This is a genomic window from Nocardioides anomalus, from assembly GCF_011046535.1.
In the GTDB taxonomy this organism is placed as follows: Bacteria; Actinomycetota; Actinomycetes; order Propionibacteriales; family Nocardioidaceae; genus Nocardioides; species Nocardioides anomalus.
The window spans coordinates 502200-559114 of record NZ_CP049257.1 but is presented as its reverse complement, the minus strand read 5'-3'; the positions used below and the strand labels follow the sequence as shown (position 1 = coordinate 559114).

Genomic DNA, 56915 nt, shown 5'->3' with positions numbered 1-56915 from the left:
CGACCGGCTCTGCCCGGCGTACGACGCGGCGAGGGGCTCGGCGCGGTCGACGACGGTGGTCGTGCGGAAGGTCAGGCCCGCGAACACGAGCTCCTCGACCAGCTGCTGGCCGGTGACGGCTCGGCTGTCGGGGCTCGCGGCGAAGGACCGGACCTGCGCGCGCCACAGGGGGTCGCGGCGCCAGTCGAGGACCACTGCGGCGAGCCGGTGGGCGGGCAGCGCGACGTCGACGTCGCGGCTCAGGACGAGAGTGCTCACGGGAGCACGCTGCTCCCGGCCACTGGGGCCGCGCTGGGATCTGACTGGGAGACGTGCCGGAACGCGCGCCGGTCGAGCCGACGCAGGCGCGGCGCTCCGAGCCGGGCGATCAGCCGGAGGTGCCAGCCGGCCCCGGCGACCAACGGGTGGGCCAGCTCGGCGGGCAGCTCGTCCAGGAGCCAGGCCGGGAGCGATAGCAGCAGCCGGGCCGGCGGGCCGGTGCGCAGGCTGGCCTGCACTTCGTCCCACTCCGCGGCGCCGACGTACTGCCCGAGCAGCGGGAGCGCCTCGCTCTCCTCGTGGTCCAGGTGACGCTCGAGCCCGCGCCGGGCGCGCTCCACCGCGCCGGTGGCGTCGCGGCGCACGGCGAGGGCGCCGCGGGCCGGGCGCAGCAGCGCGTCGATGCCGTCGTGCTCGGCCTCGGCCTCGGCGAGGACCCGCAGGGCGTGGCTGTCGCCGGCCTCCGCGGCACGCTCGCGCAGCAGGGGCCAGACGACCAGGTCCTCGTTGTGGTGGTGGTCCTCCAGGACCGCCGCGAACAGGTCCCACCGCCTCAGCAGCGCCGACCACGCCCCGGTGTCGCCGACCGGCGTGGCCACCGCCGCCGCGGCGAAGCGGCGCAGGTCGCGGCGCAGGCCGTGGTGAATGGCCAGCATGGTGGTCAGGTCGATGCCGCTCATCGGGGCTCCTCCCCGGCCCGCCCGGTCCGCACCAGCGGCGGGACGCCGTCCGGTGCGGGGCCCGCGGTGGAGGAGGTGGCACCGGTTCCGGGCGCGGTCGCGGAGAGGGGTGGTCGGGGCACGGTCTGCTCCTGTCTCGGGGGGTCGAGACGACCCTCCCGCCCCGCGCTGCAGTCGCACTGCGGCGGCGCTGCAGTCGGCGCCGTTACCCTCATGGCGGTCATAAAGGTAACGAAGGGCAGGGCCACCATGGGGGCGACCGACGTCGAGGTCGATGTCCTCGGCGCGACATCGCTGCGCGTCGACGGGACGCGGGTCGAGCTGAGTGCGCAGCGTCAGCGCAGCCTGCTGGCGCTGCTGACCCTGGCGCGCGGTCAGCTGGTCTCGGCCGACCGGCTGATCGACCAGCTGTGGCGCGGCGCCCCGTCGCCGGGCGCGGCCAACACCCTCCAGGGGTACGTCGCGTCGCTGCGCCGGCTGCTCGAGCCGCACCGCCGACCGCGCTCGCCCGCCGAGGTGCTCGTGCACGAGGCGGGCGGCTACCGGCTGAGCGTCCCGCGCGACCAGGTCGACGCCGAGCGCTTCGCCGCGACCGTGGCCCGGGCCGAGAAGGAGCTCCGCGCGCACGGCGACCTCGGTCGTCCCAGCGTCGGCGCCGACCACGGGACCGCGGAGCGGGTCCAGCAGGAACTGCTCACCGCCCTCGCCCTGTGGCGGGGTGAGGCGTACGCCGACCTCGACGAGGAGTCGGCTGCGGCCGGGGAGCGGCGCCGGCTCGAGGAGCTCCGCACCGACGCCGACACGCTGGTCGTCGTCACCGACCTGGCCCTGGGCCGCGCGCGCCGGGCCGCGGGGGCCCTGGAGGAGCTCGTCGCCCTCCACCCGCTGCGCGAGCAGCTCTGGGCGCTGTGGGCGGTCGCGCTGGTGCGCACCGACCGGCAGGCCGACGCTCTCGCCCTGCTGGCCCGGCTGCGCGAGACCCTCGGCGAGGAGCTCGGCATCGACCCGAGCCCCTCGGTGCAGCGGCTCCAGGCCGACATCCTGCGCCAGGACCCGGCTCTGCTCGGCACCGGCGGCGGTCCCGGTGACCGCCCTCCGGCCCCGTCGGCTCCCGTCCGGGCCGGCGGCCTGGTCGGGCGCGGCCGCGAGCTGGCGACGCTGCGCACCCTCCTCGCGACCGCGCTCGCGGGCCGCCCGGCCCACGCCGTGGTCGCCGGAGAGGCCGGCATCGGCAAGTCCCGGCTCGTCGCCGAGCTCGTCGAGCAGGTCTCGGCCGGTCCCGGCGCGCCGGCGGTCGCCACGCTGCGAGGTGTCGACGGCGACGACGCACCGCCCCTGTACGCCCTGACCCGGGTGGTCGACGAGCTGTGCGTCGCCGCGGACGTCACGCGCCCGGTCGACCCCGGCCCCGCCGCGACCGCGCCGCCCGACGGCGACGAGGACGAGGTCGGAGCGGCCCGGTTCGCCCAGACCGCGCGTCTGGCCGACGCGGTCCGCGGGCTGGTCCGCCACACCCCGCTGCTCCTGGTCGTCGAGGACGCGCACTGGTGCGACCCGGCCACGCTCCGGGTGCTGACCCACCTCGTGGACCACCTCGCCGACGTGCCCCTCGCCCTGGTGGTGACCCACCGGCCCGAGGGGGCGGCGGCCGTCTCCGGGCTCGTCGGGGCCGTGGCCCGGTCCGGGGGCGCCGAGCTGCACCTCGAGCGACTCGCGCCGGGCGAGGTGGCGGACCTGGCCCGGGCCGTCACCGGACACGAGCTGGACGCCGTCGCCCTGGCCCGGCTCGACGAGCGGGCGGGCGGCCACCCGCTGTACGTCGTCGAGCTGCTGCGCGCGGGGGACCCCGCCGCGGCCGACCCGCCCCCGTCGCTGGCCGGGCTCGTCCGGCGCCGGTTGGCCGCGCTGCCGCAGGACACGGCCGAGGCGCTGCGCTTCGCCGCCGTGGCCGGGGTCCGGTTCGACGCCGAGGTCGTCGCGCGGGCCTGGGGCACCCCGGTGCTCGAGACCTCGGACGCCCTCGCCCTGGCCGGCACCGCCGGCGTGCTGGTGCGGACCGACGACGGCGAGTGGTCCTGGAGCCACGCGCTGGTGCGCGACGCGGTGCTGGCCGACCTGCGCCCGGCGGACCTCTCCGGCCGGCACGCCGCGGTCGCCGAGGCGCTCGAGGCGACGATCGACCCGGTCCGACGGGCCGCGGCCGCGGCGCACTGGCGCGCGGCCGGCACGGCGTACGCCGCTCGGGCCTGGCGCTCGACCAGCGCGACCGCCGAGCGCGCCCGACGGGTCTTCGCCCACGACGACGAGGCCCGCCTCCTGCGCGACGCCCTGGCGGCTCACCGGCTCGACGTCGAGGGCGACGACGACCAGCGCTTCGACCTGCTCGAGCGGTTGGCCGCGGCCTGTCGGCACGCCGACGACTGGGACGGCGCCGCGCTGGCCGTGACCGAGGCGATCGCCGTCGCGGAGCGGATGGATCGTCCGGACCTGGTGGCCCGGGCGGCGACCAGCCTGCCGGAGGGCTCGATCTGGCACGTCCAGCGCTACGGGACGGTCGCCGCGGACCTGGTCCACGCGCTGCGCCGCTCGCTGGGGCTGGTCGACCCCGCCGACCGGGCCCTGCGCTGCCGGATCCTGCTCAGCATCGCGGTGCAGAGCTTCTACATCGCCTCACCCGACGAGCTCGAGGCCCTCACCGACGCGGCCCTCGCGCTGGCCGACCAGCTGGACGACGACGCACTGACCTGCGTCGCGCTCCAGCAGGCCTACTCCGCGTGCTGGCGCCCGGCCACCGCGGCCTGGCGCCTCGAGGCGGCCGAACGCGCGCTGCTCCTCGCGAGGAGCGGCGGCCACGTGCGCCACGAGGTCACCTGCGCGACGTTCCGGGCGATCAGCCTGGTCGAGACCGGTCAGGTCGAGCGTGCCCGCGCCGAGCTGCCGCGCACCCTCGCCCTGGCCGAGCAGCACGGGCAGGTCACGCCGCTGGTGACCCTGCTGCTCCTGCACACACCGCTGCTGCTCATGGCCGGCCGCGACGCGGAGGCCGACCGGGCGCTGGCCCAGGTGCACGAGCTGCGCGAGCGGCTCACCATGTCCAACCTCACCAGTGCCGCGGCCAGCCTGCAGCTGTTGCGGATGACCTGGCGCGGGGAGACCGAGGCCTTCGCGGCGGCCCTCGGCCACCTCGAGGGACACCCCGAGGTGCCGCTGGAGATGCTGGTCGCCGTGGCCATGCTGCGGCTCGGGCTGGACGACGCGGCCGAGGCGCTGCTGAGCAGCTTCCCGGTCCCCGACCCGGACGAGACCTACATGGGCATGGTCGTGGCCGCGATGAGCGCCGAGCTGGCCCTGCGCCGAGGGGACGCGGACCTGGCGGCGCGGGCCTACCGCTGGCTCGCGCCGTACGCCGGGCAGATGGCCGCCGCCGGGTCGACCGCTGCGCTGGGGCCGGTGGACGCCTTCCTCGCCCTGGCCGCCGCGGCCTCGGGACGGACGCCGGAGGCCGCCGCGCACGCCGAGGCCGCGCTGGCGCTGTGCGCCCAGTGGGGACTGCCCCGGCCGGCGCGGTGGCTGCTCGGGCTCAGGGAGCAGCACGTCTTCTGAGCCACCGACCGCAGTCGCGGCCCAGCGCGGGCGCAGCGGACGGGAGCACCCTCAGCACGTGGACTCCGTGGACGGGCTGCGCTCCCTGACCGACGAGCTCGTCTCCTTCGAGACCGCCGCCGCGGTGGCCCAGCTGGCCGACCGGGCCGCGTGGGTCGCGCTCGGGGTGCGCTGGGACCGGCTGTGCGCCGTGCTCCCCGACCCCGGTCCGGCCACCGCACTCGCGCACGCCCTGGCCATCGTGGCCTCCTGCCGATCCCTGCTCGACCGGCTCGAGCACGCGCACGACGAGGACGCCGTGGCCACGCTCGCGGTCCGCCTGCAGGCGGCCCGGACCGTGCTGGCCGAGCTGCTCTCCGAGCTCTGACGCAGCCGGTCAACCGGCCTCGCGGCGCCGCTCGCGGTAGGCGCGCATCTTCATGACGCTGCTGCACGTGTGGCTGCACCAGCGGCTGGACCCGGGCGCCGCACCGCTCCAGTAGACCCACTGGCAGTCCGACCGCTCGCAGGCCCGCAGCAGCGCCAGGCTGCCGTCGGCGGCGGCCGTGTGCGCAGCGCCCAGCGCCAGCGCGACGAGCCGGGCGAAGGACCCCCGGCCGGCCGGCCGCAGGCGGCTGCGCACCTCGCCGTCCTCCAGCGCGAGCTCGACCACGACCGGGTGGTCCGCCGCCACGGCGTTCAGCACCCCCACCGCGGCCGTCGGCTCGAGGAGCACGACGGGTCGCAGCCCGTCGCGCAGCCCGCGGGCCCGGGCCAGGTCCTCGCGGGTCAGGGACCGCGGCCAGCCCGGCAGGCAGGGCTCGGCGAACCGGCGGAACAGCTGCTCGGACCCGAGGTGGTCCACGCCGTGGTAGCGGTCGTCGGTGTTGAGGAAGAGCCGGAACGGCTCGAGCGCGGGCGGCGCCGGTCGGTCGCCGGGATCCCCGCCAGCCTGCCCGCTCACGCGCTCCAGCCTAGGCCGGGGCGGGCACGCAGCGGCCCCGGCCGTGAACACCCGAGGGTCCACGACCGGGGCTCCCGCCCGCCTGCGGTCGTCAGCGCAGCCGCAGCCGCTGTTCGACGGGCGCCACGGCGCTCGACCCGGCGTACCGCACGAGCAGCACCGCGCGCCGCGGCAACGGCCGCTTGCTGCGCAGCACCGCGCGGCCGTCGCCCGTCAGGGTCGTCGTCGCGACGACCTTGGGCTCGGCTCCCTTCAGCGCACAGAGCAGCTGGACCGTCCCGGTGGCGGGGACCGGCGCGGTCACCGAGACCCGCACCTGCGCCCGTCCGTCCCCTCGGCGCTTGGCCTTGGCCGCGATCGTCGCCGCGGCACGCGTGACGGTCAGCGTGGCCGCGGTCGCCGACGAGTCGCCGTACGGCGCGGAGCCGACGAAGCGTGCGGTGACCGTGTGGGCGCCGACGGCACCCGTGGGGAGCGCGACCTCGAACGGCGCGCTGCCGATCAGCCGCGTGGCCACCACGGCGCCGTCGACACGCACCTCGACCTGCCCGACGGGGCTCGAGCCGTCGGACGTGGCCACCCGGAGGCTGGCCGTGGCCGCGCTGCCGGCGGCGACCGTCGTGCGACCCAGCGACAGGGCCGTCGAGGTGGCGATCGTGGCGGGCGGCGGGGGCTCTGTGCCGCGGACCGTGACCGACCGGGTGAGCGTCAGGGCCTGGAACCAGCTGCCGCCGCCGTAGGAGAAGCGCAGCTCGTGCGCACCCGGCGCCAGCCCGGCCAGCGGCACGGTCGCGACCCCGTCCACCAGCCCGGTGGTCACGCCGCCCCACCCGTCCGCGTCGACGTCGAGCATCCCGTCGGGGGTGCGCTGCGTCGCGGTCGGCGCGAAGGTCAGGTGCAGGGTGGCGCCGCTCGCGACGGTGCCGTCCTCGGGCAGGTCGTCGGTCACGGCGGCCCGGTCCCGAGCGACGACGTACGTCAGCGCGGTGCTGGAGGAGCTGTCCTGGCGGGTGCCGCCGAGGTAGCGCGCCGCAACCTGGTAGGTCCCTTCGGCCAGCTGGGGCAGCGCGACCGTGGTGGAGTGCCCCGTCGCGCGGACCTGCAGCAGCCGGCCCTGGTCGGCGGTGCTCAGCTCGATGAGCCCGTCGACGCCGCCACCGGCGACGTCGACGACGACGGTGGCCTGCGCGGGCGACTGGCCGACGAAGACGGTCGGGGGTCGAGCGACAGGGCCGTCGTCGTGCCGGCCGGCACCGGGTCGACGGTGAGCGTGGTCTCGGCGGCGAACGACGGCGTGACGTAGCCGCCGCCCGACGACGTGCGGAGGGTGAGCACCCCTTCGTGCGACCGGGCGACCTCCGTGAGGTCCACGTCCACCCCGGTGGCACCCACGGGGACCTGCGCCCTCCCCGCCGGGAAGGACGCGCCCCGCTCGGGGAAGGCCTCGACGAGGACCCAGCTGCTGCCCAGCTGGTCCTGGGGCAGCTCGGACGTGGGCGCGGTGACCGCCACGTGCAGCTTCACGGGCGAGCCGGTCGCCACGCGCGCGGCGCTCAGCTTCGCCGTCGTCTGTGACGGCACCTGGTAGACCATGAGGTCCGTCGACCCCGCGGGCTCGTACTCGTACCCGCCGCCACCGTCGTAGACCCCACGCACCGACCAGGGCCGGTCCCGGGGCGCGAGCAGGACCGGCGCGTAGGCGACGTAACCGCGGCCGTCGGGAGCCGGCGCCACCGCACCACTGCTCACGAAGGCGCCGTTCTCGAGCAGCGTGAAGCGGCCCTCGGGAGCCACGGAGGTCGGTCGGTCCGGCACGAGCCTGATCGCGACCTTGCCCCCGTAGACCGTGCTCGGGACGATCGGGTCGATCGTGTACGGGATCGTCGTGCGGGTCGTGCTCACCGAGGTCGAGGCGCTGTAGCCGCCGTCGGCGTCGACGGCGACGTCCAGCTTGTACGTCGTGCCGACGTCCTTGCCGTCGCCGGGCAGCGGCACGACCAGCTCGGTCGGCTCGGCCGACACCGCACCCTCCACGACGACGGCGCTGCCGATGCGCACCCGCGCGTAGGGGTCGGAGCCGCTGCTGGCCACCGAGATCCTCATCGTGGCGTCGCCGTAGCGCGGCACCTCGAGGACCTTGGCGGTCACGCGGATGACGGCCGCGTGGGCGGCGGGCACGGCGAGGGCCAGCAGCCCGGTCAGCAGCGCGGTCAGGGCCAGCACCACGGCCGCTGCGGTCCGTGGTGCGGGTCGAGGTCGAGTCGTGTCCATGGCCGCAGCGTCCACGGGAGCACTGCGCCCTCACTGCGCTGACGCTGAGGTCACCCGACCCCCGGTCCCAGTCGGACCCCAGTGCCCTCCCAGCGCGGGTGCCGACGCTGGCCGCTCCGCACCACGAGAGGAACGACCATGCCCCGATCCCAGAAGCGCCCGGCGCTCTACCTGGCTGGCTGCGTGCTGGCCGGAGCGGCCCTCGGCCTCGGCCTCGGCTTCGCCGACGCCGGCGCCGACGCCGCGTCCGCCCCGGCGCCGGCGGCCGCCGCGGCCACCCCGCCCGGCTCCCTCGTCTTCATCCGCGGCGGCGACGTCTGGGTCGCCGACGGTGCGGGCGGCGGCCAGCGCCGGGTGACGACCGGCGGCGGCTACACGGTGCCGAGCCAGGCCGACGACGGCACCATCGTGGCCGCCCGCGGCACCCTCATCGTCCGGATGGACGACCAGGGCCGGGTCCTGAACACCATGGACCCGCCCGACCTCGGTGGGACGTCGTACCCGCTCGGCCCGGTGCTCACCAACGTCGAGGTCTCCCCCGACGGCCAGCGCATCGCCTACGGCTACTCCGAGATCACGCCCTGCGACGGCGGGAGCTGCTACCGGGCGCGCACCGACGTGACCGCGGCCGACCACCTCACCCCACCGATGCAGTTCAGCGTGCCGTTCGACCACGCCTCCTGGGTCACCAGCCGCCGACTGGTCCTCGACGGCGGCTACCGCGAGATGGTCCAGCTCTACGACCTCGGCGGCGCCTGGGACGACACCGTCCACTGGTTCGACGACGCCGACCACTACAGCGACTGGCACTCCCTCAACGAGCCCGTCGTGTCGCGCGACGGCACCCAGTTCGCCGCCGTCCGCGGCGAGGGCACCGCGACCACCGTCGACTGGTACCGCCTCACCGACGACCCCCGCTCCGCCGCACGCCCCGGCCTGCCGGCGAAGGGGTGCCACACCGCACTGACCGCCGGCGTCGCGAGCCCGACGTTCTCGCCCGACGGCAGCCGGCTGGCCTGGGAGCAGCCCGGCGGGATCTGGGTGAACAGCGCCCCGGCCGCGGTGTGCGAGCAGTCCACCGAGACCCTGCTCATCGCCGACGCCGCAGACCCCTACTGGTCGGCCGCGCCCTACCGCCCGGGCAGCGTCACGCCCGCCGCCGTGCTCGCGTCCACGCACCGGCCCGCCATCAAGGGCAAGGCGCGACCCGGCGTCCGGCTCAAGGCGACCGCGGGCGCCTGGAGCGAGACCCCCGCCGCGGTGACCTACCAGTGGCTGCGCAACGGCAAGCCCATCAAGAAGGCGACCGGGCCGGTCTACCGCGTGACCCGCAAGGACGCCGGACGCCGGCTCGCGGTCCGGGTCACCGCCACCCGCCCCGGGTACGCCGCCGCGACGGTCGACTCCCAGCCCGTCAAGGTCGCGCGAAGGCACCACCGATGAGGACGCGCCGCGCCCTGCTCACCGTCCTCGCACTGCTGACGGTCGTCCCCGCCCCCGCGGCTCACGCGCACGCCGCCGACCACGCGAGGAAGCTGCCTCGACCCCCACAGAGCCAGACGTTCGTCTACACGGTGACCTTCAAGGCCGAGGTCGACCACGAGGTCGGCCTCATCTTCGGGCCGGGCAGCAGTCGGTACGGCTCCGCCGTGGCGACGGTCAAGGGCCGCATCCCCGACGTGCACGTCACCCGGCAGGCCATCTACAGCCTCAGCCCGCAGAAGGCGAAGCTCAAGACCGTCTCGGGCGTGGTCGAGACGGCGAAGTACGACCCGGACGGCACCGAGGTGCTCTGCAAGGGCAACACGATCGAGCGCGGTGACTTCGAGCACCCCGCTCTGTCGCTGATCCGCCGCAACGGGCTGCCCACGCCGACCTTCACGCCGTTCCAGCACCTCACCCTGCTCACCACCTGCACCGGCGGGCCCGACGGGACCTCCGCCGGCGTCTACTCCCTGCCCGGCATCCCGATGTACCCCGACGCGGTCGAGCAGGTCCGTCCGGGCGTGCTGCGGCAGGACTTCCACCGCAAGGTCACCTACACCCCCGAGTCCTCCGACACCGAGTGCCCGGACGAGCTGGTCGGCTACACCGACTACTGCACCTACACCCTCGACGGCACGCTGACCTACCGGCTGCAGCGGATCATCAAGGGGTGAGGCTCACTCCCACTCGATCGTGCCCGGCGGCTTGCTGGTCACGTCGAGGGTGACCCGGTTGACCTCGGCCACCTCGTTGGTGATGCGGGTGGAGATCCGCTCGAGCACGTCGTAGGGCAGCCGGGCCCAGTCGGCGGTCATCGCGTCCTCGGAGGTGACCGGGCGGATGACGACGGGGTGGCCGTAGGTGCGGCCGTCGCCCTGGACGCCGACCGAGCGGACGTCGGCGAGCAGGACGACGGGCATCTGCCAGATGTCGCGGTCCAGGCCGGCGCGGGTGAGCTCCTCGCGGGCGATGGCGTCGGCCTGGCGGAGCACGTCGAGGCGCTCGCGGGTGACCTCGCCGATGATGCGGATGCCGAGACCGGGGCCGGGGAAGGGCTGGCGCCAGACCATGGTGCTGGGCAGGCCGAGCTGCTCGCCGACCAGGCGGACCTCGTCCTTGAACAGGGTGCGCAGCGGCTCCACCAGCTCGAACTGCAGGTCGTCGGGCAGCCCCCCGACGTTGTGGTGGGACTTGATGTTGGAGGTGCCGGCGCCGCCGCCGGACTCCACCACGTCGGGGTAGAGCGTGCCTTGGACGAGGTACGCCGTGGCGCCGCCCTCGACGTCGCCGAAGACGCGGGCCTCGGCGGCCTCGAAGGTGCGGATGAACTCGCGGCCGATGATCTTGCGCTTCTCCTCGGGGTCGTGGACCCCCTCCAGCGCACCCAGGAACTGGTCGGCGGCGTCGACCACGTCGAGGGTGTCGAAGACCGCCTCGAAGTCGGACCGGACCTGCTCGGTCTCGCCCAGGCGCATCATCCCGTGGTCGACGTACACGCACGTGAGGCGGTCGCCGATGGCACGCTGCACGATGGCGGCGGCCACCGCGGAGTCCACGCCGCCGGACAGCGCGCAGATCGCGCGGCCGTCGCCGATCTGCTCGCGGATCGCCTCGACCTGCTCCTCGACGATGTTGAGCATCGTCCACGTCTGCCGGCAGCCGGCGATGTCGTGCAGGAAGTGCTCGAGCACCTCCTGGCCGTGCTCGGTGTGCAGCACCTCGGGGTGCCACTGCACCCCTGCGAGACCGCGCCCGACGTCCTCGAACGCCGCGACCGGCGTACCGCTCGTCGAGGCCAGCACGTCGAAGCCCTCGGGCGCGCGCGCCACCGAGTCGCCGTGCGACATCCACACGTTGTGGGTCTCGGGGATGTCGGCCAGCAGGGTCCCGGGCGCGGTCACGCTGACCGGCGTGCGGCCGTACTCGCGCACGCCCGAGTGCGCGACCTCGCCGCCGAGCCCCTGGGCCATCAGCTGGAAGCCGTAGCACATCCCGAACACCGGCGTCCCGGCCGTGAACAGGCCGGTGTCGATGCTCGGCGCGCCCTCCTCGTAGACCGACGACGGCCCGCCCGACAGCACGATCGCCTTCGGGTTGCGCGCCAGCATCTCCTCGACCGGCATCGTGTGCGGCACGATCTCGGAGTAGACCCGCGCCTCGCGGACCCGGCGCGCGATCAGCTGGGCGTACTGCGCTCCGAAGTCGACGACGAGCACCAGGTCGTGGTCGGCGTGGGGACCCTCAGCCGTCATGGACCGAGCCTAGTGGTGGGCTGTCCCCGGTCGCCGCTAGCGTCCGGGCATGGGCTCCGAGGGGTACGCCGTGCGCCCGCTCACCGAGGCGACCTGGCCGGCGTTCGCCGCGCTCGTCGAGGCCAACCGGGGCGTGTGGGGCGGCTGCTGGTGCATGGGCTTCCACGTCAGGCTCGGCGACCGGACGCCCGAGCAGAACCGCGCCGACAAGGAGCGGCTGGTCCGCGAGGGTCGCACGCACCACGCCCTGGTCCTCGACGGCGACGGGTGCCTGGGCTGGTGCCAGTTCGGCTCGCCGGAGGAGCTGCCCGAGGTCAAGAGCAGACGCCGCTACGAGAAGGAGCTGACCGCGCTGCCGGACTGGCGCGTCACCTGCTTCTTCACCGGCAAGGGCCACCGCAAGCGCGGGGTCGCCGACGCGGCGCTGGGCGGGGCGCTCGAGCAGATCGCCGCGCTGGGTGGCGGTGTGGTCGAGGGCTACCCGGAGGAGACCGACGACCGCGCGGTGTCCGGGTCGTTCCTGCACACCGGCCCGATGGCGGCGTTCGAGCGCCACGGCTTCACCCGCACCCGCGCGATCTCGCCGCACCGCTGGGTGGTCACCCGCCCGGTCACACCAGGCCCTTGAGCCGGTCCACCAGCGCGTCCTTGACGGCCTGCTCGACCGCGGCGCTCACCTGACGGTTGAGCTCGCGCTGGTCGTCGACGTCCGCGAGGACCTGGCGCAGGTCGAGGTCGTCGATGGCGCGGGTCAGCACGTCGTCGGTCTTCAGCGCCGCGTCGATGACCGAGTCGGGCAGGTGCCGGATGGCGTACTCCAGGAAGCCGTTGAGGTCGGCGTTGTCGAGGGCCTCGTCGACGAAGTCGGAGAGGGGCGGCAGGGTGCCGTCGTCGTCCATGCGCTGCACGGCGTCCAGCAGGCCGTCGTGCAGGGCCTCCACCTCGGCGTCGGTGGGGTCGGCGCCCTGGGCCAGGCGCAGGGTCAGCTCCTCGCGGCTCACCCCGAGCCGGCACCCGGCGGCGTCCAGACCGAGCAGGACGAGGCGCTCGGTGAGGTTGTCGATCCCGTCCGCCTGCGAGGTCACGTCGCGGGCGACACAGGGGTCGGCGGGGTGCAACGGCTCGAACTCGCCGCCGCCCTGCGCGACCTGGACACCGATGACGCCGGCGACCAGCACCACGGCGAGGGCGGGCAGGCCGACCAGCCGCGCGGGGCTCACCCGACCCTCCGGCGCCGCGGGACCAGGAGCGTGACGAGCGCGGCGAGCGCGAGGCCGGCGCCGATGAGGAAGGAGTCGCGGAAGGCGCGGGTGGCGGCGCGCTCGAGCTGGGCGTCGAGGGCGCGCTCGAGGTCGGCGAGGGCGGGCCGCTCGGAGGCGTCGACGTCGAGCGTGGTGAAGGCGTGGTGCAGGTCGGGCACCCGACCCTCCTGACCCTGCAGCTCGCGCCCGAGCGCCTGCGCCACGGCGATCTTGTCCTCGGGCGTGAGCGGGGCGTCGAGGACGAGCGCGGTGATGGCCTCCTGGGCCGGGACCTGTGCGTCCTGCAGGTCGGCGGTGAAGACCGGCGTGAGCAGGGCCAGCCCGACCACGACACCGACGTGGCGGGCGCCGATGGTCCAGGCCGCGTGCCGGACGCGCGGCAGCCGCAGCTCCATGGCCTGGGCGGTGAGCCGGTCCACGGTGAGGCCCAGCCCCAGCCCGACCAGGGCCTGCGGAGCGACGGTCCACCCCAACGAGGCCGAGGGCAGCAGCCCCAGAGCGGCCAGGCCGCCGGCGATGAGGAAGCAGCCCGCACCGACCTCGACCGCGGGCGGCGGCCGGAGCAGGCGGCCGAGCGGGCGCGCCAGCACGGCGGCCAGAGGCACCACCGAGACCGTCACCGCGGCGGTGGCCGGGGAGCGGCGCCAGCCCTCGACCAGCAGCAGCACGAGCAGGAACAGCGCGGCGGTCAGGGCGGCCGAGAGCAGCGCGAGGGTCAGGTTGGCGCGGATGGCCGGGCGGTGCCGGTCCTCGGGCGGTACGACGACCCGTGGCGCCAGCAGCGCGGCGGGCACGGCCAGCGCGGCGAAGGGCACCTGCACCACGAAGATCGCCTGCCACGAGAACGCCTCGGTGAGCAGCCCGCCCGCGACCGGGCCGGCCGCCGTACCGACCACGCCGGCGGCCACCCACACCGCCACGCCCCGGCGCTCGCCGTACTCCCCCACCAGCAGCTCCAGGCACCCCACCAGCGCGAGCGCACCGCCCAGGGCCTGGACGCACCGCGCGGCGATGAGCACGTCGATGGAGCCGGCCGCCGCGCACCACGCGGAGGCGCCGGCGAAGACCGCGATGCCGATGGCCGAGACGATCCGCGGCTGGGCGCGACCGGCGACGACCGCGGTCGGCACGGCCACCACGCCGAGGACCAGGTTGAACGCGATGAGCACCCACGCGACCTGCCCGACCGTGGTGTGCAGGTGCCGCAGGATGTCCGGCAGCGCCAGCGTGACGACCGCCGAGTCGGCCAGGACGAGGGCCACGGTGACCGCGAAGAGAGGAGCGGCCGCGCGACGCACCACCGCATCCTCCCAGGTCGGGGCCCTACTGTTCGCTCCGGTGAACAACGACGAGGACTCGGCCACCACCGAGGTGGCCCCGCGCCTCCCCTACGACGTCGCGGTGGAGCCACACGTTCCCGTCACGCTGGCCGACGGCTGCCGGATCTCGGTCAAGCTCTGGCTGCCCCAGGGCGCCCCCGGCGAGCGGTTCCCGGCGGTCCTGGAGGCCATCCCCTACCGCAAGGACGACAACTCCCTGGTCGACGACGAGTCGCGCTACGGCTACCTCGCCGGCCACGGGTACGTCGGCGTGCGGATGGACCTGCGCGGCAGCGGCACGTCGAGCGGCGTGCTCGCCGACGAGTACTCCGCCCAGGAGCACCGCGACGTCTACGAGGTCCTCGACTGGATCAGCCGGCAGCCGTGGTGCACCGGCGCCGTGGCGATGACCGGGATCTCGTGGAGCGGCTTCAACAGCCTCCAGGTCGCCGCCCTGCACCCGCCGGCGCTGCGGACGGTCATCACGGTCTGCTCGACCGACGACCGCTACGACAACGACGTGCACTACCTGGGCGGCTCGCTGCTCGCGGTCTACCAGGACGTGTGGGCCAGCAACGTGCACCTCAACAACAGCCAGCCGCCCGACCCGGCGCTCGTCGGCGACGCCTGGCGCGCGATGTGGCTCGAGCGGCTGCACCACAACGCCCACCACGGCGCGCTGTGGACCCAGCACCAGCGCCGCGACGACTACTGGCGGCACGGGTCGGTGGGCGAGGACCCCTCGGCCATCGACGTGCCGGTCCTGCTCGTCGGCGGCTGGCAGGACCCCTACACCGACGCGGTCTTCCGCCTGGTCGAGGCGCTCGGCCCGGGGTCGAGGGCGCTGGTCGGTCCGTGGGCGCACACCTGGCCGGAGCGACCGGTCCCGGGCCCGGCCATCGGCTACCTCCAGGAGTGCGTGCGGTGGCTGGACCGCTGGCTCAAGAACGAGTCGAACGGCGTGGACGACGACCCGCGGATCCGCTTCTTCGTGCAGGACTCGGTGCCCACCGACGCGTTCACCCGCGAGCGCGCGGGCCGGTGGTACGCCGCGCCGTCGACGCCCGGCGTCGACGGCGCCCTGGTCCTGCACCCCTCACCGGACCTCGCGCTGGGCCTCCGGCCCGCCGCGGGGACGGTGACCCACTCGAGCCCGCTGCTGCTCGGCCGCGGCTCGCGGCACTACGAGCCGATGGGCGGCCTCGGCGACCTGCCCGACACCCAGACCCGCGACGACGCCGACGCGCTCAGCTTCACCACGCCACCGCTGGACGAGGAGCTGGTCGTCTACGGCCAGCCCGTGGTGCGGCTACGGCTGGCCAGCGACCGACCCCAGGCCCTCGTCTTCGCCCGCCTCACCGACGTCGACGACGGCGGCGAGTCGTTCCTGGTCACCCGCGGCAACCTCAACCTCACCCACCGGCTCGGCCACGACCGCGAGGTGGCCCCGGTCCCGGTGGGCGAGCTGCTCGACCTCGAGATCCCGCTCAAGCACATCGCCCAGCGGTTCCCGGCCGGGCGTCGGCTGCGGCTCAGCCTGTCCACGAGCTACTGGCCCTGGCTCTGGCCCTCACCCGAACGCGCGACCGTCACCCTCGACCTCGCGCACTGCGAGCTGGTGCTCCCGCGCCTCGACCCCGCGGTCGGCGTACCGCTCGAGCGGCCGTGGGAGCGACCCCTCATCGCCGCTCCCCCGGCCGTGCGCGTCGAGGCCGGCGTGCCGTCGTGGACGTGGGAGGAGGACACCCGCCCGACCGTCGTGCGCCGGATCGCCACCGCGCCGACGACCAAGCACTACCCGGGCGGGCTGACCACTGAGGCGGAGCACGAGATCCGCTACCTACTCGACCCCGACGACCCGCTCTCCGCTGCCGTCGAGACCGACCGCCGCGCGTCGTTCGCCCGCGAGGGCTGGCACGTGCAGACCGTCCAGCACACGCAGATGACCTGCGACGCCGACAGCTTCACCTTCCGGCTGCAGCTCACCGCCACGCACGACGGCGTCGAGGTGTACGTCGAGGACCTGGTCCACCGCATCCCGCGCGACCACACCTAGGGCGCGACACCCACCAGCTCGGCCGAGCGCACCCACAGCCCGTCGATGATCCGCTGGTCGTGGGCCTGCTTGTTCTCGCGGCCGTCGGGCGTGAACCGGCTGAAGTACCTCCCGTTGACCTCGGGGTCCGGCCCGCGCTCGGCCAGCGCGACCAGCGGCGCCGCCCCGTCGGCCACGCTGATGGTCGCGAACCGCTTGAGCGGGCTGCGGTAGACCAGCCCCACGAACCACGAGTCCCGTCCGAACGAGCTCCCCACCGGCCCCGGGTGCACCGCCACCGACGCGATCCCGTCGCCGGCCCACCGCTGCGCGATCCCGCGCGTGAACAAGATGTTCATCAGCTTCCCGGTCCCGTAGGCCCGGAGCTCGATCGTCCGGCCCCGCTCGTGGTCCAGGTCGTCGAGGTCGACCTTGCCGGCGAGGTTGCCGATGCTCGAGGTGTTGACCACCAGCGACCGCCCGGCCGCGACCAGCCGCGGCCTGAGCAGGTGCGTGAGCAGGTACGGCGCCAGGTGGTTGATCTGGAAGTTCGGCTCGTGCCCGTCCGCGGTCGTCCGGCTAGGCGCGAACGTGCCGCCGGCGTTGTTGAGCAGCACGTCGAGGGTGTCCGTGCGCTCGCTCACCTCCTCGGCCAGCCGACGCACGTCGTCGAGCCGGGCGAAGTCAGCGATGAGCGGCTCGGTGCCGACGGCCTCCGCCACCGGCTCGAGCTTGTCTGCCGACCGTCCGGTGACCAGGACCGTCGCTCCGTCCTTCGCCAGCACGCGCGCTGCTTCCGCGCCGATGCCGTCGCTGGCGCCGGTGACCAGGACGGTCTTGCCTGCCATGTCGCTCACGCGCTCGAGCCTAGGTCGACCTGCCCACACCCGGTTGTCGCTGTTCGGGTGATCAATTGCGTAGCGGCCGCGCGCTCACCAGCCCGACTCCCGCTGTCAAGGACGCTACGCGCCACTTCGTGGCGGACGGCGGCCTTCGGCGAGTGGTCCGTCCTTGACAGCGGGACCCGGTCTGGCTGGTAGGGGCGCGCTGAGGGCGAGGCTGCGCCCCGCCCCACGAAAGCGCGGCCGCCTTCGGCGACCACGCTGAGGTCCGCCTCCACGCACTTGTAACGCTCAGTTACGGGAACTGTCGACCCGTTGCAACGGGTCGGAAGATCCGATAACTGCGCGTTACAAGTTCTCGGCGGCGCCGGCCGCGGCAACCCGCACCACACCCCCACCCACGTGAAGGCGGAGACGAGACGTTGCCGCCGCCGAACCAGGCCGCCTGTGGGCTGGCCCGGTCCTGCCGGGCCGGGCCCGCCGCCGAGGGCTAGACCCGCGGCGTGGTGCACGCATACGCGACGCGACCACGCTGGAAGCAGCCGCGTGCAACACGGCGTCGGTTGTCCCTCGGCGGTGGGCCCGGCCCGGCAGGGACGGGCCAGTCCACAGGCGGCCGGACCCAAGAGCCCGCACCACGAGACGAAGCGCCCAGACAAAGACCTACAAGCTCTTGGCGACCAGCGTCAGCACGTCGTACGTGGCTACCGCCTCCCCCGCCCCGTTCACGACAACCGCATCCCACCGGACCTCGCCGTAGTCCGCCGAGGTCCGCGGGGTGATGGCCTTGACCGTCAGCGTCACCGCGATGGTGTCGTCGGCCTTGACCGGCGTGAGGAACCGCAGGTGGTCCACGCCGAAGTTCGCCAGCACCGGGCCGGGGTCGGGGTCCACGAACAGGCCCGCGGCCAGCGAGACGACGAGGTACCCGTGGGCCACGATGCCGCCGAAGAGCGGGTTGGCGGCGGCCGCCTCGGGGTCGGTGTGGGCGTAGAAGGTGTCCCCGGTGAACTCCGCGAAGTGGTCGATGTCCTCGCGGCTGACCTTCCTCGGCGCGGAGGTGATGGTGTCGCCGATGCGGAGCTCGGCCAGGCTCTTGCGGAACGGGTGCACGCCGTCGTCGTGACGCTTCGAGCCGGTGGTCCAGCGGCCGGTGATGGCGGTCATCAGGTCGGGCGAGGCCTGCACGGCGGTGCGCTGCATGTGGTGGAGCACGCCGCGGATGCCGCCGAGCTCCTCGCCGCCGCCGGCGCGGCCGGGTCCGCCGTGCACGAGGACGGGGAGCGGTGAGCCGTGGCCGGTGCTCTCGCCGGCGTCGTCGCGGTCGAGGACGAGCAGCCGACCGTGGTACGGCGCGAGGCCGAGCACGAGCGCGCGGGCGACGGTCGGGTCGTGGGTGACCACGGAGCCGACGAGGCTGCCCTTGCCGCGGGCGGCGAGGGCGACCGCGTCGTCGAGGTCGTCGTACCCGATGACGGTGCTGACCGGGCCGAAGGGCTCCACGTCGTGGGGCTCGACGGCGCCGTCGGCGGCCCGGAGCAGGACCGGGGAGAGGAACGCGCCGCGCTCGGCGTCCGCGTCGACGACCTCGACGTGGTCGGGGTCGCCGAAGACGATCTCGGCGGAGGCGCGCAGTGACTGGATGGCCTTGCGGACCTCCTCGCGCTGGTCGAGGGAGACCAGGGCGCCCATGCGGACGTCCTCGGAGCGGGGGTTGCCCACGGTGATCTTCGCGAGCCGGGCGACCAGGGCCTCGGTGACCGCGTCCTGCTGGGCGCGCGGGACGAGGACGCGGCGGATGGCGGTGCACTTCTGGCCGGCCTTGACCGTCATCTCGGCGACGACGCCCTTGACGAACAGGTCGAACTCGGGCTCGTCCGGGGTGACGTCGGGGCCGAGCACCGAGCAGTTGAGCGAGTCGGCCTCGACGGTGAGCTCGACGCCGCCGTGGAGGACCTGGGTGTGGTTGCGCAGCAGACCGGCGGTGTGGGCCGAGCCGGTGAAGCCGACCTGGTCCTGCACGGTGAGCTCGTCGAGCAGCCCGTCGGGGCTGCCGCACAGCAGCTGGAGGGTGCCTTCGGGCAGCAGGCCGGAGGCGATGATCCGTCGGACGACCGCCTCGGTGAGGTACGCCGTCTGCGCGGCGGGCTTGACGATGCTCGGCGCACCGGCGAGGAAGGCGGGGGCCAGCTTCTCGAGCATCCCCCAGACCGGGAAGTTGAAGGCGTTGATCTGCACCGCGACGCCGGGCCGGGAGGTGTAGACGTGCTGGCCGACGAAGGTGCCGCCCTTGCCCAGCTGCTCGAGCCCGCCGTCGAGGAAGACGGTGTCGTTGGGCAGCTCGCGGGTCCCCTTGCTGGCGATCGAGAACACGGTGCCGATGCCGCCGTCGATGTCGACCGCGGAGTCGCGGCGGGTGGCGCCGGTGCGGAACGAGAACTCGTAGAGCTCGTCCTTGTGCTCCAGCAGGTCCTTGGCCACCGCCTTGAGCAGCCCCGCGCGCTCGTGGAAGGTCAGCGCCCGCAGGGCCGGCCCGCCCACCGTGCGCGCGTGCGCCACCATCGCGCCGAGGTCGAGGCCGGTCGAGCTGATCCGGGCCACCTCCTCGCCGGTCACCGCGTCGAGGGCGGGGCGGCCCTCGTCGTCGGCCCGGAACCAGCGTCCGGCGGCGTAGCTCTCCAGCAGTGGTGCCGTGTCAGCCATGTGTGGCAGACTAATACCAGACCGATCGGTCAGTAAAGCGCATCGGGAGGCCCGGATGACCGCGACCCTGGACGACACCGAGCTCGAGGCCGGCTTCGAGCGGACGATCGAGCACCACGACCGGATCGAGCCGCGCGACTGGATGCCCGAGGGCTACCGCAAGACGCTGATCCGCCAGATCGCTCAGCACGCGCACTCCGAGATCATCGGCATGCAGCCCGAGGGCAACTGGATCACCCGCGCGCCGTCGCTGCGGCGCAAGGCGATCCTGCTGGCCAAGGTCCAGGACGAGGCCGGCCACGGGCTCTACCTCTACTCCGCGGCCGAGACCCTCGGCGTCTCGCGGCTGCAGCTGACCGAGATGCTCATCGAGGGCAAGCAGAAGTACTCCTCGATCTTCAACTACCCCACGCTGTCGTACGCCGACGTGGGCACCATCGGCTGGCTGGTCGACGGCGCCGCGATCTGCAACCAGGTGCCCCTGTGCCGCACGTCGTTCGGCCCCTACGGCCGCGCGATGATCCGGATCTGCAAGGAGGAGTCCTTCCACCAGCGGCAGGGCTACGAGCTGCTGATGACCATGATGCGCGGCACCGACGAGCAGCGCGCGATGGTGCAGGAGTCGGTGGACCGGTTCTGGTGGCCGGCGCTGATGATGTTCGGCCCGCCCGACGACGAGTCGCCCAACACCGCGCAGTCGATGGCCTGGGGCATCAAGCGCAACACCAACGACGACCTGCGCCAGCGGATGGTCGACATGACCGTGCCGCAGGCCGAGGCGCTCGGCGTGACCCTGCCCGACCCCACGCTGGCCTGGAACGAGGAGCGGGGCCACTACGACTTCGCCGAGCCCGACTGGGACGAGTTCCTGCAGGTGATCAAGGGCAACGGGCCGTGCAACGCCCAGCGTCTGGCCCACCGCCGCCGCGCCCACGAGGACGGCGCGTGGGTGCGCGAGGCCGCCACGGCGTACGCCGCGAAGCGGGAGGCCACGTCATGACCGAGTTCACAGCCGGGGGCGGCCACGGCGCCGTACCCCTCCAGGGCGTGCCCACCGGCGCGGCCGACGTGCCGGCCGAGCGCGAGTGGCCGCTCTACGAGGTCTTCGTGCGCGGCAAGCGAGGGCTCAACCACGTGCACGTCGGCTCCCTGCACGCCGCCGACGACGCGATGGCGCTGCGCAATGCCCGCGACGTCTACACCCGGCGCAACGAGGGCGTCTCGATCTGGGTCGTCCAGGCCACCGCCATCACCGCGTCGAGCCCGGACGAGAAGGACCCGCTCTTCGCGCCGGCGGGCGACAAGGTCTACCGCCACCCGACCTTCTACTCCATCCCCGACGACGTCCCGCACATGTGATGACCGACCCCGCGATCGACCACGACAACTCCTACGCCGAACTGCTGGGCAGCGACGACTCCCAGTGGGCCTTCGGCCACGACTTCGAGGACCCGCTGGCCGGCGTCGACACCAGCGTGCCCGAGGGTCTGGACGCCGGCGAGCTGGCCCAGGAGTGCCTGCGCCTCGGCGACGACGCGCTGGTCCTGAGCCACCGGCTGAGCCAGTGGTGCAGCCACGCCCCCGACCTCGAGCTCGACATCGCGCTGGCCAACATCGCGCTCGACCTGCTCGGTCAGGCCCGGCTGCTGCTGGCCCGCGCGGCCGCGGCCGACCCGTCCGTCGTGCCGGTCCTGCCCGAGGGCAGCCCGGTGCCGGCCGAGGACGCGCTGGCCTACTTCCGCGAGGCGGCGGCGTTCCGCTGCAGCAGGCTGGTCGAGCTGGAGAACGGCGACTTCGCCCAGACCACCGCGCGACTGCTGCTCGTGGCCAGCGCCCGGCTGGCGGAGTTCGAGCGGCTGCGCGAGCACGCCGACCCGGTCCTGGTCGCCATCGCGGCGAAGGGCGTCAAGGAGCTCACCTACCACCGCGACTTCGCCGCCCAGTGGTTCGTCACCCTGGCCCAGGGCACCGCCGAGTCCCGACGCCGGCTCGAGGCCGGGCTGGCCGCGGTGTGGCCCTACCGCGAGGCGGTCGAGCCGGCCGTCACCCAGGTGCTGACCGTGGCCGAGGTCGACGAGCCGACCGCCGGCCGCTCGGTCTCGCGCGGCCACACCGAGGCGCTGTCGAGGCTGCTGGCCGAGATGCAGGTCGTCGCCCGTGCCCACCCCCGGGGCCAGTGGTGAGCGCGCGCTCGATCGCGGCCGAGGTCCGCGACCCCGAGATGCCGATGCTGACCCTCGAGGACCTCGGCGTGCTGCGCGAGGTGGAGGCGGACGGCCGCACGGTCACGGTGACCATCACCCCGACGTACTCCGGCTGCCCGGCCATGGCCACCATGCGCGACGACCTGGTGCACCGGCTGGCCGACGCGGGGTACGACGCGCGCGTGCGCGTCTCGCTCACGCCCGCCTGGTCGACCGACTGGATCAGTGAGCGCGGCCGCCAGGCCCTACGCGAGCACGGCCTCTCCGCGCCCGGCCCCGCGCCGAGCCACGACGGCCCGATCCCGCTCACCCTGCTGCCCACCGCCCGCGCGGTGACGTGCCCGCAGTGCGGGTCGCCGCGCACCGAGCTGACCTCGGAGTTCGGCGCGACCGCGTGCAAGGCGCTCTACCGCTGCACCGACTGCCTCGAGCCGTTCGAGCACGTGAAGGAGATCTGATGGCGAGCGCCGCCTTCCACGCGCTGCGGGTCGCCGACGTCGAGGAGCTCACCGACGACGCGGTGGCCGTGACCTTCGACGTGCCCGCCGACCTGAGCGCGGAGTTCGCCTTCGTCCCCGGCCAGTCGCTGACCCTGCGCCGGGTGGTGGACGGCGTGGAGCAGCGTCGGCAGTACTCCATCGCCGCCCCCGCCGGCGACCGGCCGCGCGTCGGCGTCCGCGAGATCCCCGACGGGCTGTTCTCCCGGTGGCTGGTGCGCGACCTGCGACCCGGCGACGAGGTCGAGGTGCTGGCGCCGAGCGGGCGGTTCTGCCCCGACCCGGCCATGCTCGAGGGCGGGCGGCACCTGTGCATCGCGGCCGGCTCCGGCATCACCCCGATGCTCTCGGTCGCCTGGACCGTCCTGGAGAGTGGCGGCGAGGTCGCGCTGCTCTACGGCAACCGCACCTCGGGCTCGGTGATGTTCGCCGAGGAGCTCGCCGACCTCAAGAACGTCCACGGCGCCCAGCTCCAGCTCGTCCACGTGCTCTCCCGCGAGCCCCGCGACGTCGAGCTCTTCTCCGGACGCCTCGACGCCGAGCGGCTGCGCCGCCTGCTCACCACGGTGGCGCCCGCGAGCCGCTTCGACCACGTGTGGCTGTGCGGGCCGCACGCGATGCTGCTCGACGCCCAGGAGGTGCTGGCCGAGCTCGGCACACCGCGCGAGCGCGTGCACCTCGAGCTGTTCTACGTCGACGAGCCGCCGCCCGAGCTGCACCGCACCGAGGCCGAGGCCACCGGCGAGACCACCCAGGTCACCCTGGTGCTCGACGGCCTCGAGACCACCGCGCCGCTGCCCCGCGACCAGAGCGTGCTGGACGGCGCGGCCGCGGTGCGCTCCGACCTGCCCTTCGCCTGCAAGGGCGGCGTCTGCGGCACCTGCCGGGCCAGGGTCACCGCGGGCGAGGTCGACATGCGCCGCAACTACGCGCTCGAGCCGGCCGAGGTCGAGGCCGGCTTCGTGCTGACCTGCCAGTCCTACCCGCTCGGCGACGCCGTCACCGTCGACTTCGACGCATGAGCGGGGCGAGCAGCGATCCCCTCGACACCGCCCGGCAGATGTGGGCCGACGACCCCGCCTCCCGGGCGATGGGCATGGAGCTGCTCGACCTCTCCCCCGGCGGGGCGGTGGTGGCCATGACGGTGCGTGAGGACATGGTCAACGGCTACGGCATGGCGCACGGCGGGCTCGTCGCGACGCTGGCCGACAGCGCCTTCGCGCTGGCCTGCAACTCCCGCGGCGCGCGGACCGTGGCCGCCGGCTTCGACGTCAGCTTCCTCGAGGCCGGCCGGCTCGGCGACCGGCTCGTGGCCACCGCCCGCGAGACGGCGCTGCGCGGGCGCTCCGGGATCTACGACGTGACAGTCGTCCGGGAGGGTGGCGAGGTCGTGGCCGAGTTCCGCGGCCGCAGCCGCACGCTGGCCCGCTAGCCCCGGAGCCCGTCGAAGGCCAGCCCCGCCACCGAGCGGGCCAGCTCCTCGCTGGTCACCGGGCCGCCGGCGCGGTACCACTCGACCAGCGAGTTCACCATCCCGAACAGCAGCCGGCTCACCACGTCGGGGTCGAGGTCGGCCCGCAGCGCGCCCTCGTCCACCGCCTCGCGCACCAGGCCGGCCAGCGCGCGGTCGATGCGCCGGCGGCGCCGCAGGGCCGCGACCTCCGTGTCGCTGTTGCCGTGCACCCGCAGCAGCAGCGTCACCGCGGACTGGTGCGCGACGAGCACCTCGACGCTGCGCTCGACCGCCGTGCGCAGCCGCTCGACCGCCGGTCCGTCCGCCTCGGTCGCCGCGTCGACCGTCGCGTCGAGCTCGTCCAGCGCCTCGTCCAGGGCGTCGGCCAGCAGCTGCTCCTTGCTGCTGACGTGGTGGTAGACCGCCGACTTGGTGACCCCGAGCGACCGCGCGATGTCGTCGATGCTCGTGGCGTCGTACCCCTTGCGGATGAACAGCGCCACCGCCGCGGCCAGCACCGCCCCGCGGTCGTGCCCGGGCCGCCCCCGTCGCGGCGGCGCGGTCGGCTCGGTCACCGGATCAGCGTGTCACGAAAGTGTCGTGCGACGGGCCGGGCGTTCGTGGCGGGGGTGAGAGGGTGCCCGCACCGGGACCCCGGACGAGGAGAACCGCCATGCCGCACCGCCCGCACCGCTCGCCTGTCGCCCGCCGCCTCTTCGCGCTGACCGAGCCGATCTGCCTGGTCGCCTTCTTCTCCGAGGAGCCGAACGAGGAGATGGCCGCCCTCGGCTTCCGCGGCTACTGGGACGGCTACTTCGCCGGCCGCGCTGCGCCGATGGGTCACGCCGGCGCCGAGGTCGTCGACGCCGCGTTCTACAGCTTCGGCCCCGGCGAGGTGGCCCGGCACATCCCGAAGGTGTGGGCGACCACGACCCCAGAGGAGGCGCGGGCCGCCCGCGAGCGGGGCTGCGTCCGCGCGCTGCGCACCATCCTCGGCCCGCTGGCCGACAGCCCGGAGCTGGCCCGCGCCGCGGACCTCCTGGCCCGCGCCGCGACCACCGCACCGTCCGAGGGCCGCGCGGTGTACGCCGGGCTGCGCGCGCTCCCGGTGCCCTCAGATCCGCTCACCCGCCTGTGGTTCGCCGCCGACACCCTGCGCGAGCACCGCGGCGACGGCCACGTCGCCGCCCTGCTCGCCGAGCGCGTCGGCCGCACCGAGGCCCACGTGCTCAGCGCCGTCGACATGGGCATCCACCCGCCCGAGTCGTTCGGGCGCATCCACCACCTGCCGGCCGGCTACCTCGCCGACGTGATGGCCGGACTGCGCGAGCGCGGTCTGCTCGACACCGACGACCGGTTCACCGAGGCGGGTCGCGCGACCAAGGACCGGGTCGAGGCCCTGACCGACGCGCTGGCCGAGGCGGCGTACGACGCGCTGAGCGACGCCGAGCTCGACGAGCTGGTGGAGGCCCTCGGGCCGATCGCTGAACGGCTGGGCGAGACCGGCTCGGACTCCTCGCGCGCCTGAGCGGACGCGGCTCGTCCGGAACCTGCGCGATGCTGCCGCCATGAGCGCACCCGAGGTGAGCTGGCCGCAGGCGCTGGCCTGGCGGCTGGACCGCCACCTGCTGAGCCCGGTCGGCGGGGCGGGGATCGGCGAGGTCGTGCGGCGACTCGGCGCGGTGCTGTCCACGGACGCGGCATCGGCCGAGCTGGCAGTGCGGACCCGGATGCGCGACTCCACGCCGGGCGACCTGGCCCGCGCGCACGCGGCGGGTGAGGTGATCGAGGTCTTCGCGTTCCGCGGCGCGGTGCACCACCTGTCGCCGGTGGACGGCGCGGACCTGCTGGCCCTGCGGTGCGCGGGCCGGCAGTGGGAGCGGGCGAGCTGGGTGGAGCACTACCGCCTGTCGGCGCGGGACTGGCCAGCCTTCCGGGCGGCGGTGCGCGAGGCGCTCGACGACGGGCCGCTCACCCTGGCCGAGCTGGGCGCGGCGATCACCGCCCGGCCGGCGTACCGCCACCTGGCGCCGGTCTTCGCCGACGGCGCCGGCACGCTCGTCAAGCCGCTGACCTGGCAGGGCGACGTGGAGTTCGGGCCGCCACGCGACGGGCGGGCGAGTTTCCGCAGGCTCGACGCCAACCCGCACTGGCCCGGTCTGCCGGACCTCGAGGAGGCGGGGCCGCGGGCGGTCCTGGCCTACGTGCGCGCCTACGGGCCGACCACGCGCGAGCACGTGCAGTACTGGCTCGGCGCCGGCCTCAGCGCGGGACGGCGGCGGCTCGACCGCTGGCTCGACGCGCTGCCGCTGGCGCGCGTGGACGTGGACGGGACGCAGGCCCTGGTGGCGGCGGACGACCTCGACGACCTGCGCCGGGCCGAGCCGTCGGAGGCGGTCGTGCTGCTGCCGGGCCACGACGCGTGGGTGATGGGGCCGGGCACCAAGGACACCGCGGTCACGCCTCCCGGGCTGCGGGAGGCGGTGACCCGCAAGGCCCACCTCGTGGTCGCCGGCGGCGTCGTGCGGGGCACGTGGACGACGCGGAAGCACGCGCTCGCCGTCACCTGGCTCGACGACACCGCGCCGGTCCCGCGCGCCTCGCTGGCGGAGGCGGCCGAGCGGGCGGCCGGGCTGCTCGGCGTAGCGGACCTCGATCTCCCCTGAGCCCTCACTCGGTCGGGCTGCCGCGGGAGAAGCGGACCTCCTCGATGTCCAGGCGGGACTCGACGCGGCGCAGCACGATGTCGTCGATGCGCTGGGCGTCGCGCAGCTCGAGCAGCGCCTCGCGGCGGCGGGCGATGAGGGCGAGGGAGAGGCTCGTGTACTGGTCGTCGTGCACGACCACCGGGTCGCCGTCGTCGCCGCCGGCCCGCAGCAGGGCGTGCTGCTTCTCCAGCTCGTGGCGCACCCGCTCGACGACCCGCTCCCCGCTGCCCAGCTCGGCCGCGGTCTCGTCGAGTGCGCCGATGGCGGCCTCGAGCGTGTAGCACTCGGCCAGCTGCTCCTCCTCGGCCACCGAGGTGTCCGGGGGCAGTCGCGCGAACCGGACCACCGCCGGCAGGAACAGCGCCTGCAGCAGGGTCAGCAGGATCACGCCGCAGGTGATGAGCACGATGAGGTCGCGGTCGGGGAAGGGTGCGCCGGAGTCCAGGGTCTCGGGCACCGCGAGCACGGCGGCCAGCGACACCGCGCCGCGGAATCCGACCAGGGCGTTCACCGTCCGCTGGCGCGCGCCCACCCGCCGTTCGCGCTGCTGGGGGCGCCGGTCGACCATCCGGATGAGGTACGGCGTGGTGTAGAGCCACGCCCAGCGCACGCCGATCACCACCGCGGTCACGATCACCGTGTCGACCAGCGCCTTGAGCATCGAGGTGCTGCTCAGGTCCCGGAACGCGGCCTGCGCGGACAGCCCGACGAGCACGAACAGCGAGCTGCTCAGGACCGTCGTCGAGAGCGCCCAGAACGGCATGATCAGCTGCCGGGTCGCGGCCGCGGTGATGCGCGGCGTCACCTGGCTCATGAACAGCCCGCACGAGACCACGGCCAGCACGCCGGAGGCCTCGATGGAGTCGGCCAGCAGGAACGCCGCGAACGGCGTCACCAGCATGGCGATCCCCTCGAGCATCGGGTCGTCCATGCGGCTGCGCAGCTGCCAGCTGACCAGGCCGATGACGCCGCCGGCCAGCACGCCCCCGCCGTACGACAGCACGAGCAGCCAGCTGACGTGCAGCCCGGTGAGGTGCTCCTCGCCCACCGTGACGCCCACGGCCAGGCCGTAGAGCACCAGCGCCGTGCCGTCGTTGACCAGGCTCTCGGCGCGCAGCACCGTCACCGTGCGCCGCGGCAGGTCGCGCGCGAGCACGCCCACGGCGGTGGCGTCGGTCGGCGCCAGCGCCGCGCCCATCACCCACGCCGGACCCCAGCCCAGCCCGACCCAGTGCGCCACCACGGCCACGGCCGCCGCCGTGACGAAGACCAGCACCGTGCTGCTGAGCACCACCACCCGCAGGTTGTTGCGGATCTCGCGCAGCGAGGTGGTCAGGCTCTCCCAGTACAGCAGCGCCGGCAGGAACAGCAGCAGCACCACCTCGGGCGGCAGCTGGGCGTCCTGCAGCCGGGGCACGAACCCCACCAGCACCCCGACCAGCACCAGCAGGATCGCCGGCGCGATCGGGTAGCGCCGCGCCGCCGCTCCGCAGGCCACCAGCGCGACCCCGAGCAGGACGACGATCTCCAGGCCCAGCACAGGCACATCCTCACCGATGCCGGCGCCCACGCGCACGGCCGTTCGGGACCGTCCGGAGGCCGTCCGTCGTGGACGGCCCCGGGACGGTCGCTACTTCTTCACGGTGAGGGTGATCTTCCTGGCCTTGGACTTCTCGAAGCCCTCCGAGCCGGAGTACTTCGCCAGGACCTTGTAGGTCCCCGCCTCGAGGCGCGGCAGGTTGATCAGCGCCTCGCCGTCCTCGTCGAGCTTCTTGGCGGCCTTGAACGTGCCGATGCGCACGGTCACCTTGCCGTCCGGCGTCGAACCTCCGGTGGCCTTGACCTTGATCGTCATCGTGACCTTCTGCCCGACCCGCACGTGCTGGGCCAGCTTGACCTTGGTCTTGGTCTGGGCGGACCCCGGGTCCACGGCGACGGCGTTCGTGGTGAACGGCGGCACGGTGTAGCCGGCGGCGGCGGCACTGAAGATCGCGGACTGCGCGGCCGACGGGCTGAGCACGGCGGCGACCGGCTGCCCGGCGTCGGCAGCCACGGTCGTGTAGGTCGGGTTGGTCGTGGCGCCGGGGATGGCCGCGGCACCGCGCTTCCACTGCGTCGGGTTCGTCGTGGACAGGCCGGTGAACGGTGGCGGGGCCGTGGGGAAGGCCGCGTTGAACCGCTGCAGGCTCTCGGGGATCTGGATGGACAGCGGTGAGCCGACGGCGGTGGAGCCGGTGATCGTCGGGACGGTGACGTGGATCGTGTACGCCGTGGGCGTGTCGACCGGCACGGTCACCACCGGCGTGAACCCCGACGGCTGGCCCGCGGCCGGGCAGTTGGCGATGCCGAGGCAGTCCGAGCCCGACCACGGCGTGACCGACGAGAACGAGTAGCCGGCGCCGCTGGGGACCGAGAAGACGTGGTCCGTCCTGACCGCGAGTGGAGTCTCGACGTAAGGCGTGCCGTCCTGCCCGAAGGTCGTCACGACCCCGGCCGTGGGACGGCCGTACTGGTCGACGACGGAGACCGTCAACGTCGTGTCGGCGGGAGCGGCGTGGGCGGGGTCGGCCGCGACGAGCAGCACGGACGCCGCCAGGGCCAGGCTCCCGAGGCCGACCGCGGGTCGGGTGAGCAGAGGGCGCACGGGTGTTCCTTCGGAGGAGAGGGGGAGGGAGACGGGCACGAGGCCCGACCGACCACCCTTCCCGGTGAGGCGCACCTCGTGAATAGCCCGTAAGAGTCATCTTCAACGACGGCCCCGCGCAGCAGTCCCTACTGCTCCTCGCGGCACGTCGTGCCCTCGGCCGGCAGCCCCAGGCCGACCAGGTAGGCGTCGACGTGGCGGCGGATGCAGGCGTTGTAGAAGTACGACGTGTGCGTGGAGCTCGGGCCGCTCTTCTCCGTGAGCAGCACCGCGTTGTCCAGTGTGTCGGCCAGCGCGACCGCACCCGGGTACGGCGTGGAGGGGTCACCCTGCGAGCCCACGACCAGGATCGGCGCCGAGCCCTGGGCGTGGTCGTCGCCGCGCCAGTCGCTGGGCGGGTCGAGGTTCGGCCAGCGGGCGCAGGTGGCGCCGTTGGCGCCGTCGTAGATCGGCGGCCCGAGGACCAGCGCGGGGCCGAGGCGCGGGGCGATGCGCTCGATCTTGTCGGCGTAGGCCTTGAAGCCGGCCGGCGCCACCCCGCCGGCGGAGTCGGTGCACTCGATGGCGATGTTGGTCGCGCCGCCGGCACCGATGAGGTCGGCGTTGCTGATCGTCTGTCGGCCCGCGGCGATGCCGGCCAGCAGCTGACCGGTGTCCTTCCAGGCGCCGCGACCGCTGCCGGTCTGGAGGTAGAGCAGCTCGGCCACCGTGTAGCCGTTGGTCACGGCCCGCCGCTTGCCCTGGCCGCTCACCAGGGGCTTGCGGTCGAGGCGGCGGATGAGGGCGTCGACCGCCCCCTCGGCGTCACCGGCGCCGAACCCGCACGCCTGCGCCCGCCGGGAGCACCAGGCCAGGAACGCGTCGGTGGAGCGCTCGCTGGCCTTCGCGTTGAGCTTGAGCAGCGCGAGGAAGTCGTCGCCGTACTGCTGGGGGTCGACCGAGCCGTCCAGCGTCACCGCGCGCACCCGGGAGGGGTAGAGGTCGGCGTAGACCGTGCCCAGGAACGTGCCGTAGGAGAAGCCGAGGTAGCTCAGCTTGGGATCGCCCACCGCGGCGCGCAGCCGGTCGAGGTCGCGCACGGCGTACTCCGTGCCGGTGAGGTCCACCAGGTCGCCGCTCGCGGAGCGACAGCTCTCGGCGTACGCCGCACCGGTGCGCAACGCTCGGCGCACCGAGGCCCGGGTCACCTTCGGCGCGCCCTGGGCCGCGTCGAGGCGGCGCACGGTCTTGGCCGGCGCCTCGCAGGCGATGCCCGGCGTGCTGCGGTTGGTCCCGCGCGGGTCGAACCCGACGAGGTCGAAGTGCTCGCGCAGCGCCTTGAAGGTCGGCGACCCGCCCACCCCGGCCACGAAGTCGACGCCCGACCCGCCCGGACCACCCGGGTTGAGGAAGAGCGACCCGATCCGGTCCGGCCCCGTGGCCGGCAGCCGGTCGAGTGCGATGGTGGCCGTGCCCGCCGCCGGGTTCCGGTAGTCCAGCGGCACCTGGTAGGTCGCGCACTGCAGCGCCTTCGGCGCCCCCGGCACCGAGTCGCGACACCCCTGCCACGCCACTGCCGGCACCGACCCGACCTCCGCCCCCGGCTCGGGCGCCTCCCCCGACGGCGGCGAGACGTCGGCGCGCGCCGAGGCGCCGGGCGGCGCGGCCAGCACGGCGCCCGCGAGGGACGCCGCGAGGGCGGCCGCGCCGACGGCGCGGAGGACGGACGAGGTGCGGAGGGTGGAGAGGTGGACCGTCACAGCGAGCTCCCGAGACCGACGATGCGAGTCCCTCGACCCTAGACCCGCGCGCCGACAGCGGTGGGCAGCGAGCCGTCGCGGAAGGGCCGGGCGTCATCTCTAGGTAATGTCTAGGTTCTGTGATCTGATGCGTCCCATGTCCGCACTCTCTCGTCGTAGCGGGCGCCGGTCGGTCCTGGCCGGCTCCGCGCTCGCCCTGGGCGCCGCCCTCGTCGTGCTGCCCGCCCCGGCCGCGCACGCCGCCACGCCGTTCGTCGTCATCGGCACCAGCGACGTCTCCGACTCCAACCTGGTCGCCTCGGTGATCGAGCCGCGCTTCGAGGCGGCCTACCCGCAGTACGACCTGCAGTACATCGCCAAGGGCACCGGTGCCGCGCTGACCGACGCCCGCAACGGACTGGCCGCCGCGGCGATCGTGCACGCGGCCTCGATCGAGAACCAGTTCGTCGCCGACGGCTACTCCCTCGAGCCGTACGGTCGCCTCGTCTTCTGGGGCGACTACGTCCTGCTCGGCCCCAACGACGACCCGGCGGGAGTCGCGGCGTCCGCGCCGAACGACATCGTCGCGGCGTTCGAGAAGGTCGCCGCCGCCGGTGCGGCCGGCAAGGCCGACTTCGTCTCCCGTGGCGGTACACCGGGCACGGCTGTGCAGGAGCGCGCGCTGTGGGCCCTGACCAGCGGGGTGGCGACCTGCGCGGTCGGCGCGCCCGCGGGCGGCGGCACGCGCCCCAAGGACCCGGCCAGCCCCAGCACCCAGTGCACGAGCCCGGACGACACCACCCCCGACCCCGACGGGGCGCCGTTCCCGACCTGGTACCACACCGGCAACGCGGGCAGTCAGGCTACGAACGTCAACATCGCCAACACCTGCAGCACGGCCACCAACCCCAGCGGCAAGTGCTACGTCTTCACCGACCGCGGCACCTACAAGTACCTGCGCTCCACCGGCCAGGCCCAGAACCTGAAGATCGTGACCCGCGACAACTCTTCCGGCGCGCGCGGTGGGCGCGACGCCCTCATCAACGTCTTCCACGCCTACGCGGTGAATCCGGCCAAGTTCGCGGACCCGTCCACGACCAAGACCGACCCGGTCGCGGCCAAGCTGTTCCTCGACTTCCTGACCTCGCCGGCCACCCAGAGCGCGATCGGTGCGCACCTGGCCTCGGACGGCGACGCGGCGTTCGTCCCGTCGGCCTCGCCGCAGCTGAGCGCGAGCTTCGCCAGCACGTCGTTCAAGGCCGGCAGGAAGACGACGATCACCGGGACGTTGGCGAACGCCGTGCCCGGCTACCCGGCCCTCGGCGGGGTCACGGTGAGCCTGCAGGAGTTCTCGGGGTCCTCGCCGTTGTCGGTGCCGAAGACGGTCAAGCAGGCGACGACCGACGCCACCGGGGCGTTCTCCATGAAGTACCGGGTGAGGCCGGGCAAGGTCTACCGGGTCGGCACCGCAGAGAACAGCAAGGTCGAGCTGCCCAACCTGAACCCCCCGTTCGGCGACCTGCTGGCCCCGGCCTCGTCCCCGGTCGGGACCGCGAGCGGCGTCGCGCTGCGCAAGGTCGTCGACCTCAAGGGCCCGCGGGTGAAGGTGACCGGTGACCTGAAGCCGAAGCCGACCAGCGGCAAGGCCAAGGTGACGGTGTACGCCGCCAAGAAGGGCCAGAAGCTCAAGAAGGTCGGCAGGCTCAAGGTGAAGGACGGCAAGGCCGCCTTCAGCTTCACGACCTCGCTGCCGGCCGGGACCTGGCGGTTCCAGGTGCTGTACAAGGACGGCGCGAAGCTGCTGCCCGCCACTTCCAAGACGGTGACGGTGAAGGTGTCCTGAGCCCCACCCTCGGTCTGCTCGGGCGGGCGCTGCTGGCGTCGGTGCTGGCGGCGCCCGCTTCGGCGCTGCTCGCCCCGGCGCCGGCGCTGGCCGGCGTCACCGTGCCGAGCTGCCCGCAGCCCGGGCCGTGCGTGGTCGTCCAGGTCGTGGCCGGCGACCAGGTGACCAGCACGTCGTACTTCTACGCCGCCGAGGTCATCGGGAACGCCGACGTGCCGCGCACGTCGTACCCCGTCCTCGGCGGTGTGGACACCATCGTCGAGCGCGGATCCTCGATCGGTCGGCTGGTCGGGCTCGCGGTGGACCCTGGGCAGGTGCGGTACGTCGAGGTGGTCGCGCCGCCGCCGGACCGCTACGCCCGGCACCTGCTGACAACGCAGGAGCTCGGCGCCCCGGGCTCCAACGGCTTCCAGGGCGGGCTCCTCCCGGCGTTCTACTCCAGCGAGCCCGAGGGTCGCGAGCGCGTCTTCAGCTACGTCCGGCCCCAGCGCGAGTCCGACGACGACAACGGCTCCCCGGGCCCCGACCAGGGGCGGCTCAACAGCCAGGACGGCGGGGCGCTGCTGGTACGCGCACACACCACCGGCGACATCCTCGACGTCGACGTGACCGCGACGCCGGTGGGCGACGCGGGTCGCAGCTTCACGCTCACCGCCGCTCCTGCGGGGGCCGGGCTCGCCTACGACTGGCAGCTTCCGGGCGGCACCGCGTCCGCCGAGGCGGCGCCGACGTACACCTTCCCCGCCGGTGCGGTCGGCGGGACGTACGTCGCCACGGTGGGCGTCGAGCGCGCCTCCGATGGCTCCTTCGGCTGGGGCCAGGTGGCGCTCCAGGTCGGACCGGCCCCGAGCGCCACCGCGTCTGCGTCGACCCCGCCGGGGACCGGGGGAGACGGTCCCGGCGCCGCCGGGCCGACCCGGGGACCTTCCGGTTCGCCGTCCGGCGATCCCGATCCCGATCCCGGGGACGGGGGGCGACCGACCACGGGCTCGCCGTCCGCCTCGCCGACGGGCGGCCCGACGCGCGGCGCCGCCGTCCCCACCTCCACCCCGGGAGACGCCCCGACCGCGCCGACCACGCCGACCACGCCACCCTCGACCCCGCCGACCGAGCCCCCGCCGGCGGCGCCCGACGCCGACGAGGTGAGCGGCATCCTGCTCGCCGCCGCCGAGGTCCGGCCCGGCGGCTCTGTCGTGAGCGACACCCCGCAGCCGTCCCCGGCCGCCCGGCCGCTCACCGACCCGCCGTTCCGTGTCAGCACCGGCGTGTGGGCCGCCCTGGGGGCGGTGCTCCTGCTCCTCGCCGGAGCGGCGTCGGAGAGCGGTGGACTGCGCCGCCGGGTCCGGCTCCGGTGGTCCGGGGTGCGCTCGTGAAGGACGACCTGTACCAGGCGGTCTTCCGCGCCTCCGAGGCGCTGGAGGTCCCGGTGATCGTGCTGGCCCTGTCCTCCCTGGCCTGGGTCGTGGTCGAGATCGGTGCGTTCGCCGCCGAGACCCTGCGCCGGCGGCGTCGCAGCCTCAAGGCGCTGGTCGCGGCGGCGGCCGGGGCGCGCGACGCCATCGGGCGAGACGACCGGGGGGCGGCGGCCACCGCCCTCGAGGCCGTGGCGTGGAGCCCGGCGATGGGCGAGGTGCTCGGCGAGTTCGCGGCCGAGGCCGGGACGCCCGGCGCCGAGCCGAGGCTCATGAAGCTGCTTGCCGACTTCGACTTCGGTCGGCAGCGCCGGCTGGCCCGCACCCGCCTGCTCGTCCGCACCGGCCCGGCCCTCGGGCTGATGGGCACGCTCATCCCGCTCTCCCCCGCCCTCGAGGGGCTGGCCAGCGGCGACGTCGCGACCCTGTCGGACAACCTGCGCCTGGCCTTCAGCGTGACCGTGCTCGGCCTGCTGGTGGGCGCGGTCGCGTTCGCCCTGTCGCTCTTCCGGGACCGGATCTACGGTCAGGACGGCTCCGACCTCGAGTACGTCGCGGCCGTGCTCACCGCGGACCCCGAGCCCGAGGCGAGCCGGCACCGCGAGGCGTCCCGGTGATCCGGGTCAAGCCGCACGCGCGACGCCACGAGGACCGCGCCGGCGACCCGCTCGACGGCCTGGTCAACCTCTTCGACCTCGGCATCGTCTTGTCGGTCGGGTTCCTGCTCGCCGCGCTGTCGTCGCTCAACCTGGCCGGACAGTTCACCGACGGCAGGACGGCCCAGGACGACACGATCACGGTGCCCCAGGACGCCGAGACCGGCGAGGTGCCCGCCGACGGCCAGCAGGTCGTCGGCAACGGCGCCGAGGTCGGCAAGGTCTACCGGCTCGACGACGGCCGGCTGGTCTACGTCGTCGAGCCCGGCTCCACCGCCTCGTCGAGTCCCAGCGCCTCGACGACGTCGTCACCACCCGCGCCGTGAACTTCTTCCTGGACGGCCTGCAGCAGGCGTGGGACCTGATCTGGAGCGGCAACCCCGAGCTGGTCCAGCTCCTCGAGGTGACGCTGCAGGTCGTCGCGGTCTCGACCGGGGTCTCCCTCGTGCTCGGTCTGCCGGTGGGGCTCGCGCTCGCCCTCGGCCGGTTCCCGGGTCGGGGCGTGCTGGTGGTCGTGGCCAACACCGGGTTCGCGCTGCCGCCGGTCGTCGTGGGCCTGGTGCTCGCGCTGCTGATGTTCCCGCAGGCCCCGCTGGGCGGCCTCGACCTGCTCTTCACCCTCCGGGGCGTCTTCATCGCCCAGACCTGCCTGGCCCTCCCGCTGATGGTCGCGCTGACGGTCTCGGCGGTGCGCGACACCCCACCCGGCCTGCTCGACCAGGCGCGGGCCTTCGGCGCCGGCCGGCTGGACCTCGCTCTCCTGGCCGCTCGCGAGGCGCGGACCGGGATCCTCGCAGCCACCATCGCTGCGGTCGGCTCGGGCCTGTCCGAGGTCGGCGCCATCGTGCTCGTCGGCGGCAACATCCGCGGCTACGACCAGACCCTGGCCAGCGCGGCCCTGGAGTCGATCGGCGCCGGTCGCTACGCCGAGGGCATGGCCATCGGCATCATCCTGCTCGGGCTCATCGTCGTGCTCACGTCCGCGCTGACCTGGCTGCAGTACGGACGCCGGTCGCGACGTACGGCATGGTCCGCCTCGTGAGCCTCCTGACGCTGCAGGACGTGGCGGTGCGCCGGGGCCGGCGCGAGGTCGTGCACGACCTGTCCCTCGTCGTCGAGCGCGGTGAGACCGTCGCGGTCCTCGGCCCCAACGGCGCCGGCAAGAGCACACTGCTCGAGGCCGTCGGTGGCGTGCTGCCGGTCGCCGGCGGCACCCGCACCATCGACGGTCGGGTGGCCTCGGTGCTGCAGACGCCCGGACTCGCGCGCCGCTCGGTCCGGGCCAACGTCCAGCTGGCCCTGGCCTGGTGGGGCGTGCCTCGCGGCCAGCGCCGCGCGCGGGCCATGGAGGCCCTCGAGCAGCTGCGTGCCGGCCACCTGTCCGAGCGACCGGCCGACTCCCTGTCCGGTGGCGAGCGGCGGCGGGTGCACGTCGCGCGCGGGCTCGCGCTCCGCCCCGATCTGCTGCTCCTCGACGAGCCGTTCGCCGGTCTCGACCCCGAGGCCCGCGCCGCGCTCTGCGAGGACACCTCTTCGGCCCTGCGCGAGGGCGCGGGCGGCGTGCTCGTGGTCGTCCACGACCGGGCCGAGGCCTGGGCGCTGGCCGACCGCCTCGTGGTGCTCATGGACGGGCGCACCGTCGCCGCCGGCCCGCCCGCGGAGCTCCTGGCCGCGCCGCCGAGCGCCGAGGTCGCCCGCTTCCTCGGGTACGACGGCGAGTTGCGCCGCGGCGACCAGGTGTTGCTGACCAGGCTGCCGCACGTGGTCCTCGACCCGGCCGGCGATCTCGACGCGACGGTCGTGCGGACCCTGCCACAACAGGACGGCATCCGCGTCGAGCTGCGCCTCGCCGACGGCGTGCTGCGCGCCTGGCACCACGAGCCGGGGCTGCGCGCCGGCGACGACGTACGGGTCCGGCTGATCGGCGGCGTCACCTTCCCCGGCGGCGAGGAGGCATCCGGTGAGCGTTGAGCACCTCGGCATCGGCGAGGTGGCCCAGGCCCTCGGCGTCAGCATCGACACGCTGCGCCGCTGGGAGCGCAACGGACGGCTGACGTTCGAGCGCCAGGGCAACCGTCGCGTCCTCCGAGTGGACGAGCTGCGGCGGCTGCTTGACGACGGGCGTCCGCGCCACGTCTCGAGCGCGCCCAACCACTGGGCCGGCACGGTAGTGGCCGTGCACGTCGACGGGCTCATGGCCCAGGTCGAGCTGGCCTGCGGCGACGTCCGCGTCACCGCCCTCATGACCCGGGACTCGGCCGAGGAGCTCCACCTGCGCCCGGGCCGGTCGGCCACCGCCGTGGTCAGTGCCGCCCACGTCACCGTGGAGGTCGACGCCCCGGCCGTCGCGCCCTGACCGAGCCGGCGACGGGTCAGTCCTCGACGCCGAGCCCGACCTCGGTGGACTTGATCAGCACGACCACTGCGGAACCGGGCTCGAGCCCGAGGTCCTCGGCGGCCTCGCGGGTGATCGAGGAGGTGATGGTCTCGCCGCCGTCCAGCTGCACCTTGACCACGGCCATGGCCTCGCCGGTGGTCACGCCGGTCACGGTCCCGCGGAGCTGGTTGCGCGTGGAGAGCTTCATGCTCGCGACGCTAGCCGATCCCCCTCACGGGGTCGGGGTGCCGTGGACCCGGCGGGCCCGGCGCGCGTAGACGCGCGGTGCGATCCGCGGCACCAGGAAGCGCACCGGCGGGGGCGCGCTGGCCAGCATCAGCCGGAGGACCTCCGGGTCGCCCTCGTAGGCGAACATGCCGAAGACCAGCATCAGGTCGCGCTTCGGGACGCTGCGGGCGCCGGCGTCGCCGATGGCGTGCCACTCGGCCTCGCTCAGGTGCGCGGCCGCGAGGGGCAGCAGGTGCCGCTCCTCGTGCTCGAGGTGCTCGGCGAGCAGCGCGTGCAGGCGGCTCAGCGCGTCGGCCAGCTCCTCGCGGGAGGCGTCGTCCGCGCCGCCCAGCCAGGACAGCCGCGCCCCGGAGACCCGGTCCAGCGCGGCCTCGATGCCGGCGTGCTGCGCCTCGGCGACGTCGAGCAGCGGCGTGGCCCGGGCGTCGAGCCGCGGGGAGAGCACCGGCCAGAGGAGCTCGTCCTCGCCGACGTGGTGGTGGTGCATCAGGCCGCAGACCAGGTCGAGGTGGCGCTCGACGGCGAACGCCTGCCGGCGGTCGTCGTGGGCCACGCGGCGTACGGCGGCGGGGGCGAGCCGGAACTCGCGCAGCAGGGCGGTGTGCACGACGAGCATGTCGCGCACGTCGACGAGGTCGGCGTCGGTGGTCATCGGGGCGTTGGTCTCCATGCCGAGAAGCCTCCGCCGCGCCGGACCCGCCGCCCATCCCAAGAATGTGTGGTCTTGTCCCGGACGCCAGCGCGGCTCAGGATGGCCCGGTGCGCGCACGGGGGTCACGACGTCTGGCCGAGCGACTGGCCGAGCGGGCCGCGCCCTCCGACCGCGGCGCACTGAGCCTCGACGACCTGGCCGCGCTCGTCTACCGCGAGCTGGCCGCGGACGTGGCGTACGACTTCGCCTGCCTCGCGGTCACCGACCCCGCGTCCGGGGTCGTGACCTGGGCGTCGAAGACCCGCTCGCTGGGGATCGGCGACGAGGAGTTCGCCGCAGCGGAGTACGGCGGCCCCGACGTCAACAAGTTCGAGGACATCGCCCGCCGCACGCCGCCGGTCGGCCTGCTGTCGGTCGACACCAACGGGCACCCCGAGACCTGCCGCCGGCACCGCGACTTCATGCAGCCCCGCTTCGGCTTCACCGACGAGCTCCGCGCCGCCTTCGTCAGCCGCGGTGCGGTCTGGGGCGCGCTCGGCGTCTACCGCGGACCGGGCGACCCGCCCTTCACGACCGAGGACGGCGACGCGGTGGCCGAGGCCGCTCCGGTCCTCGCCCAGGCCATCCAGCGCAGCCTCTTCCAGCTGCCCGCCGACCCCGACCCCGCCACCGTGGACACCGGTCACGGCGGCCCCGCGGTTCTCGTCGTCGACGAGGCCGACCGCGCCACCCACCTCACCCCCGCCGCCCGCACCGCCCTGGACGAGCTCGGCGGCCGCGACCACGGCTCGCTGCCCGCCAACCTCCTCGCCGTCGTCGCCACCTGCCGGCACACCGGCGCGCCCTTCGGCACCCGCGTCCGCACCCCGGCCGGCCAGTGGCTCAGCCTGCGCGCCGCGCCCCTCGCCGGCGACGACGCCGACCAGCCCGGCTCCGACGCAGCCGAGACCGGCCGCGACGTCGTCGTCACCGTCGAGCCCGCCCCGCGCGCCGCCCTCAGCCGCCTCGCCCTGACCGCCCACGGCCTCACCGCCCGCGAGGAGGAGGTCGCCCTCCTCGTCCTGCAGGGCGCCAACACCCGCAGCATCGCCGCCGCCCTGCACCTGTCGCCGCACACCGTCCAGGACCACCTCAAGAAGGTCTTCGCCAAGGTCGGCGTGGCCAGTCGCCGCGAGCTGACCGCCAAGCTGATGCTCGCCTGACCTACCCGGGATCCAGGCACTCGCCGTCCGGGAGCGCGGTCGATCAGGGCCTGGCCGCCGTCCCTCGCCGGCGGGGTCTGGGGCACGGAGGACCCAGTCGGTAAATGCACCAGGGCCCGGCCGGGGAGGGAGGGTGGCCGGGCCCTGATCGTCCACGCTCCTGGACGGCGCCTGGACTCGGAGACCGGTCAGGAGGGAGGGAGCAAGACGACCGGTTCCGATCGGCTCAACGACGCCTGGGGAGGCGGGTTACGCCGGTGTGCAGGGCAATTCTGAGCGGCGATCGCGCGGTCTGGACCACTGATACCCAGGGGGTGTCTGACCTGCGCAGACGCGGAACTCAGGAGACCCCGACGATGGGCAGACGCAGGGCGCCGGGCGCCGAGTCCGGGACGACGGGCGCCTGGGGCGCGACCGGGGCGATCCGCTCGTACGCCGCGCCGAGGGCCGGGCGGGGGTCGGCCTCGCCCTTGTTGGGCCAGAAGCTCATCGCCCGCTCGGCCTGGGCGGTGATGGTGAGCGAGGGGTTCACGCCCAGGTTGGCGGTGACGGCGGAGCCGTCCGCGACGTGCAGGCCGGGGTGGCCGAAGACCCGCTGGTAGGGGTCGACGACACCGGTCTCGGCGGAGTCGCCGATGGCGCAGCCGCCGATGAAGTGAGCGGTCAGCGGCATGCCGAACGGCTCGCCGATGTTGCCGCCGGGCGTGCCGCCGACCTTGGCCGCGATCCGCCGCACGGTCTCGTTGGCCACCGGGATCCACGTCGGGTTGGGCGCGCCGTGGCCCTGGCGCGAGGTCATCCGCCACACGCCGAGGGTCTTCTTGCCGTACGTCGTGATCGAGTTGTCCAGGCTCTGCATGACCAGCGCGATGACGGTGCGCTCCGACCAGTGCTTGAAGTCGTAGAGCTCACGCACGTTGCGTCGCTGGGTCCACAGCTCGCGCAGCCACGTCCTGATCCGCGTCGGCGAGCCGGACTCGTCGCCGTCGGTCAGCACGGTCTGGAGCATGGCCATGGTGTTGAACCCCTTGCCGTAGCGGCAGGGCTCGACGTGGGTGTCGGCGTCGGGGTGGAACGACGAGGTGATGGCCACGCCGTAGGTGTAGTCCGTCGCGTCGCCGGCCGGCGCGATCGCGCCGAGGATCGACTCGGAGTTGGTGCGCGAGAGGAAGCCCAGCCGCTTCGACAGCCGGGGCAGGTGCCCCTCGTCCTTCATCCGGTGCAGCAGCTTCTGGGTGCCCAGCGACGCGGCGGCCATCACCACGTGCTCGGCGGTGAGGACGCGCGCGCCGCGCGAGGTGCGGGCCTTGGTGAACTTCACCCGCACGTCGTAGCCACCGGCCGACCGCGGCGAGATGCGCGTGACCGTGGTCAGCGGCAGCACCTGCGCGCCGTTCTGCTCGGCGAGGTAGAGGTAGTTCTTCACCAGCGTGTTCTTGGCGTTGTGCCGACAGCCGCTCATGCACTCACCGCAGTTGAGGCAGGTGTTGCGCGCCGGACCGGCGCCGCCGAAGTACGGGTCCTCGACCCGCTCCCCCGCCACCTGGCCCGGGCCGCCGAAGAAGACGCCGACCGGCGTCGGGTGGAAGGTCTCGCCGACGCCCATGTCGGTGGCGACCTTCTCCATCACGTCGTCCGACGGGGTGCGCACGGGGTTCTCGACCACGCCGAGCATCCGCTTGGCCTGGTCGTAGTACGGCGCGAGCTCGTCCTTCCAGTCCGTGATGTGCGACCACTGCGGGTCGGTGTAGAACGCCGGCAGCGGCTCGTAGAGCGTGTTGGCGTAGACCAGCGACCCGCCGCCGACCCCCGCGCCGGCCACGATCATCGTGTCGCGCACCGCGTCGATGCGCTGGATGCCGTACATCCCGAGCGCCGGCGCCCAGAGGTACTTCTTGAGGTCGAAGGTCCCCGAGGCGAAGTCCTCGTCGCGGAAGCGCGGCCCGGCCTCGAGCACGCCGACGCGGTAGCCCTTCTCGGTCAGCCGCAGCGCGGTGACCGACCCGCCGAACCCGGAGCCGACGACCAGGACGTCGAAGTCGAACTGCTCGCTCATGCCCGCCCCAGCTTCTTCATCAGCTTCAGGTTCGCCGTCATGACCTTGGCGTACGTCGCATCCGACATCCCCAGCACCGGCCCGAACCGCAGCAGCCGCTGGGTGGCCACCGACTGCGACTCGGTGTAGCGGTGGATGCCCTCGGCCCCCTGGCGCCGGCCCATGCCGGACTGGCGCATGCCGCCCATGGGCGAGTCGATGGAGGCGAAGGTCGCGGCGAAGGCCTCGTTGATGTTGACCGTCCCGCACTTCACGAACCGGGCGATGGCCCGCGCCCGTGCGCCGTCCTGGCTGTAGATCGAGGCGTTGAGGCCGTACTCCCCGGCGTTGGCCCGCGCCACCGCGTCGGCCTCGTCGTGGAAGCGGTAGAGCGCGATGACCGGCCCGAAGGTCTCCTCGCCGAAGCACGTCATCTCCGGCGTCACGCCCTCGAGGATCGTCGGCTCGTAGAAGTAGGGGCCGAGGTCGGGCCGGTGCCGGCCGCCGGTCAGCACCCGCGCGCCCTTGGCCACCGCGTCCTCGACGTGGCGGGTGACGGTGTCGAGCTGCTGCTGGGAGATCAGCGAGCCCATGTCCACGCCCCAGTCGAGCGAGGCGCCCAGCGACATCGCCTCGGTGCGGGCGACGAACCGCTCGACGAACCGGTCGTAGACCTGGTCGGCCACGAACATCCGCTCCATCGAGACGCACAGCTGCCCGGCGTTCGAGAACGCCGCGCGCACGGCGCCCTCGGCCGCGCGCTCGAGGTCGGCGTCGCGCAGGACCAGGATCGGGTTCTTGCCGCCCAGCTCGAGCGAGCAGCCGATGAGCCGCTCCGCGCAGCCCTGCGCGATCAGCCGGCCGGTGGCGGTCGAGCCGGTGAAGCAGACGTAGTCCGAGCGCGCCACGAGCTCCGGGCCGATCTCCGCGCCCGGGCCGGCCACCACGGTCCACAGGTCGGCCGGGAAGCCGGCCTCCTCCAGCAGCTGCGCGCCCCAGAGCGCGGACAGCATGGTCTGCGCGTCCGGCTTGGCCACCACCGCGTTGCCGGCGAGCAGAGCCGGGAGGCCGTCGCAGAGCGCCATGGTGAACGGGTAGTTCCAGGGGCTGATGATCCCGACGACGCCCTTGGGCACCCGGTTGACCTCGACCCGCGTCAGCCCCGGCACCACGCCGAGCTTGCGCTGGGTGTCGAGGTGCTCATGCGCCGTGCGGGCGTAGTAGCGCGCGGTCAGCGCGACGTGCAGCGGCTCGTCGAAGGCGTGCTTGCGGGCCTTGCCGGACTCCCACACGATCAGGTCGATGATCTCGTCCTGGCGCTCCAGGATCAGGTCGTGCAGTCGGAGCAGGATGGCCGCCCGGTCGTCGAGCGAGACGCGCTGCCAGGCCTGCTGCGCCTTGCGCGCCCGGGCGTACGCCGCCGCCACGTCCTCGGCGCTCGACTGAGGGATGTGGGCGAGCGGCGCCCCGTTGAGCGGGCTGCGCACCTCCACCGTGCGCCCGGTCGTGGCCAGGACCCGCCGGGTCAGGCTGGCGGCGTACTCCGGCTCGAGGGCGTACGACGCCGTGGCGTCGTGCTCGGGGTCGCGCGGCCCCTCGACCAGTGGACCGCCGGCGGGACTGGGGTTCCGGTCGCTCATGACCCCGAGCCTAGGCGCTGGTGACGTGGGCCACTACCCGCCAGTAGCCGGTGTGGGACTTTACACACGGCCCCGTCCTGTCAACCCTCCGAGCTTTGCTGCGGTCCGTCGGGATCCCCGGGTACCCGGGGATCCCCGCGCCGCTGGGCTGTTGCAACACCCCAACGCGGTCAGAAGGCCCCCAATGCCTCACGCCACTCAGGCCTGTGGAGAGAGCCCGACACGTCCGCGCTCCGGCGATGACGATGGCGGGCATGGACGACCGCGCACCCGATGACCCTCGCTTCACGGCGATCATGCTGCGCAAGGCGCTCCTCGCCGACGGGTGGACCGATCGCGGCCTCGCACGCATGGTCGCGTCCGGGCAGTGGGCGAGGGTCCGACGCGGTGCGTACGTCGAGGGGTCGCCCTGGCGAGCTGCCGGCGCAAGCGGTCGCCACGAGCTGCGCACGCGGGCGGTCATGGCGCAAGCCAGGACCGAGGTCGTCGCCTCGCACGCGAGTGGCGTGCCGCTGTACGACGGTCCGGTGTGGGGCCTGGACCTGGAGGAGGTCCACGTGACGCGGACCGACAACAAGGCTGGCAGGAGGGAGGCTGGGGTCCGACAGCACTGCGGGCGGCTGCTCGACGGAGACGTGACGACCCTGCACGCCGTACCGGTCATGTCGGCGGCGCGACTGGCGCTGGAGGTGACGACCGTGGCCCCGACGGAGGCCGCGCTGGCGGTCGTCAACCACCTGCTCCACTCCGGGCAGACCTCCCTGGAGCAGGTGCGCGCACGCTACGCGGCGGGGATCGACCGGTGGTCCGGGACGTTGGCGACCGACCTCGTCCTCCGCCTGGCGAATCCTGCGATCAGCTCCGTCGGCGAATCGCGAACGCTGTACCTCTGCTTCTCCCACCACCTCCCCGCGCCCTTCGCGCAACACCCGATCCGCGACGAGAGGGGGCGCACCGCGTTCTGGGTCGACTTCGCGTGGCCGGAGCTCGGCGTCTTCCTGGAGTTCGACGGGCGGGAGAAGTACTCCCGCCATCTCAGACCAGGTGAGTCGCCCGGCGATGCGGTGTTCCGCGAGAAGCGGCGCGAGGACCGCATCCGCGAGCTCACCGGATGGAGATGCATACGCATCACCTGGAGGGATCTGGAGGACCCGGCGCGTACGGCGGCGCGGATCCGGACCGCCCTGTTCGGCGGCGCCATGGCCCGGCTGAGCCGATCGATTCCCTGAGGCGTTGGGCCACTTCGCACCCCGTTGGGGTGTTGCAACGCCCCAACGGGGCCGGAATCCCCGGGTACCCGGGGATCCCGACACAGAGGGCCGGAGGCGGCTACCCCTCGGTGTAGATCGACTTGAGCTCGATGTACTGCGCCAGCCCCTCGGGGCCGAACTCCCGGCCGACGCCGGAGGCCTTGTAGCCGCCGAAGGGCGCGGCGAAGTCCATCGTGTAGGTGTTGACGCCGTAGGTCCCCGCGCGGACCCGGCGGGCCACGTCGAGGCCGGCCTCCCGGTCGGAGGTCCACACGGTCCCGGCCAGCCCGTAGTCGGAGTCGTTGGCGATGCGCACGGCGTCGTCCACGTCGTCGTAGGCGATGACCGACAGCACCGGCCCGAAGATCTCCTCCTGGGCGATGCGCATCCGGTTGTCGACATCGGCGAAGACGGTGGGCCGGACGTACCAGCCGCGGTCCAGGCCGTCGGGCATGCCGTTGCCGCCGACGGCGACGCGGGCGCCCTCCTCCTGCCCGAGGGCGATGTACTTCTCGACCCGCTCCTGCTGGCGCTGCGCGACGAGGGGGCCGATCTCGGTGGCGGGGTCGGCGGGGTCGCCGACCGGCATCGACCGGACCGTCTCGACGAGAGCGTCCACGACCTCGGCGTACCGGGCGCGCGAGGCGAGGATCCGGGTCTGGGCGACGCAGGCCTGGCCGGAGTTCATCAGCGCGGTGAAGCGCAGGCCGCCCATCGTGGTCGCCAGGTCGGCGTCGTCGAGGACGATCGCGGCGGACTTGCCGCCGAGCTCGAGCGAGACCCGCTTGAGCTGCTCGCCGCAGACCGCGGCGATCCGGCGGCCGGCGGCGGTGGAGCCGGTGAACGCGACCTTGTCCACGCCGGGGTGGGCGACCAGGTGCTCGCCGACCTCGCGGCCGGCGGCCACGATGTTGACCACGCCGTCGGGTACGCCGGCCTCGCTGAGCAGCTCGGCCAGCAGGTAGCCGTCCAGCGGGGTCTCGGGCGCCGGCTTGACCACCACCGTGCAGCCGGCCAGCAGGGCCGGCACCAGCTTGGACATGATCGTGAACTGCGGGACGTTCCACGGCGGGATGGCCGCGACCACGCCGACCGGCTCGCGGCACACGACGACCGGCGAGCCGAGCGCGCCGGCGCGCTCCTCCTCCCACGCGAACTCGCGGGCGATGGCCAGGAACGACTCGATCTGCATCCAGGGCGCCGGCGACTGGGCGAGGTTGGCGAACGACGTCGGGCTGCCCATCTCGAGCGTGATGAGGTCGGCCATCTCACCCAGCCGGGCGGCGTACAGCCCGGAGAAGGCCTGGACCACGTCGATCCGCTCGGCGGGCGACAGGCGCGGCCAGGGCCCGGAGTCGAAGGCCCGGCGCGCGGCGGCCACCGCCGCGTCGACGTCGGCGGTCGTGCCCTCGGGGACGGTCGCGACGACCTCCTCGGTGTGCGGACTGACCACCTCGAGAAGGGCCGACGACGCGGGCGCCGACCAGCCACCGTCGATGAAGAACGCGTCGCGGTCGTGCTGGGACACCGGTGCCTCCTAGGGCGCGAGGGAGAAGAAGTCGGCGAAGCCGCTGGGGTCGTGCCGGCCGATCGAGCCGTGCTCGAACAGGCCCCAGCCCTCCTGGCCGTCGCACACGCCCCGGCCGACGTGGTCGATGACGCCGAACATCACCCGGCCGGCGACGTCGGAGGCGGTGAGGTCGTAGCTGACCCGCTCGGTGAAGCCCGGTCCCTTCCAGACCCCGTGCCCCCAGTCGGGGTCGCCGCCGTACCCGCCGCCGACGTGCAGCGGCACCGGCAGCAGCGACTCGACCTCGAGCTGGACGGGCTTGCCGTCGGGGGTGGTGCAGGTGATCGAGGCGCCGGTGGGGACGCGGGTGCCCGAGGCGTAGTGGACGGTGACGAGCGGCCAGCCGAGCTGCTCGACGCGGCCGTCCTTCCAGATGCGCGTGCAGTCGTTGAGCGTGCGGAGCCCGTCGGGCTCCTCCTGGATGATGAGCACGACCGCGAAGTCCTCGAAGGCCATCGGCACGTAGAGCCACCACATGCCCTCGAACTCCGGGTCCGCGGGCGCACCGGCCGGCACCGCCTCGCCGACCGGGCGGATGCCCCACGAGCGGTCGCGCGAGCCGAGCCAGCGGTCCGGGGTGACGTCGTACGTCGAGCCGTCGACGACGACCGTGCCGGACCACGAGCCGACCTGGGCGAACCGCTGGGCGTCGAGCGTCACCCGCGACCCGGCCCGCATCACGTGCGGCTGCTCGCGCACGACCGGGAACAGCCCCTCCCACGTCAGGTCGGCGGCGATGCCCTCGGCCTCCTCGACCACCACGCGCAGCCTCTGCAGCGGCTCGACGACCTCGACGCGGTAGCCGCCGACGTGCTGGTGGAGCCGGTCGTCGTCGATCCGGTCGCCGAAGTGGACGGCGGTCTGGGTGTCGCCACGACGGACGAGGAAGAAGGCGTCCTTGGTCCCGAGGTTCGGGTAGTAGCCGTGCCCGAAGATGCAGAAGACCTCGCCGGTGCGGTCGTGGGCGTTGAAGTAGGACCGGTCGTAGAAGTTGCGGTCGGTGCTGGCCGCCCAGCCGATCGGCAGCGGGGCCTGGTGGAGCGGGTACTCGTCGAGCGGCCCGATGCCGCCGGCCCACCGGCTCACGCGGGCACCCCGGCCTCGGCCAGCAGCCGCTCCATCAGCGGCTTGTGGTGGAACAGCGTCTCGATGTCGTCGGGCCGCTCGATCTCACCGAAGTGCAGCTGCCGGGCGCTGGTGCGCATGAAGACCACGCACCACTGCGCGGCGTTGTAGAGGTGGAACCAGGTCAGGTCGCCGAGCCGGACGCCCGTGAGGTCGGCGTACGTCGCCAGCACGTCCTCCTCGCGCAGGAAGTGCGGCATGCCCGGCATCTCGAAGACCCCGGTGATCGACTCGAACACCAGGTGCGCGAAGACCATCCACGACAGGTCCATCTCGCGCGGCCCGATCGCGGCCATCTCCCAGTCCAGGACGCCGACCGGCGCGAAGTCGCGGTAGAGCACGTTGCCGATGCGCGAGTCGCCCCAGCACAGCACGGTCTCCGTGGTCGGCGGGACGTTGCTCTCCAGCCAGCTGAGCGTCCGCTCCGCGATCGGCGACGGGCCGAGGTCGGGGACGGCCCACTCGTACCACGCCCGCACCCACGCCAGGTTGCGCTCCAGCGGCGTCGCGCCGGGGTGACCGGTGCGGTCGAGGAAGGCGAAGGTCCGCGCCGCGTCCGGTACGCCGTGCAGCCCGGCCACCGCCGCGACCGTGGCGTCCTGGAGCCGGCGCTGGTCCGCGCGGCTGGCGTCGGCCAGCCAGTTGTCGCCCCAGTTGTACGGCGGCACGTCGGGCGGCACGATGCCCTCGATCCGGTCCATGAGGAAGAACGGCGTGCCCAGCACCTCCCCCGTCGGCTCGAACAGCCCGACCGTCGGCACCGGCACCTCGGTGCGCTCGCCGACGATCCGCATCGCGTCGTACTGGTCCTGCAAGGCGTAGTCGCGGAAGACCGGGAACTCGTCGGCACTCGGGGCCACCCGGGCGACGTAGGCGTGCGTGCCGCGGGCGCCGTCCTCGGTCCAGGTGGCGTCGAAGACCAGCGTCTCCGAGCTCATGCCGTTGCTGTCGATGCCGCTGTGCAGGACGACCTCGGGCTCGGCGCCGGCCGGCAGCGCGCCGCTCAGCCACCCCTCGAGCAGGGCCGGGACGGTGCTGGCGTCACGGGCGGTCCGCTGGAGCCTGAGGTCGGCGGGCGGGCTGTCGACCACGGTGCCTCCTGTGTGACGCAGGTCTCGATCTGACGCGCGTCAGCATGGGTGGAACGTGTTCTAGTTGTCAACGGCGAGAGGTGGTTCCTAGGAGCGGGCCACGTAGTGCATCGTCACGGTGGACGTGCGCAGCGTGGGGTCGAGGGTCAGGTCACCGGGGGACTTCGGGTAGGCCCAGACCTCGATGCGCTCGCCCTGGTTGAGGTAGGCGACCGTGGCGATCGACTGCTGGGTCGGCTCGTTCGGCGTGTTGGCCCGTCGGTCGGCCGCGAGGTACGGCAGGTTCGCGCGCTTGGTGCCGAGGGTCCGGGTCGCGCTGCCCGCTGCGCTCGGCCACTCGAGCGAGGCGGTGATCTCGTAGATCCCCGTGCGCGGCACGACCAGCTGGCTCCTGGTCGCGCATTCAGCGCCCAGGAACGCCGAGGCGTCGAAGCTCGAGCGCTTCCAGAAGAGCTTGACGCCACCGGCGGCGTTGCTGATGACGCTGGCGTTGGTGTCGCAGCCGGTCGCCACGCCCTCGGCCCGCACGGCCGGCATCGTGCGGAGCTGGTCGACACCCACCGAGCTGTCGGCCGTCCCGACCAGCAGGGCCGTGCGCCCCGCCCGTGTCCCGTGCCGGTCCCGGCTCAGACGATGTCGCTGACCTTCACCCGGGCCTCGTCGGCCTCCTGGTCGGTGAGCTTGGCCTGGGAGTCGCGCTCGGCGGCGACCCGGCGCAGGTAGTGGTCGACCTCGTCGGCGGTGCGCGCGTCGTCCCACCCGAGCTCGCCGGCCATCAGCCGGGCGGCGGCGGGGGCGGCGCGCACGCCGCGGTCGAAGGTCTCGATGGAGATCCGGGTGCGGCGGGTGAGCACGTCGTCGAGGTGGCGGGCGCCCTCGTGGGTCACCGCGTGGACCACCTCGGCGGCCAGGTGGTCCTCGGCGCCGTCGAGGGGCTCGGCCAGCTCGGGGCGCTCCTCGAGCAGCGCGAGGAGCTCGTCGACCAGGTCGCCGTATCGCCCCAGCAGGTGGTCGATCCGCGCCACGTGCAGACCGGCCCTGCGGGCCAGCTGCACGCGCTGGTTGGTGCGGGTCTCGAAGCCGTCGGCGCCGACCAGCGGGACCCGGTGGGTGATGGACGGCTTGACCGTCGTCCCGGTGGTGGACAGCGAGTGGGCGGCGGCGTCGACGGCGTCGACGGCCATCACGCGGTACGTCGTGAGCTTGCCGCCGGCGATCATCACCAGCCCCGGCACGGGCGTGACCACGGTGTGCTCGCGGGAGATGCGCGAGGTGGGCTCGGACTCGCCGGACAGCAGCGGCCGCAGGCCGGCGTACACGCCCTCGACGTCGTCGTGGTCCAGCGGCTCGCGCAGGATCGCGTTGACGTGGCCGAGGACGTAGTCGATGTCGGCCTTGGACGCGGCGGGGTGGGCCTTGTCGAGGTCCCACTCGGTGTCGGTGGTGCCGATGATCCAGTGCCGGCCCCACGGGATGACGAAGAGCACCGACTTCTCGGTGCGCACGATGAAGCCGGCCTCGGAGCGGATCCGGTCGCGCGGCACGACCAGGTGGATGCCCTTGGAGGCCTGGACGTGCAGGGCGCCGCGGCCGCCCACCATCTCCTGGATCTCGTCGGTCCACACCCCGGCGGCGTTGACCACCACCCGGGCGCGGACCTCGAGGTCGACGCCGTGCTCGAGGTCGCGGGCGCGTACGCCGACCACCCGCTCGCCCTCGCGCAGGAAGCCGGTCACGCGCACCCGGGTCGCCACGTGCGCGCCGTGCGCGGCCGCGGTGCGGGCGATGGTGGTCACCAGCCGGGCGTCGTCGACCTGGGCGTCGTGGTAGCGGATGGCCCCGGTGATCGACTCCGGCGCGAAGTCTGGGGCGATCCGGGCCACGGCCTTGCGGGACAGGTGCCGGTGCCGGGGCAGCCCGGCCTCGGCGTACCCGAAGCGGGCCATGGTGTCGTAGAGCAGCAGCCCGGAGCCGACGTACGGTCGCTCCCACCCGCGGTGGGTCAGCGGGTAGAGGAACGGCACCGGCCGGACCAGGTGCGGCGCGAGCCGGGTGAGCAGCAGCCCGCGCTCCTGCAGCGCCTCGCGGACCAGCCCGAAGTCGAGCATCTCCAGGTAGCGCAGCCCGCCGTGGATGAGCTTGCTGCTGCGGCTGCTCGTGCCCGAGGCGAGGTCGCGCTGCTCGAGCAGGCCGGTGCTGAGGCCGCGGGTGACCGCGTCCAGCGCGACGCCGGTGCCGACCACCCCGCCGCCCACGACGAGGACGTCGAGCTCTCCGGCCCGCATCGTCGCCAGCGCGTCGTCGCGGGCCTGCGGGCTGAGGACGCTGGGCCGCGGGTCCATGCCCCCATCCTCTCAGGCGAGGCACACTGGACGGGTGCTGTCCCTGGACCTGGCCCTCGCGCTCCGTGCCGCCGGGCTGGCCTGGTCGCCGCGGTCGGGCGATGCCTTCATGGTCCCCGGCCGCGACCTGGACGACCACGTCTTCGTGCTCAGCGACATGGTCGTCGAGGCCCTGCACCCGCCCGACGGCCCGCCGATCCTGGCCTTCAACGGCACCACCGAGTGGGCGCTGGACAGCCTGGAGGCCGACGAGGCCGTGTGGCTGCCGCGCGAGGACCAGCTGCGCACGCTCCTCGGCGGGTCCTTCACGAGCCTGGAGCAGGTGCCCGGCCCGCCGGAGGGGTACGCCGTGACCACGCCGTCGGGGCGCTACGTCGACACCAGCGCCGACGCGGCGTACGCGCGGGCCGTGCTGGCCCGGCTCGGCTAGCCGACGACCCGCTCGACCTCGAAGGCGACCTGGCGGCCGGTGGCCGAGCCGGGCACGTCCCACCGGACGCTCGCGGTGCCCGAGAGCTGCTGGCGGCGACCGGTCCCGGGGTGGACCAGCAGCAGGGCGGCCGCCGGGTCGACGGCGAGGTTGCCGAGGCTGGTGAACATCTGGTTGCCGGGCAGGTCGTCCCAGACCAGCACGTGCGCGGACTCGCGCCGCAGGAAGCCGGGCGGACCGCCGCGGTGCGAGGCGTCCGCGCCGCGCTCGGGATGGCTCGTGCCGAGGACGAAGGTGTCCACCGCGGCGACCAGGTCGTCGTCGAGCACGGACCCGTCCGCCGGCGCGGCGAGCGCGAGCGGTCGCGGCGGGATGTGGCGCGGGCAGTTGCCGAAGGCCTCGGCCACCTCGACCAGGAGCCCGTCCGGCCCGGCGGCGACGAGCCGGCCGTTGACGCGGGCCCGGCGGCGCGCGACGTACTCCAGGACGATGAGGCCGACCGGCTGGTCCGCGGGCAGCCCGTGCAGGGCGTCGCCCGGCGCGGGCGCCGCGTGCACCGCCAGCGTGGTCGCGCCGGTCGGCTCCAGGAAGCCGGGCGGTCCGCTCACGGGGGCGACCCAGAGCCGGTCGTCGCCGTCGCGGGCCGCCAGCGCGGCGTACGTGCGGCCGGCCAGGAACTGCGCCAGCCCGCCGCGCAGGTCCGCCGGCGCGAGCATCCCCTCCAGCCGGGCCGCGTCGGCCTCGACCCCGGCCCGGCGCTGCACCGTCAGCTCACCCTCGTGGAACACGTCTCCACCGTACTCACGGATGCAAGCCATTTCATCCGTTAGAGTAGAGGAGTGGACACCGTGGCGCTGCTCAACACGGTCCGGGCCGACCGCTCGGGCGTCCACGACGACCTCGCCGACGTCGCACCGCGGTGGCGGGCGCTGCGCGACGCGGCGCGGGTGCTGGCGGCCGAGCGCACCGACGACCCGCGCCCGGTGGCCGAGGGCCACGAGGGGCGCGTGGCGCAGGCGGTGGCGACCCTCAACGCGACGGCCGCGCTGGCCCCGGGCTGGCCGACCCTGGTCGACGGGCGGGTGGTGTGGGCCTCGGCCGTCGCGGCCGAGGACCGGGCACTGGCCGACGCCGCGGCCGAGGCCGTGCGGTTCTTCGCGAGCGAGGTCGAGCTGCGGGCCTGTCTGGCCCCGGGCTGCGTCCTGTACTTCGTCAAGGAGCACCACCGCCAGGCGTGGTGCTCGGTCGGGTGCGGCAACCGCGAGCGGGCCGCGCGGCACTACGCGCGGCACCGCTGAGCGCGCGGCTCGTCAGTCGACGACGACGACCTCGACCCGCTGGAACTCCTTGAGCTCGGTGTAGCCGGTGGTGGCCATCGAGCGCTTGAGGGCACCGATGAGGTTCATGGTCCCGTCCGCGACGCGGGAGGGGCCGAACAGGATCTCCTCGAGCGTGCCGACGGTCTCGAACTCGACCCGCTCGCCGCGCGGCAGCGACTTGTGGTGGGCCTCGCCACCCCAGTGGAAGCCGTGGCCGGGCGCGTCGGTGGCGCGGGCGAACGGCGAGCCGACCATGACCGCGTCGGCGCCGCACGCGATGGCCTTGGCGATGTCGCCGGACTTGCCGATCGAGCCGTCCGCGATGACGTGCACGTAGCGGCCGCCGGATTCGTCGAGGTAGTCGCGGCGGGCGGCGGCCACGTCGGCCACCGCGCTCGCCATCGGCACGGCCACGCCGAGCACGGTGCGCGTGGTGTGCGCGGCGCCGCCGCCGAAGCCGACCAGGACGCCGGCCGCGCCGGTGCGCATCAGGTGCAGCGCGGCCTGGTGGGTGGCGCAGCCGCCGACGACGACCGGCACGTCGAGCTCGTAGATGAACTCCTTGAGGTTCAGCGGCTCGGCCTGGCTGGAGACGTGCTCGGCGCTGACCGTGGTCCCCCGGATGACGAACATGTCCACGCCGGCGTCCACGACGGTCTTGGCGAACTCGCGCGTGCGCTGCGGCGACAGCGAGCCGGCGACGGTGACGCCCGCGTCGCGGATCTCGCGCAGGCGCTCGGTGATGAGCTCGGGCTTGATCGACTCGGTGTAGATCTCCTGCAGGCGCGCGGTGGCCTGCTCACCGCGCAGCCCGGAGACCTCGGTCAGCAGCGACGTGGGGTCCTCGTACCGCGTCCAGAGGCCTTCGAGGTTGAGCACGCCCAGGCCGCCGTACACCCCGAGGGCGATGGCGGTGGCCGGCGACATGACCGAGTCCATCGGCGCGGCGAGCACCGGCAGGTCGAAGCGGTAGGCGTCGATCTGCCAGTCGACGCTGACCTCCTCCGGGTCGCGCGTGCGGCGCGAGGGCACGATCGCCACGTCGTCGAAGGAGTACGCGCGGCGCGCCCGCTTGGCCCGGCCGATCTCGATCTCGGTCACGGGAGGCAGTCTCGCACCGGGTGCGCCGCAGCCAGGAACTGCCGGCGCGACGCCGAGGGCGTCAGCCCGAGTAGTTCGGCGCCTCGACCGTCATCTGCACGTCGTGGGGGTGGCTCTCCTTGAGCGAGGCGCTGGTGATGCGGATGAAGCGGCCCTTCTCCTGCAGCTCCGGGACGGTCCGCGCGCCGACGTAGAACATCGACTGGTGCAGCCCGCCGATGAGCTGGTGAGCGACGGCGGCCAGCGGGCCGCGGTAGGCGACCTGGCCCTCGATGCCCTCGGGCACGATCTTGTCGTCGCTGGTGACCTCGGCCTGGAAGTAGCGGTCCTTGGAGTAGGACTTCTTGCCGCGGCTGGACATCGCGCCGAGCGAGCCCATGCCGCGGTAGGCCTTGAACTGCTTGCCGTTGACGAAGACCAGCTCGCCGGGCGACTCCTCGCAGCCGGCCAGCAGCGAGCCGACCATCACGGTGTCGGCGCCGGCGACCAGGGCCTTGGCGATCTCGCCGGAGTACTTCAGGCCGCCGTCGGCGATCACCGGGACGCCGGCCGGCTGGCAGGCCAGCGAGGCCTCGTAGACCGCGCTGATCTGGGGTACGCCGACGCCGGTCACCACGCGGGTGGTGCAGATCGAGCCGGGCCCGACGCCGACCTTGACGGCGTCCGCGCCGGCGTCGACGAAGGCCTGGGCGCCCTCGCGGGTGGCGACGTTGCCGCCGATGACCTGGACGTGCTTCGTCGCGGGGTCGGACTTGAGCCGCTGGACCATGTCGAGCAGCAGCCGGACGTTGCCGTGGGCGGTGTCGGCGACCAGCACGTCGGCCCCGGCCTCGACCAGGGTGGTGGCGCGCTGCCAGGCGTCGCCGAAGTAGCCGATCGCGGCGCCGACCATGAGCCGGCCGTGCGCGTCCTTGGAGGCCAGGGGGAACTGCTCGGACTTCACGAAGTCCTTGACCGTGATGAGCCCGCCCAGCCGGCCCAGCTCGTCGACCAGCGGCAGCCGCTCGCGCTTGTGCTTGCGCAGCAGCAGCGTGGCCTCCTCGCGCGAGATGCCGACCGGCCCGGTGATGAGCGGCATCGGCGTCATCACCTCGTCGACCTTGGTGCTCGCCCACTCCGCGACCGGCGTGAAGCGCAGGTCGCGGTTGGTGATGATGCCGAGCAGCCGCTGGTCGGTGTCGACGACGGGGAAGCCGGAGACGCGGTACTGCCCGGCCAGCTGGTCCAGCTGCTCCAGGGTCGCGTCCGGGCCGATCGTGACGGGGTTGGAGATGATCCCGGTCTGGGTCCGCTTCACCAGGTCGACCTGGTAGGCCTGGTCCTCGATCGACAGGTTGCGGTGCAGCACGCCGAGCCCGCCCTGGCGGGCCATGGCGATGGCCATCCGGGACTCGGTCACGGTGTCCATGGCCGCGCTGATGAGCGGCACCTTGAGCGAGATCTCGCGGGTCAGGCGCGTGGTCGTGTCGATGTCGGACGGCGCGAGGTCGGAGTGCCCCGGCAGCAGCAGGACGTCGTCGTAGGTGAGACCCAGGCTGGCGAACTTCTCGGGCAGCTCCACCCTGATGATTCTAGGTCGTCAGCGGGCGCATCTCGCGCACCGGGATCCGCACGGTCAGCTCGTCGCCGGCCATCCGGATCCGCCCGCGCAGCCCGGCCGACAGCACCAGCGGCAGCACGGCCGGGTTGCCGGAGCCGGTGGTCAGCACGACGACCTCGGCGCCGAGGTCGCGGGCCAGCCGGCAGGCGTCGCTGAGCAGGCGGGTGCCGACCCCGCGGCGCCGCCAGCCGTCGGTGACGTCCACGGTCAGCCCGAGCTCGTCGCCGCCGACCCCGAGCCGGGCCGTCCCGACGACCACGCCCTCCACCACCGCGCGCACCGACCGGTCGTCGGCGAGGTACGCCGGGCGCCCGTCGGCGGGCGGCCGGACCGGGGCCGGGGTCCGGGCCAGGACGTCGCTGACCAGCCCGGCCAGCGCCGTGCCGCGGGCGTGCTCGGTCGCCGTGAACGGCACCGCGCGGTGGATCTGCACCCACACGTCGGCGACGGTGAGCTCCATGGCGTCGGCCTCCTCGGCGGCGGCCAGCGGCTCGGCCTCGGCGTCGAAGAGCCGGGCCAGCACGTCCGGGAAGGACAGCGGCTGCTCCAGGATCGCCTGGGCGGCCTGCACGTAGCGCGTCGGCTGGTCGGTCAGCGCCGCCTCGGTGCAGCGCAGCGCGCGGACGTCGGTGGCGCCGGCCAGCTCGACGAGCGCCACGAGCCGTTCGGGCGCCCAGTCGCCCGGCGTACGCAGGATGAGCTCGTCGGTGACCGACTCGATGCCGGGGAAGATCTGCAGGCCGAGGATGTTGACCTCGGCCAGCCCGCACTGCTCGGCCAGCGCGGCGAGCGCGCCGGGCCGGTCGGGCAGGGTGGTGCGGACGCGCCAGAGCATGTCGTCAGGGTGCGGCAACCGCGTTGCGACGGGGGAACGACGGCGTTCCGGCCGTGTGTCGGCTCAGAAGTCCAGGTCCTTGGCCGGCAGCGAGTCCTTGGCGCCGCCCGGCTGGCCGCCGACGCGCGAGTAGGCCTGGAACTCGAAGGGCGCGTACGCCGAGCTCGCGGCCTGGAAGCAGCGCCACGGCGCGGTCACCGTGACCTCGCCGCGCCCGGGGGCCCAGGTGACGCTCAGGTCGGGGCAGGCGCGCGGCACCGGGGTCGGCACGGGGTACTCCTCGCCAGTGTCGATGAAGTACATCTTCGCCACGGTCCTGCCGTTCTCCCGGTAGACCGCGATCCGGTCCCAGCCCTCGGCCTCGGGGTGGACCTCGAAGGCCAGGAAGGTCGTGTCGGTCAGCTTCTTGACCCGGACCTGGAACGTCGCGCGCCGGGCCGAGCCCACGCTGAGCTGGTAGCGACCGGACAGCAGGTCGACACCCGCCGGGGCGTCGCCGGCCCGGTCCGTGACCTTGGCCAGGGACGGGTAGCCCTGGGCGTGGGCGTCCGGCTGGACGAGGACCAGGGCGAGCGGGCCGAGGAGGGCGGTGGCGAGGGCGAGGAGTCGGCGCACCCGCCGGACGCTACGGAGGTGGCGACGGCGCGGGCATGGTCCGAACGGGCCAGTGACACCGGACGCCGGACGTGTCACGCGAGACTGTCCCCGTGGCAGCCTGGGTCGACGCGCGGCGCACCGTGGCCGTGGCCGCGGCGCTGGCCTTCCTGGTCCGGCTGGTCGGGCTGCTGCGTCCGGTGCGCGCCGACGAGGCCGGCTGGGTGCTGGTGGCGCGCAGCTGGCACCCGAGCGCGGACAGCCTGTACGGCGCGTACTTCGTCGACCGCCCACCGCCGCTCATCACCCTGGTCAAGGTGGTCGACACGATCGGCGGGCCGTCCGCGCTCCGCGCGGTGGGCGCACTGGCCGGCGCGGCGCTGGTGCTGCTGGCCGCCTGGACCGCCCGGCTGGTCGCCGACGAGCGGGCCGCGCGGTGGACCGCGGTGGCGGCCGCCGCGCTGGTGACCACGCCGGCCATCGACGTCGTGGCGGCCAAGGGCGAGCTGCTGGTGCTGCCGTTCCTGGTCGGCGCGGCCGGGCTGGCCCTGGCCGCGGTCCGCGACCGCTCGCCGGCGCTCGCCGCTGCGGCCGGGCTCGCGGCCGGCGTACCGCTGGGGCTGAAGCAGAACCTCGCCGGCGGTGTCGTCTTCGTCGCGGTGCTCTTCGTGGCCAGCCTGCTCACCGGGCGCCTGGCGCGGGGCGACCTGGTCCG

The 56915-nt window shown here is 74.1% G+C and carries 54 protein-coding genes (2 of these 54 cut by a window edge); 26 read left to right on the top strand and 28 right to left on the bottom strand.

The annotated features are described in order from the left end of the window. Both G5V58_RS02910 and G5V58_RS02905 read right to left on the bottom strand, forming a co-directional pair. Positions 1-258, bottom strand: the 5' portion of a protein-coding gene (locus G5V58_RS02910; RefSeq protein ID WP_165228608.1) for an SRPBCC family protein. It extends 204 nt beyond the left edge of the window; the window shows 258 of its 462 coding nt (coding positions 1-258); its start codon is at positions 256-258; its stop codon lies beyond the left edge, outside the window. Then, positions 255-938 (bottom strand): hemerythrin domain-containing protein, encoded by a 684-nt coding sequence (locus G5V58_RS02905; protein WP_165228606.1) that lies wholly within the window; start codon positions 936-938, stop codon positions 255-257. Before G5V58_RS02905 ends, G5V58_RS02910 begins: the two co-directional genes overlap by 4 nt. A 249-nt stretch (positions 939-1187) precedes the next feature. On the opposite strand from G5V58_RS02905, the gene G5V58_RS02900 reads away from it, so the two are divergent. Together G5V58_RS02900 and G5V58_RS02895 are read left to right on the top strand one after the other, a co-directional pair. After that, the gene (locus G5V58_RS02900) at positions 1188-4541 is read left to right on the top strand and encodes a BTAD domain-containing putative transcriptional regulator (protein ID WP_165228604.1); all 3354 of its coding nucleotides are present in this window, start codon (positions 1188-1190) and stop codon (positions 4539-4541) included. A 58-nt stretch (positions 4542-4599) separates the two neighbouring features. After that, complete coding sequence (locus tag G5V58_RS02895; RefSeq protein ID WP_165228602.1) at positions 4600-4908, top strand: hypothetical protein; 309 nt, start codon at positions 4600-4602, stop codon at positions 4906-4908. Between the two features lie 9 nt (positions 4909-4917). On the opposite strand, the gene G5V58_RS02890 is transcribed toward G5V58_RS02895, so the two are convergent. From G5V58_RS02890 to G5V58_RS02880, 3 genes are all read right to left on the bottom strand, one after another. Continuing rightward, complete coding sequence (locus G5V58_RS02890) at positions 4918-5484, bottom strand: CGNR zinc finger domain-containing protein (RefSeq protein WP_165228600.1); 567 nt, start codon at positions 5482-5484, stop codon at positions 4918-4920. A 91-nt stretch (positions 5485-5575) separates the two neighbouring features. Beyond that, positions 5576-6433 (bottom strand): Ig-like domain-containing protein, encoded by an 858-nt coding sequence (locus G5V58_RS02885; protein ID WP_165228598.1) that lies wholly within the window; start codon positions 6431-6433, stop codon positions 5576-5578. A 179-nt stretch (positions 6434-6612) separates the two neighbouring features. Continuing rightward, complete coding sequence (locus G5V58_RS02880; RefSeq protein ID WP_165228596.1) at positions 6613-7755, bottom strand: hypothetical protein; 1143 nt, start codon at positions 7753-7755, stop codon at positions 6613-6615. A gap of 138 nt (positions 7756-7893) precedes the next feature. On the opposite strand from G5V58_RS02880, the gene G5V58_RS02875 reads away from it, so the two are divergent. After that, the gene (locus tag G5V58_RS02875) at positions 7894-9198 is read left to right on the top strand and encodes a PD40 domain-containing protein (RefSeq protein ID WP_165228594.1); all 1305 of its coding nucleotides are present in this window, start codon (positions 7894-7896) and stop codon (positions 9196-9198) included. After that, positions 9195-9914, top strand: coding sequence for a hypothetical protein (locus G5V58_RS02870; RefSeq protein WP_165228592.1), 720 nt, complete (start codon positions 9195-9197; stop codon positions 9912-9914). Before G5V58_RS02875 ends, G5V58_RS02870 begins: the two co-directional genes overlap by 4 nt. 3 nt (positions 9915-9917) lie before the next feature. Here the strand turns inward: G5V58_RS02870 and guaA are convergent, their stop codons facing one another. After that, entirely contained in the window at positions 9918-11492 is a 1575-nt protein-coding gene (guaA, locus tag G5V58_RS02865) for a glutamine-hydrolyzing GMP synthase (protein ID WP_165228590.1), read from the bottom strand. 49 nt (positions 11493-11541) lie between these two features. On the opposite strand from guaA, the gene G5V58_RS02860 reads away from it, so the two are divergent. Then, positions 11542-12120 carry a GNAT family N-acetyltransferase gene (locus G5V58_RS02860; RefSeq protein ID WP_165228588.1) on the top strand — a complete coding sequence of 193 codons (579 nt, stop codon included), beginning with the start codon at positions 11542-11544 and terminating at the stop codon, positions 12118-12120. Here G5V58_RS02860 and G5V58_RS02855 read toward each other — a convergent pair. Then, positions 12104-12712, bottom strand: coding sequence for a hypothetical protein (locus G5V58_RS02855; protein WP_165228586.1), 609 nt, complete (start codon positions 12710-12712; stop codon positions 12104-12106). The genes G5V58_RS02860 and G5V58_RS02855 overlap by 17 nt on opposite strands. Next, positions 12709-14052 (bottom strand): MFS transporter, encoded by a 1344-nt coding sequence (locus tag G5V58_RS02850; protein ID WP_165228584.1) that lies wholly within the window; start codon positions 14050-14052, stop codon positions 12709-12711. Before G5V58_RS02850 ends, G5V58_RS02855 begins: the two co-directional genes overlap by 4 nt. A 40-nt stretch (positions 14053-14092) precedes the next feature. Between G5V58_RS02850 and G5V58_RS02845 the strand changes: the two genes are divergently transcribed. Next, positions 14093-16129, top strand: a complete 2037-nt coding sequence (locus G5V58_RS02845; protein WP_165228582.1) for a CocE/NonD family hydrolase — start codon at positions 14093-14095, stop codon at positions 16127-16129. Here G5V58_RS02845 and G5V58_RS02840 read toward each other — a convergent pair. Both G5V58_RS02840 and paaZ read right to left on the bottom strand, forming a co-directional pair. Then, the gene (locus G5V58_RS02840; protein WP_165238557.1) at positions 16126-16956 is read right to left on the bottom strand and encodes an SDR family NAD(P)-dependent oxidoreductase; all 831 of its coding nucleotides are present in this window, start codon (positions 16954-16956) and stop codon (positions 16126-16128) included. The genes G5V58_RS02845 and G5V58_RS02840 overlap by 4 nt on opposite strands. 657 nt (positions 16957-17613) lie before the next feature. Then, complete coding sequence (gene paaZ, locus G5V58_RS02835) at positions 17614-19653, bottom strand: phenylacetic acid degradation bifunctional protein PaaZ (RefSeq protein ID WP_165228579.1); 2040 nt, start codon at positions 19651-19653, stop codon at positions 17614-17616. A 55-nt stretch (positions 19654-19708) separates the two neighbouring features. On the opposite strand from paaZ, the gene paaA reads away from it, so the two are divergent. The 6 genes from paaA to paaI are packed head-to-tail and all read left to right on the top strand — an operon-like array spanning position 19709 to position 23786. Then, positions 19709-20653 (top strand): 1,2-phenylacetyl-CoA epoxidase subunit PaaA, encoded by a 945-nt coding sequence (gene paaA, locus G5V58_RS02830; RefSeq protein WP_230487027.1) that lies wholly within the window; start codon positions 19709-19711, stop codon positions 20651-20653. Next, the gene (paaB, locus tag G5V58_RS02825; protein WP_165228577.1) at positions 20650-21012 is read left to right on the top strand and encodes a 1,2-phenylacetyl-CoA epoxidase subunit PaaB; all 363 of its coding nucleotides are present in this window, start codon (positions 20650-20652) and stop codon (positions 21010-21012) included. Before paaA ends, paaB begins: the two co-directional genes overlap by 4 nt. Next, complete coding sequence (gene paaC / locus G5V58_RS02820) at positions 21012-21836, top strand: 1,2-phenylacetyl-CoA epoxidase subunit PaaC (protein WP_165228575.1); 825 nt, start codon at positions 21012-21014, stop codon at positions 21834-21836. The genes paaB and paaC overlap by 1 nt, the downstream gene beginning before the upstream one ends. Beyond that, positions 21833-22315: a 1,2-phenylacetyl-CoA epoxidase subunit PaaD gene (paaD, locus tag G5V58_RS02815; RefSeq protein ID WP_230487026.1), complete on the top strand. Its 483-nt coding sequence runs from the start codon at positions 21833-21835 to the stop codon at positions 22313-22315. The genes paaC and paaD overlap by 4 nt, the downstream gene beginning before the upstream one ends. Then, positions 22315-23376, top strand: a complete 1062-nt coding sequence (gene paaE, locus G5V58_RS02810; protein WP_165228571.1) for a 1,2-phenylacetyl-CoA epoxidase subunit PaaE — start codon at positions 22315-22317, stop codon at positions 23374-23376. Before paaD ends, paaE begins: the two co-directional genes overlap by 1 nt. Continuing rightward, a complete protein-coding gene (gene paaI / locus G5V58_RS02805) occupies positions 23373-23786 on the top strand; it encodes a hydroxyphenylacetyl-CoA thioesterase PaaI (protein WP_230487025.1) in 414 nt (137 codons plus the stop codon). The genes paaE and paaI overlap by 4 nt, the downstream gene beginning before the upstream one ends. On the opposite strand, the gene G5V58_RS02800 is transcribed toward paaI, so the two are convergent. Next, entirely contained in the window at positions 23783-24382 is a 600-nt protein-coding gene (locus tag G5V58_RS02800; RefSeq protein WP_165228569.1) for a TetR/AcrR family transcriptional regulator, read from the bottom strand. The genes paaI and G5V58_RS02800 overlap by 4 nt on opposite strands. 98 nt (positions 24383-24480) lie before the next feature. Here G5V58_RS02800 and G5V58_RS02795 point away from each other — a divergent pair, with 98 nt between their 5' ends. Together G5V58_RS02795 and G5V58_RS02790 are read left to right on the top strand one after the other, a co-directional pair. Then, positions 24481-25335, top strand: a complete 855-nt coding sequence (locus G5V58_RS02795) for an SCO6745 family protein (protein ID WP_165228567.1) — start codon at positions 24481-24483, stop codon at positions 25333-25335. A gap of 40 nt (positions 25336-25375) precedes the next feature. Next, entirely contained in the window at positions 25376-26473 is a 1098-nt protein-coding gene (locus G5V58_RS02790; protein WP_165228565.1) for a DNA glycosylase AlkZ-like family protein, read from the top strand. Between the two features lie 4 nt (positions 26474-26477). Here G5V58_RS02790 and G5V58_RS02785 read toward each other — a convergent pair whose 3' ends face one another. The 3 genes from G5V58_RS02785 to G5V58_RS02775 all read right to left on the bottom strand — a co-directional run bounded on the left by G5V58_RS02785 (position 26478) and on the right by G5V58_RS02775 (position 30898). After that, positions 26478-28055 carry a Na+/H+ antiporter gene (locus G5V58_RS02785; RefSeq protein ID WP_165228563.1) on the bottom strand — a complete coding sequence of 526 codons (1578 nt, stop codon included), beginning with the start codon at positions 28053-28055 and terminating at the stop codon, positions 26478-26480. Between the two features lie 90 nt (positions 28056-28145). Further along, entirely contained in the window at positions 28146-29159 is a 1014-nt protein-coding gene (locus tag G5V58_RS02780) for an Ig-like domain-containing protein (protein ID WP_165228561.1), read from the bottom strand. A gap of 128 nt (positions 29160-29287) precedes the next feature. After that, entirely contained in the window at positions 29288-30898 is a 1611-nt protein-coding gene (locus G5V58_RS02775) for an alpha/beta hydrolase (RefSeq protein ID WP_165228559.1), read from the bottom strand. Between the two features lie 136 nt (positions 30899-31034). Between G5V58_RS02775 and G5V58_RS02770 the strand changes: the two genes are divergently transcribed. From G5V58_RS02770 to G5V58_RS02740, 7 genes are read left to right on the top strand one after another with little or no spacing between them, the layout of a single operon-like run. Next, positions 31035-32720, top strand: coding sequence for a substrate-binding domain-containing protein (locus G5V58_RS02770; RefSeq protein WP_165228557.1), 1686 nt, complete (start codon positions 31035-31037; stop codon positions 32718-32720). Between the two features lie 41 nt (positions 32721-32761). Then, the gene (locus G5V58_RS02765) at positions 32762-34093 is read left to right on the top strand and encodes a hypothetical protein (protein ID WP_165228555.1); all 1332 of its coding nucleotides are present in this window, start codon (positions 32762-32764) and stop codon (positions 34091-34093) included. Further along, on the top strand, positions 34090-34749 hold the full coding sequence (locus G5V58_RS25745; RefSeq protein ID WP_230487024.1) for a MotA/TolQ/ExbB proton channel family protein: 660 nt from the start codon (positions 34090-34092) through the stop codon (positions 34747-34749). The genes G5V58_RS02765 and G5V58_RS25745 overlap by 4 nt, the downstream gene beginning before the upstream one ends. Further along, positions 34746-35114 carry a DUF2149 domain-containing protein gene (locus G5V58_RS02755; RefSeq protein WP_165228553.1) on the top strand — a complete coding sequence of 123 codons (369 nt, stop codon included), beginning with the start codon at positions 34746-34748 and terminating at the stop codon, positions 35112-35114. Before G5V58_RS25745 ends, G5V58_RS02755 begins: the two co-directional genes overlap by 4 nt. Continuing rightward, complete coding sequence (locus G5V58_RS02750; RefSeq protein WP_165228551.1) at positions 35111-35830, top strand: ABC transporter permease; 720 nt, start codon at positions 35111-35113, stop codon at positions 35828-35830. Before G5V58_RS02755 ends, G5V58_RS02750 begins: the two co-directional genes overlap by 4 nt. Then, a complete protein-coding gene (locus G5V58_RS02745) occupies positions 35827-36759 on the top strand; it encodes an ATP-binding cassette domain-containing protein (RefSeq protein WP_165228549.1) in 933 nt (310 codons plus the stop codon). Before G5V58_RS02750 ends, G5V58_RS02745 begins: the two co-directional genes overlap by 4 nt. Continuing rightward, positions 36749-37144: a TOBE domain-containing protein gene (locus G5V58_RS02740; RefSeq protein ID WP_165228547.1), complete on the top strand. Its 396-nt coding sequence runs from the start codon at positions 36749-36751 to the stop codon at positions 37142-37144. Before G5V58_RS02745 ends, G5V58_RS02740 begins: the two co-directional genes overlap by 11 nt. Before the next feature lie 16 nt (positions 37145-37160). Here the strand turns inward: G5V58_RS02740 and G5V58_RS02735 are convergent, their stop codons facing one another. After that, a complete protein-coding gene (locus tag G5V58_RS02735) occupies positions 37161-37373 on the bottom strand; it encodes a TOBE domain-containing protein (protein ID WP_165228545.1) in 213 nt (70 codons plus the stop codon). Between the two features lie 24 nt (positions 37374-37397). Beyond that, positions 37398-38084, bottom strand: a complete 687-nt coding sequence (locus tag G5V58_RS02730; protein ID WP_165228543.1) for a hemerythrin domain-containing protein — start codon at positions 38082-38084, stop codon at positions 37398-37400. Between the two features lie 89 nt (positions 38085-38173). Here G5V58_RS02730 and G5V58_RS26315 point away from each other — a divergent pair, with 89 nt between their 5' ends. Beyond that, positions 38174-39268 (top strand): helix-turn-helix transcriptional regulator, encoded by a 1095-nt coding sequence (locus G5V58_RS26315; protein ID WP_268991256.1) that lies wholly within the window; start codon positions 38174-38176, stop codon positions 39266-39268. 340 nt (positions 39269-39608) lie between these two features. On the opposite strand, the gene G5V58_RS02720 is transcribed toward G5V58_RS26315, so the two are convergent. Both G5V58_RS02720 and G5V58_RS02715 read right to left on the bottom strand, forming a co-directional pair. Beyond that, positions 39609-41324 (bottom strand): GMC family oxidoreductase, encoded by a 1716-nt coding sequence (locus tag G5V58_RS02720; protein ID WP_165228539.1) that lies wholly within the window; start codon positions 41322-41324, stop codon positions 39609-39611. Further along, complete coding sequence (locus G5V58_RS02715; protein ID WP_165228537.1) at positions 41321-42943, bottom strand: succinic semialdehyde dehydrogenase; 1623 nt, start codon at positions 42941-42943, stop codon at positions 41321-41323. Before G5V58_RS02715 ends, G5V58_RS02720 begins: the two co-directional genes overlap by 4 nt. Before the next feature lie 254 nt (positions 42944-43197). On the opposite strand from G5V58_RS02715, the gene G5V58_RS02710 reads away from it, so the two are divergent. Further along, positions 43198-44172: a hypothetical protein gene (locus G5V58_RS02710; RefSeq protein WP_165228535.1), complete on the top strand. Its 975-nt coding sequence runs from the start codon at positions 43198-43200 to the stop codon at positions 44170-44172. A 100-nt stretch (positions 44173-44272) separates the two neighbouring features. Here the strand turns inward: G5V58_RS02710 and G5V58_RS02705 are convergent, their stop codons facing one another. The 5 genes from G5V58_RS02705 to G5V58_RS02685 form a co-directional block, all read right to left on the bottom strand. Continuing rightward, on the bottom strand, positions 44273-45721 hold the full coding sequence (locus G5V58_RS02705; RefSeq protein WP_165228533.1) for an aldehyde dehydrogenase: 1449 nt from the start codon (positions 45719-45721) through the stop codon (positions 44273-44275). A gap of 9 nt (positions 45722-45730) precedes the next feature. Next, the gene (locus G5V58_RS02700; protein ID WP_230487023.1) at positions 45731-46849 is read right to left on the bottom strand and encodes a hypothetical protein; all 1119 of its coding nucleotides are present in this window, start codon (positions 46847-46849) and stop codon (positions 45731-45733) included. Continuing rightward, positions 46846-47979 (bottom strand): phosphotransferase family protein, encoded by a 1134-nt coding sequence (locus tag G5V58_RS02695; RefSeq protein ID WP_165228531.1) that lies wholly within the window; start codon positions 47977-47979, stop codon positions 46846-46848. Before G5V58_RS02695 ends, G5V58_RS02700 begins: the two co-directional genes overlap by 4 nt. An 87-nt stretch (positions 47980-48066) precedes the next feature. Beyond that, positions 48067-48507: a hypothetical protein gene (locus G5V58_RS02690; RefSeq protein ID WP_165228529.1), complete on the bottom strand. Its 441-nt coding sequence runs from the start codon at positions 48505-48507 to the stop codon at positions 48067-48069. A gap of 98 nt (positions 48508-48605) precedes the next feature. After that, the gene (locus G5V58_RS02685; RefSeq protein ID WP_165228527.1) at positions 48606-50321 is read right to left on the bottom strand and encodes a glycerol-3-phosphate dehydrogenase/oxidase; all 1716 of its coding nucleotides are present in this window, start codon (positions 50319-50321) and stop codon (positions 48606-48608) included. A gap of 34 nt (positions 50322-50355) precedes the next feature. On the opposite strand from G5V58_RS02685, the gene G5V58_RS02680 reads away from it, so the two are divergent. After that, a complete protein-coding gene (locus G5V58_RS02680; protein WP_165228525.1) occupies positions 50356-50751 on the top strand; it encodes a pilus assembly protein CpaE in 396 nt (131 codons plus the stop codon). On the opposite strand, the gene G5V58_RS02675 is transcribed toward G5V58_RS02680, so the two are convergent. Beyond that, complete coding sequence (locus tag G5V58_RS02675; protein ID WP_230487022.1) at positions 50748-51539, bottom strand: pyridoxamine 5'-phosphate oxidase family protein; 792 nt, start codon at positions 51537-51539, stop codon at positions 50748-50750. The two genes, G5V58_RS02680 and G5V58_RS02675, sit on opposite strands and share 4 nt — an antisense overlap. A gap of 51 nt (positions 51540-51590) precedes the next feature. Between G5V58_RS02675 and G5V58_RS02670 the strand changes: the two genes are divergently transcribed. Further along, positions 51591-52049, top strand: coding sequence for a CGNR zinc finger domain-containing protein (locus G5V58_RS02670; RefSeq protein ID WP_165228521.1), 459 nt, complete (start codon positions 51591-51593; stop codon positions 52047-52049). Positions 52050-52061: 12 nt separating this feature from the next. On the opposite strand, the gene G5V58_RS02665 is transcribed toward G5V58_RS02670, so the two are convergent. The 4 genes from G5V58_RS02665 to G5V58_RS02650 all read right to left on the bottom strand — a co-directional run bounded on the left by G5V58_RS02665 (position 52062) and on the right by G5V58_RS02650 (position 56221). Beyond that, on the bottom strand, positions 52062-53171 hold the full coding sequence (locus G5V58_RS02665) for a GuaB3 family IMP dehydrogenase-related protein (protein WP_165228519.1): 1110 nt from the start codon (positions 53169-53171) through the stop codon (positions 52062-52064). A gap of 61 nt (positions 53172-53232) precedes the next feature. Next, positions 53233-54732 carry an IMP dehydrogenase gene (guaB, locus tag G5V58_RS02660; protein WP_165228517.1) on the bottom strand — a complete coding sequence of 500 codons (1500 nt, stop codon included), beginning with the start codon at positions 54730-54732 and terminating at the stop codon, positions 53233-53235. 10 nt (positions 54733-54742) lie between these two features. After that, positions 54743-55606, bottom strand: a complete 864-nt coding sequence (locus tag G5V58_RS02655) for a GNAT family N-acetyltransferase (protein ID WP_165228515.1) — start codon at positions 55604-55606, stop codon at positions 54743-54745. A 63-nt stretch (positions 55607-55669) separates the two neighbouring features. After that, a complete protein-coding gene (locus G5V58_RS02650) occupies positions 55670-56221 on the bottom strand; it encodes a hypothetical protein (RefSeq protein WP_165228513.1) in 552 nt (183 codons plus the stop codon). Between the two features lie 92 nt (positions 56222-56313). On the opposite strand from G5V58_RS02650, the gene G5V58_RS02645 reads away from it, so the two are divergent. After that, a protein-coding gene (locus tag G5V58_RS02645; protein WP_165228511.1) for a hypothetical protein crosses the window boundary here: on the top strand, positions 56314-56915 show its beginning. 883 nt of this gene lie beyond the right edge of the window; 602 of the gene's 1485 nt are visible here — the first part of the coding sequence; its start codon is at positions 56314-56316; its stop codon lies off the right edge, out of view.

Bases quoted from the DNA above. Each gene is read 5' to 3' on its own strand.
- G5V58_RS02905 (WP_165228606.1), bottom strand. From the start codon at position 938: ATGAGCGGCATCGACCTGACCACCATGCTGGCCATTCACCACGGCCTG.
- G5V58_RS02900 (WP_165228604.1), top strand. From the start codon at position 1,188: ATGGGGGCGACCGACGTCGAGGTCGATGTCCTCGGCGCGACATCGCTG.
- G5V58_RS02880 (WP_165228596.1), bottom strand. From the start codon at position 7,755: ATGGACACGACTCGACCTCGACCCGCACCACGGACCGCAGCGGCCGTG.
- G5V58_RS02875 (WP_165228594.1), top strand. From the start codon at position 7,894: ATGCCCCGATCCCAGAAGCGCCCGGCGCTCTACCTGGCTGGCTGCGTG.
- G5V58_RS02870 (WP_165228592.1), top strand. From the start codon at position 9,195: ATGAGGACGCGCCGCGCCCTGCTCACCGTCCTCGCACTGCTGACGGTC.
- guaA (WP_165228590.1), bottom strand. From the start codon at position 11,492: ATGACGGCTGAGGGTCCCCACGCCGACCACGACCTGGTGCTCGTCGTC.
- G5V58_RS02860 (WP_165228588.1), top strand. From the start codon at position 11,542: ATGGGCTCCGAGGGGTACGCCGTGCGCCCGCTCACCGAGGCGACCTGG.
- G5V58_RS02840 (WP_165238557.1), bottom strand. From the start codon at position 16,956: ATGGCAGGCAAGACCGTCCTGGTCACCGGCGCCAGCGACGGCATCGGC.
- paaZ (WP_165228579.1), bottom strand. From the start codon at position 19,653: ATGGCTGACACGGCACCACTGCTGGAGAGCTACGCCGCCGGACGCTGG.
- paaA (WP_230487027.1), top strand. From the start codon at position 19,709: ATGACCGCGACCCTGGACGACACCGAGCTCGAGGCCGGCTTCGAGCGG.
- paaB (WP_165228577.1), top strand. From the start codon at position 20,650: ATGACCGAGTTCACAGCCGGGGGCGGCCACGGCGCCGTACCCCTCCAG.
- paaC (WP_165228575.1), top strand. From the start codon at position 21,012: ATGACCGACCCCGCGATCGACCACGACAACTCCTACGCCGAACTGCTG.
- paaE (WP_165228571.1), top strand. From the start codon at position 22,315: ATGGCGAGCGCCGCCTTCCACGCGCTGCGGGTCGCCGACGTCGAGGAG.
- paaI (WP_230487025.1), top strand. From the start codon at position 23,373: ATGAGCGGGGCGAGCAGCGATCCCCTCGACACCGCCCGGCAGATGTGG.
- G5V58_RS02795 (WP_165228567.1), top strand. From the start codon at position 24,481: ATGCCGCACCGCCCGCACCGCTCGCCTGTCGCCCGCCGCCTCTTCGCG.
- G5V58_RS02790 (WP_165228565.1), top strand. From the start codon at position 25,376: ATGAGCGCACCCGAGGTGAGCTGGCCGCAGGCGCTGGCCTGGCGGCTG.
- G5V58_RS02770 (WP_165228557.1), top strand. From the start codon at position 31,035: ATGTCCGCACTCTCTCGTCGTAGCGGGCGCCGGTCGGTCCTGGCCGGC.
- G5V58_RS02735 (WP_165228545.1), bottom strand. From the start codon at position 37,373: ATGAAGCTCTCCACGCGCAACCAGCTCCGCGGGACCGTGACCGGCGTG.
- G5V58_RS02730 (WP_165228543.1), bottom strand. From the start codon at position 38,084: ATGGAGACCAACGCCCCGATGACCACCGACGCCGACCTCGTCGACGTG.
- G5V58_RS02720 (WP_165228539.1), bottom strand. From the start codon at position 41,324: ATGAGCGAGCAGTTCGACTTCGACGTCCTGGTCGTCGGCTCCGGGTTC.
- G5V58_RS02715 (WP_165228537.1), bottom strand. From the start codon at position 42,943: ATGAGCGACCGGAACCCCAGTCCCGCCGGCGGTCCACTGGTCGAGGGG.
- G5V58_RS02710 (WP_165228535.1), top strand. From the start codon at position 43,198: ATGGACGACCGCGCACCCGATGACCCTCGCTTCACGGCGATCATGCTG.
- G5V58_RS02685 (WP_165228527.1), bottom strand. From the start codon at position 50,321: ATGGACCCGCGGCCCAGCGTCCTCAGCCCGCAGGCCCGCGACGACGCG.
- G5V58_RS02655 (WP_165228515.1), bottom strand. From the start codon at position 55,606: ATGCTCTGGCGCGTCCGCACCACCCTGCCCGACCGGCCCGGCGCGCTC.